This is a genomic window from Bradyrhizobium sp. STM 3566 (assembly GCF_045571445.1).
Taxonomy (GTDB): domain Bacteria; phylum Pseudomonadota; class Alphaproteobacteria; order Rhizobiales; family Xanthobacteraceae; genus Bradyrhizobium; species Bradyrhizobium vignae.
In genome coordinates, this window is sequence record NZ_CP120692.1 from 6,574,172 (window position 1) to 6,631,717 (window position 57,546).

Here is a 57,546-nt window from a genome sequence, read left to right on the forward strand (position 1 = left end):
CCGCCGTGAGGTCATGGCAGTTGCCAGGCGTGATCACGAAGGCGATCGGACGTCCATAATCCTCGGTCAGCGCGTGGATTTTGATGGTGCGTCCGCCTCGCGAGCGGCCGACCGCCTGCTGGAAGTCCCCCCTTTTGCGCCCGCCGCCGAGCGGTGGGCTTTGATGTGGGTCGCGTCGATGGACATTGTCCCGACCCGGCCGGTTGAGCCAGTCAAGGCGTAGAAAATATTGCCCCACACGCCTTGGCGGCTCCAGCGATTGAAGCGGTTATAGATGGTCGTGTAGGGGCCGTAATCTGCCGGGCAGTCTCGCCAGCATGCGCCCGATCGCAGCATGTGGAGGATCCCGCTGATCACGCGTCGGTCACCACGCGATGGGCGCCGCGCCGCCCACGTGGCAACAGCGGTTCAATCCGTTTCCACTCCGCCTCACTCAGCCAATATAGCTTTTGCCCCATTAAGCCCCCCTTCGACTCGGAGGTATTGAATCACAACTCCGCCTCAGCGGGAATCCCTATTGAGTACAGACCCTAAAGCAATGTCTGCCTTCTCTATAGCGACCGGCCTCGGGCGGCGGCGCAAGATGTCGCGAAGGGCCAGTAGCGGCCTTTGCGATTGCAACGAGCAAATCCTTCCGACGATTCGTTTCCGACGTTGAAAGTCTAAGTGAGATCAGTACGTGATCGGCACGCCTCCTGCATCTCTTCAATCGTCATTCGGCTTCGCCCGTTTCGCACGTTCTCCGTATCGATGTGCTCGGCAAGGAAATGCGGCGGCGGCAGGTGATGCATGTTCACCTCGCTGGGCTTGCTAACTAAACAGGCCTCGACGATACGTTCTAGACTTCGCGCACCATGGCGAAGCGGGATCGCAAGCAGAAAGAGACACAAATCACGGTGAACACTCGTAAGAAAGTCCGTCTTGCCGGCCTTGGAGTTCTTGCGGAAAAATTCCCGTAACAGAACCGCCCTTGCAAGCTTGGCGTAGCTGTTGCCCCATTCTGTGCTAAAGATCTGACACCGCTTGCCAGGCTCGTCATTCGGGCAATTGTCCTCCTCAACGATACGGGGCATGTCGAGAGTCGTGTAGAGGCGGCTATGGAAATCGCGTGCCTTGAGTTGCACCGATTCGGATGGTGTCTCGTCTTGCGTTTTTGTCTGACAGGCCCAATCTCGAAATTCCTGTGCTGTAGGAAAAGTGCCCCCGATGAAGACAAAAACGGCCGTACCGATCGGTCGCCTTTCACGACCGTCGAAGAAGTGCGCATCCTGCATGGGCATAAGGAAGCGCGCCAGCCATCCGCCTCTTTTTCCGTCAATTGCGGTGTCAAATTCATCCCACAGGACGAGAGGCACTTTGCCTCCCACGCTCTGCGATGCAATCACTTCGAATGCGTCTTTAAGCTGGTCCAGATCTGTGAACTGCGAGAGGTTATAGTCGGCTTGACTGAACATCAGGCCATTCGGATCAATCGAACGGGCAATCTCACGCGCTAAGAACGACTTACCGGATCCGGGGCTGCCAAACAGCGCGAAGTTGAAAACCCGGGCATCCTTCGGCGAGTTGTAGCGATGGATGAGGACATGCTGCCTGATCCGCTGTGCGAGGTCGAGAATCGGGGCGGCTTCGGCCGGGTCGGCCATCGCGAAATTGCCAAACTGCATTGAGATCCGTTGCCGCAGCGTGAACGACTCGATCTCCTCCCTTGCGAACGAGTCCAGCGGGCAGTTTTTGCCTTCGATCTTTTCCCAATCCTTTTTTTCAAGTCGGGAATCTCTTTGAAATCTTGTACAACGAAGATGCAATTCTTCGGTGAAGCGACGAATTCGCCGTCTATCTCCTTCTCCATCGTCGTGAAAATGCGCAGACCCTTTGATTCACGAAGTGAGAACTTGCATTGCACCTCGTAGGGTCCTGCGAATTGCTTGGTGCACGGGGTCTGATCGGTACACGGGGTTTTATAACGGAGCAGAAGATCAGTGGCCTCTCGGCATTCTTTCTTCCAGACCTCCCTGGGAAAACCTATGTTGTAGTCGGAATGTCCTTTGACCTTAATTAGCTCTTTCGGGTCACAATAACCGCGACTGCGGAGCCGGGTGGCCCGCATGAGGCCTTGCCTAATCGAGAAAGCAAAGTTCGCGTCCTTCGGTTCGGCCGCTAACTGCTCAACTAACTGCTCAACGATGGCATGGACTAGAAGCGTGTGCACTCCGATCGTACGACTGTGCTCTTCGAATTCTGAAAGGCCCGGCTGTGCTCCAGGCACTGCAAACAGCCTTCCAAGTGGCAGCTTGTCGTCACGCAAAGCCTCTTCGTTTTGATCTTCTCTCTTTATCGGCCAACAGTCTGGCCCGATCCAGATGACGCCATCCTCATACACTGGAATCAGGACGTGGAACCGCCAATCCTTCAGAGCTGAGTCAAACAGGTAGCTGTGCTTTCGGTTCAGATAGTCGTATACTAGAGCCCAAACATCGCTCCAGGTCCCCGATCCTCTCAGGTTGCCGTCATCGAGCTGCGTCAGCGCGCATACCAGCACGACAGTTCGCCTATCCTTCAGTCTGGCGAGCTCAAGCAGGAATGCTTCGAAGCGGCTTGGGTCGGATGTACGTATGACAATCGGCGGCTTACTGCTCAGGCCCATGTACCAGCCGAAAAGCTCGCTCTGCTGTTTCTCCCAGTCTCCTTTTTTGTTTTCTTCCTTGACATGGAAACAACCACGACCGACGTCCCAAAGGCATACGGTCCGAACCGCGTTTGGTTGTATCGCATTGCTGAAGTTGCAAGGCTCGACATATGCCTTTTCGCGATCACTCAAAAGGCTGACTGTTACCCGCCAAGTCTCTTCGCGATCGTCTGCATGTTTGTTCGACGTGCCAAAGGCCTGCCAGCTCTGGCCCGTGGGCAACATCTTCAGGTACGCACGCGTCCTTTCCTCCTTATTCTTGCCCGCGTTAGCCCGCTTTTTAAGGACAAAAATCGAGCCTGTGTCGGGTTTTCTAAGATCTGCCTTAAAGGCATTGCCATTGACAGGGATATTGTTCTCGCACAGCATGGCATGGATTGCGGCTGCCCCTGCCACACATTGGTGCATCTCAAAGCCCGCCGAATAGTGCCAGTCGTCCCGCGATAGCGGCGAGGTCCAGGCGAGCGCTTTCTCGGCGTCTTCGGACCGCTTGTCATAGATAAGCCAGTCGATAATGCTGTCTCCGAAGACCAGCACTTTCGGCTCGGCGGCGTCAAGCGGCTCGCCCGTGCTCATCGGCAACTCCCTGGCCACCCACACGCTAATACCCTGAATGTCAACTAGCAAGCATCGGCGATCAAGCGCGACTTCCGGAATAGGCCAAAATGCGAAAAACTCAACGTGAGCAAATCCGGTTTGCTGTACCCCACTAACCAGACCGTAGAGGGTCAATCGCGTCGGTCTGATCCGCTCCTCGCGAGATCCGGTCTACCGGGCCACAACAAGAAATGAAGAGAGGTCGCCAATTTTGATAACCTCGGACTCATGTCGCTACTTGAAGAACGTATTTGCCACGCCGATAAAAAAACCTCCAAACACCTTCAACGCATCAACTGCATATCCAACCGCTGGCTTGTTTGTCGAAAACAAAACTATGCAAAAACAGCCAGCCGTCATCGAGATTATTACAACCAATATAGTCCAAGCACCGACCGCTTTTTGGGTATCGCTGGCGCCACTAGCTAGAGCAACTCCAATTATTCCCATTCCCGCATCCGCCAAATTTAGATTCGAGAGAGAGTCTCGCACGGTGATTAGCTTGCTCGAAATCTCTCCCATTTTTGAGACTAGTTGATCAACATCGGCGCAGTTGCTGGCTTGGTCTAGTGCCCTCTCGCAGCTCGCCCTGAGGCGCCCAACGATTTCGTTGGCTTCAACCAAAGGACCTGCTTTTACGGCGATGAGCGTACTAAGGGTTATTTGAACGTCCGCTAGTTCGCGGGCTTGCCTAGCCTTAGTGCTTTCATATTGGGCCACCGAGAAAGCGGCAAACGCACCGCAGATGGCGACGACAACAATCCAAGGTGCAAGCTTCCGTATGCGACTCGTGAAGTTTAGTTCTGCGATGGAGTTCGCTTCACTTGCCATTGCGGACCTCCTAAACTTTAGAGCAGGCTCATCCTGCCGAAGAACTTTGAGTTGCGCCAGTATAAATGTCGGAGTTGGGTCATTTTCGACGCATTTGGCAGAGAGAGATTGAGGACTGGTTGATGTCCGCTCCTGTCCGTAAGCGCCGTAGCAAGAGCGGGCAAGGAGCGTTGCGTTTGGCCGGACTGCCGTGATTCAAACTCCCTAACTGGGGGCACTGGCCGGCTATTGAGTGGACTGCCATAAGACCGAGCTGCCGAACAAGCCGCGTGGCGTTCCTCGGGTGAACGAACGAGGCGTCCTCAATGGCATCTTCTGGGTCCTCCGATCAGGAGCACCCTGGCGTGATCTGCCGGCGGCGTTTGGCCCATACACCCTGCTACAACCGCTTCGTTAGGTGGCAGCGGGCCGGTGTTTGGGGCCGCATCATAGAAGCGCTTGCCACTGCCCATGATGCCGCTGTCCAGATGATCGACACCTCCATTGTCCGCGTGCATCAGCATGGAGCCTGCATCACAAGGAACTAGCGCCAATCGACGGCAAGGTCCCGCGGCGGCTTGACGAGCAAAATCCATGTAGTGGTTGATGGCAATGGTCTGCCGGTACGGCTGGCGCTGAGCCTGGGTGAGGCCCATGTCGTTCGACTTGCCGGAAACCTGCTGTCTCGACTGAAATCCGGGTCAATACTGCTTGCCGACCGTGATTATGATGCGGACTGGGTCAGGGGAGCTTGCCACGAAGGGCGCGTGGGCCAACATCCCGCCGAAAAGTAATCGCAGCGATCCGATCTGCTCAGCCCCTATTTCTATGTGCTCGCAACCAGGTCGAGAGGTTCTTCAACAGGATCAAACAATGTCGTGCGGTGGCGACGCGCTACGATAGGCTCGCCGCCAACTACCTCGTATTCGTTCAACTCGCGTCAATGAGGCTATGGCTGCGCCTTAATGAGTCCGCGTCCTAGCACTACTTTGGCAGATTGTGTTTTCGCCGCTGTTTTTCACGGATTTGCCTTCGGCAATATGGGCAATGCTGAGACGGCGGCCGAAGGATGAGATCGACGATGGCGTGACGTACGGCTGGCATGGTTGGCTGAGGCGGAGGCCCGTAGATTCTTTTTCCGCCCCGCGTGTGCGAGGCGACGATGTTGCAGGAAGGCGTAGGCAATCATTGTCATCAGGGCGTGGCGATGAAGACCTTGCCATGATCGCCCTTCGAAGTGATCAAGTCCAAGTTCCTCCTTCAACTGCTGATGCGCCTGCTCACAAATCCACCGTGCCTTGATGGTGGCGGCCAGCGTGCGCAGATCCGTCGCCGCCGGAAGATTGGCCAGATAGTATTTCTTCTCCCCGGACGCACGTTGCTCGCCAATGAGCCAGGCTTCGTCGCCTGGGAGATGCTGCTGACCTTTATCCCATATCCGCTGCGGAGGGCCGTCGGCGGTCCGGACACGGACCGCAGCAAATTGGGCTTTAAGCCGACCTTTCGTCCCGCTACGCCAACTCACGGTTTTCCATTTGGCGCCGGCCAGCATTTGCTCGGCCGCAATTGATAAGATATCGGGCACGTGGTGCTTTCGTGGTTTCCCGCGGGCTTTGGTAATCGGCCAAATGAGCTTCACATCGACCGGATACACTTTCAGGTGCCGCGGGATTCCGACAGCCCAGACCAGCCCGCGCTCTGTTAGCCCTTGTCGAAACGGTGCGCTGAGGCCGTATCCTGCATCCGCCAGCACATATCCAAAGCGCACGTTGGCTGCTATCGCGCGGTCAATCTCGGCCAAAGCAATCTCCGGCTTGGACCGTGGCGTTCGATGTTCGACTGGCACGCGAGCGCGCTTCAAACGAGATTCGTCGCTTGTCCAACTGTCAGGCAGAAAGAGACGTAACGCGACCATCACGGGTACTTCGCCGCGCGCAAGCGTCAAAGACACCAGTGTTTGGCAATTTGCCGTTTTACCGAGAGCCGAGGCGTATTGAGCCGCAACACCGACCGAGCGCTCACCCTTCTTGGGAAGTGAGGTGTCATCAATAACCAGCACCGCATCCCTGCCGCCGACAAGTCGGTCCGCCTGGTTGAGCAACTCTGTCTCCAGCGGCGTCGCGTCCCAGACACCGTCCGCAATGAAATGGTGCAACTGGTCGTAGGTGCTGGTGGCAAGGCGTTCCGCCATCGGCTGAACGCTCTTACGATCGCCGGGACCGATCAATCCCGCAACATACAGAGGACACATCCGCTGCCGGGTCTTATGACCCAGTCGGTCCAAGAACGGCATCAGCCAGCGTTCGAGTTCGTCTTCCCATCCCAGCATGGTCAGCCCTCCAAGAGCCGACCACCCATGAATCATTGAAAAATTGATTCGGGAATCCTATAAAACGCGCCAAAATCAACAATCTGCCAAAGTAGTGCTAGCTAGCTAGCTAGCTAGCCTAGACTAGACGTGATTGCGACCTTAATGGGCTTCGGAAGACTTGAGACGTTTGGCGCTAGGCTGAGATTTTTAGTCCGCCCGCCAACGCACAACCTGGCGGTAGGTTTGGTGCCGTATTGCCAGCGCTCGCATGAAAGGTGACCGATGTCGCGACGCCTAAATGCCGCAGCGGGATCTCTCCTAGGCGATCGTGACCGCGGCAAGGGCCAACATCACGTCGGGGTCGATGCCGAAATGGAGGCGATAGAGCCACCAGATTGCGCAGCACCGGTCGAAATCGGAGAGTGCCCGAGCGCGCTTTAATGTTGCGACCCGCGCTATTGGCTTCATGACACGTCTCATCTGGGAACCTGAACGTCTCGGGACCAGTGCTCTAAATTTGGTGAGTTTTTGGTCGGTGACGGCCCGCTGTTGCGCGCATGCGCCTGCAAAGGATTGGGAGCTGAGATTCATGTTTGCCATGGCATGCGCCTCTCGAAGCTTTATGGGAACACCCATATGTGCATTCGACCTGTCCGTAACCTTACGATGCAAGTACTGCTTCCACCAACACCCAGATCTGGTAGTGACAATTGACAGCACTATGCTATGGCGCGCGTTAGTTCGCAGCCCCGACGCTGGCGCATCGAACCGATAGCGTTGGCTGCACCTCGGGAAACGGCGGAGGATCTGGCGGTGCGAGCCCGGAGCCATGTGATATCGGCTCTACTCATCGATGGCCCGTTGACGATCCTGAGCTTTATTCGCGCCTGATGAACCCGCCCCTATCTACGTAGCCGCTATTTGGAGGCGGTGATCCACTGCGACTTCCTGCTGCTGTGGGGATGCGGTCAACGAATGTGTATTCGTCATTGGCCGGCCGACCACCCAACCGATTGGACACGCGATATAGCCAGGTTATACGGCAAAGCTGCCCCGCCCATAACGCTGGTCCGGTTACAGCCGACACCACGATGCGCAGCCTGATGCGGCCTTCACGAATATCGAGGCCAACCGAATACGAATTTGGCGCGCACCACCCACGCCCTGAGGACGATCCTTCAGCTGAACAGACTACGAAGGCGTTATCATGTGCGCACACGCATGCTCTAGGACCAATTTTCTGGTCACGATGACGGTGTCCGTTGATGTCTGCACTTGCCCGGCCCATACCGCAGAGAAAATTCCAGCCTTGGGCGCGTTCGGTTTTCATTTTTGGCTGCGCCCGCTGATGGGGCGGTCAGCGGCCGTCAGTGAGCATAGCCCGCAATGGGCCACGACAGCTGCGGTTCGCTTGTGAATTGCCGCACGGCTTTCGTCAGCTTTTGGAAAGCTAGCGTGGGTACAGAGCCGCTAGGGTTAGCGAAGCGTGGTAGAGACAGCGCCTTACCAGAATGGGACGGCGCCGAGTCACGTTCCTGCTAACCTCAATCTGCAGCGCAGGCGTGGCAGGGATATCACCGATCCAACCGATCGGCGCCGAGTCGCGCCCGCGCTGCTTCAGGCCGCTGAGACACGACCACTGCTGGCAGGAGTGTCATGCGTTTTCCCGGTGATAGAACCCGGTCAGTTTGTGCCGATGGAGGCTGACCGTGTTGAAGTTAGCGGATACTCTTTCGAGTGATCGCTTGCATCTCCTCCCCTCTTATCCCGCCAACATTCTTAACGCTCTCATGAGCGGCAGCCTGCCAGCCCTTTTTTCACGCAACTTTTGCATGCCGGGCATCTCCAATTTCTTCAGAACGCAGCGGACCAGCTTAGAACTACCAGACGATCTGACCAATTCAGGTAGGTGATTGGCAGTCGTACTAAGCCTACAACTTGGCAGCACCCTGAAGGGAGCAACGTGTCAGGCTTGATACCGAATCGGGCAAGGCTGGCACAGTTAGCGGCGCGTGGCAGGGACAGCGCTTTGCAGGGATTGAGCGCCGAGTCACGTCGCCGTTAACCTTTGACGTCGCTGGCACGGTAGGGACAGCGTCGTCTTTGAAGACTTGCCCACCAGGTAGGTGCCCTGCGGTACCTCTCACAATACCACTTGGTAACACCGCGAGCGGCTTGACCCTCACGGGAGCAAAGGTGGCCAGCTTTGGCTGACTACAGAGGCTTGGGGCATCTGCCAGGAAGAGCGCCCTTCAGGGGTTAACTACCCGATCCGCCGAGCCACCCGCTAGTTTCGCGAGCATAGCGGCTAGCAGGAGCAGCATCGGATTCTTTCACATGGCGCCAGTCGCGTCAGCACTGCTCTCCGTGTTCTGCAACAACTCTTTCCTGACGCCCTCGCCGGTCTTGGCACCGGTGCACAACATCGAAGTCTCTCAGCTGAGTGACCTTAGGATATGCCGGCCTGCGGCGTTCGAATGGTCCGGACAACGCCCAAGCCGAAATCGCTCAGCTGGTTTCGCGCTGAATCGCAATTCGTTCGGGCTCATACATCATGGGTAACGATACGCGTGGCATCTGTTCGACTTCATTGGCGGATCCAATTCGCGACGTCTCGCCGCTTGCCCTCGCGCTATCGCCTGCGCGTTCCAAGTTGACACTACGAGACTTTGCTCTCTGGACGCCACACTTGTGCAGTCGGTGGCTGCTGCCAAAATAGATTAGGACTTGCCGTACCGCGTTTGATTTGAACCGGTCGTTATACTGGATAACCCGACCGGCGCGCGTTCCTTGAGCTTCAGCTAAGAGAGTTCGCCGTCGTGCCTCTTGAGCGGACGGGAGAGCCTAAAATTCCGCATCATGGCTGATGGCGGCGTGCGGAACGTCCACAAAGATGTTGTACCGGTAGACGAACTTCTCTGAGGCCAGAGAATGAACGAGATTGGGGTCCCTGAAACGCGCTGTCTGCCCCAATCCAGGGATACAGACCACTACAACCTTGGTTGAACGGCTGTCGCTGCGATCGCGATCATCTGCGCCAGCTCATTTCATCGGAGCTGCAACTCCATTTCGATGAATGGAGGAGCATCGCCTCGCTCAGTCAGCATCTTTGCTTGTCTCGAGGCGTTCGTGCAAGTTGGGCAGCGGAATCGAACCGCTGCCGAGGCAGCAGTTCGGGTGAGCTTCGGCCTGCGCCAGGAAAACCTGCGCCGCCGCGAATTGAACACGGTCGACATACCGGCGCATGTGCGGTCCGTCCGAGTAGCCTCCGGGAAAAGGCGGTACGGTGGCTTGCATACCTTCCAATCCGGTGATGTTTTTATGTCGGTTATAGCCTGTGGTTTGATGACCGTCGAAATGGCTGCTTTCGCGCATGAGAGCTCGTGCGCTTGTGGCTTACAATGTGCGCCGGATCCGCGTCCAGCGCGGTATTCCGCAGGAGCAATTGGCTTACGATGCGGGAGTTGATCGCTCCTACATGAGCGGACTTGAGCGCCAACAAGCGAACCCGACAGTCGATCTTCTTGATCGCCTTGCCGAGACGCTCGGCGTAGCTGTTTCCGAACTGTTTGTTCGGCCATCCAAGGGCGCCCCGCCACCCGCGACCTTACCTAAAGGCCGCAAGCCGAAGCCGGCACGCGGCAAAAGGACTTAAGCCTGGCAAACACCAGCTGAGACACTGATGTCCTGCGCTCTCGGCGTAGGCATCGCGCCCGCACGAGGATTTTATGCGTGGCTGACGCGGATACGCAGCGATCCGGCCATGGACATCGAATATTGTGATGGACTTTGATTCTGGCGCCGGAGCAGACAATGGCGGCTCGAGACGATGAAGTTCCTCTAAATGCCATCCGCGCGTTTGTGACCGTTGCCCGCGAAGGCAGCGTCACGCGCGCGGCCACCACTTTGGGGACAACGCAAAGTTCGGTCAGCCGTTATTTGGCTGTACTGCGGGATTATCTGGGGGCTGACCTCATCGAGCGGCGTGGACGATTGACCGAGTTCGGAAGGCTCTTTGCAAACGCAGTGTCTGAACCGCTCGAAACCGTCAGTTTCACGGCGAAGAGAATGCGACGCCGTGCAGGCGCAGGAACGAATCGGATCGTGGTCCGCACGTCACTATCGACCTTTGCTTTCTCTCTCCTTATTCCAAATCTGCAGGCTTTCTCTTCTGAAGCGGGTGGCGTTATCGTGGACATCATCAGCTCGCTGGCGCACCCTACATCTTCGGATGATTTCGATATTTTGATTACACGGGATCTTTCCGTCATCGAACCCGCCGACAGTTGGGAGATTTACAAAGAGGAACTGGTGTGCGTCGGCCCGCCAAGTCTGGTCGGAGGCCGAGAGCTCTCGATCGTTCGCTCAACGCCTATACTGAACGTCACATCCCGCCCCGACATCCTGCCGACATGGCTGAGAGCCATGAATCTGTCTTCGAGCGACATACGAGTGGGCGCCCGGTATGATCACAACTATCTTGCCTTGCCGGCAGTAATGACGGGAAAATGCCTTCTTGTCGCGCCAGAAATCATCGTCGGAGATCTAGTCAGAGGGGGCGCTTTGCAAATCATCCCTGGCACCCGCACTCCAAGTGGCATGCAGTATCGCGCTTATGCCGTAGATCGTAGCGCGCACCCCGAGATCGCACGTTCATTTTGCCGATGGCTGGCTCGTCTTTGCAAGAAGGTCGTACTTGCGCAGGCTGCCTGAGGTCTAGCGTCCCTCAATCCGGTGCAGGGAGAGATCAATGTTCAGGTCGAGCGCGCTAAAATTGAGAAATCTATTCAAGCATAATCCGCAAAGCCTACGGAGATAGCGCCCCTCTGTTGCAGCAATCAAGACGGCAACAATGAAATATCGGAGCGCAAAGACTTTTTCCTATCCACCAGGCAGCGGAAGAATTGGCTGGCAGCACGGAAGGTAGGCCCTTTATCGCGCCGCAACTCACTACTTGTCCCCCCTGCCCCTGCGTTTGTCGAGCAATGCTCGCCAGCGTAGGCGCATGAGGCGCTGCCCCAGTTTAACGAGTCGAATAGTTCGGCTGCGCAAATCGTCTGTTTTCCAGGCGCGCTCGGCAATACGATGACTTCCAAACAAGCCTTGCGCGATTTGGCGATAGCTATTTCCTTCCTGCCATCCATCCACTGCGCGCAACGCCAGGATCAGCCGGCGCCGCTTCAAAGCAGGCAAAGCAAGTGGCGAATTTCCGAACGCCCGACGCTCAAGGGCAAGCCAAAATCGACGTGCGGCCTCCAGGCGAAGCTCGAAATCGGCATCGAGCGGCAGATCAATGACGACAGCAGATCCGCTCGCCGGAAGCTCTCTTAGCCAAAGGCGATGCTTCGTGCCCCCGAGCGGCACGATCGCATGCCATCCATCCGGCGCACGGCGAAGCTCGCTGCCCGGCAGATTGTCGAAATCGAGCTGATAGTTTTTGGGCGCAATGCGGCCAGCCGCCCGCAAAGCCAGTACGGTCGGCAGCACCTCAGGTGCCCAGAAGACTGCTTGCTTGTCGAAAGTCTTTTGCGGATCAGCAGGAAAACGAGAGCCCCCACTTGCGTCGGAACTCGCCCGCCGCGGCGCTTGAACGTTGGCGGCGAGATAACCGCTTATAATCCTCTTGGTAGTCGCGATCCCGGCGCAGCCACTCCCAGGCCAGTTCGGCAGCATCTGCCGTCTTCAGGCCGCTATATGCTTCCTCAGATCTCCAGTCAGTATCCGCCATCGCACCTTTCCCGCACAATCTTCAGACGCGGCGAAATGCAGCCGATGATTGTGGCGCTTTCCGGCTGCTTGCTCACCGTGTGCGCGTCTTCCACGCAACTAATCAATGGAACAATCAACTTTTGCGATTGCGACGATTTCGATGACCTCGACATCCGCGCTGATCAGTGTTTTGGCCAGTCGCTACGTAACAGATCACGATAGCCCTTGCCCGCTAGCCACTTGGCTCGAGTCAGATGACTTTCGAACGTGCGTCGCGCTCGATCCGGTTCAACGGTCGGGTCAAGCCCAAGCACGATGCGCGCGATTTCACGCCAATCTGCCTTGTCAGCGTCGGCATCAAGAAGTCGCATGTAGGCAACAGCGTGCTCCTTGTCATAGGACGTGAGCTCGTCGACGCTGGGCGCCAATTCTGCGATCTTCGGCTCTGCTGGCACTGATTGAAACTCCTACCCAGCTGAAAAATCTACCGAAATCAGAGCAACGATAACTAATTTTACGTTGCTTCGGTACCTACCCAATGGTCGCACGCCGACCTCCTTTTCGCGCCAAGACGGCAAGCGCAGATCGGCTCGCATGGGCGTGTTGGCTCCATGCTGCGCTTTCTCTTTTCATCGCCGTCCATACTGAAAGGTATTGCACATGCGCCCCGCAACTAGGTTGTTTTTGCTGCTCCTGGCGGAAAGGCATGGTGGTCCGTGGTGACCGTCCCGATCGCACGCGAGAGGGCAGTAGCCAGAACCTGCCAGCTGGAGAATATTCGTTTCCGTTTCGACCCACAGTTGAACATTCGTCCTATATCGTCGCGGTCTCGGGAAAACGCCGCAGGTACCTCTGAGCGCTATTTCTTCTCTGCCGCTAATGGCACGCTATAGCCCCACGAGAACGGTTGCGATGGTCGAGAAGACGGGCATTAGCTGCGCCCGAATCTCACCGTTGCCTGATTCCTCGAAGCAATTGGGGAAGACTGCCAAAGCTGGTTCGAGCTTATCGTAATACTCTGGCTATAACCAGTGGTTTCATAATCGTCGGAATGGCTGCCTCTGCGCATGAACGCTCGTGCGCTTGTGGCCTGGAATGTGCGCCGGATCCGCGTTGAGCGCGGCATTCCGCAAGACCAATTGGCCTATGATGCAGGGATCGACCGCTCATACATGGGGCGCATTGAGCAGAAGAAGGAAAACCCGACTATTGATCTCCTGGAACGCATCGCCAAGACTTTGGGTGTTCACTTGTTCGAATTATTCACACCGCCCGCTAAAGGTGCAATGCCCCCCAAGCCGATGTCCAGAGGGCGGAAGCCGGCACGGCTTGGCCGAAACAAGACGTAATGATTGAGCGATCCATGTTTCGGCTAGGGCTTGGGCGGAATCGAGCCGGAGCGGCCTACGTGCTTCATCGATCTACAGCCGACGATCCCGCTCACCCGCTCCAGCCGATGTCGTCCCAGCCGGGTTCCGCCTCGCGAACGGCGGCCTGGCGCAAGGCCGAGCATCCTCAAAATGAGCTCGTGCGCCGCTCGCCGTAACCCTACCGACGGTCGGCCGAGGTTTGCGAAGAGTCTGCTTGGAGCTGAGGTCGGTTTGTCGGGTGATGTTCGGGTGATCGCAACGCCTCACCTACGAGACTTCCGCAAGGGCATGGAGTGACTTGCTACCCTGGTGCGTAAGAGCATGGGAGTAGATCCGTCGCAGAGCGGTCGGTCGATGATCAAGCTGTCGCGCGGCTTGAGGATGGGACCTTTCCGCTGGACGAAGATCGGGAAAGTGTGCTGGCCATGCAGGGGCGCAATTTAGGCGCTCCTGGAAAGGCTCGACGGAAGGTTGTTTATGGGACACGTAAGACGCAGGCACGATCGCTAGCGGGATAATTTCCGCCGAGCCGGGCGCTGGGAATCAACGCCATCCGACAGCTCGCGAGATGGTGGCGAATTTGCTCTGAATTAGGTGTGAGCTACGCCGGGACTCACTATACCGATACGAAGAAGGGGATGCTGCTCGCCGAGCGAGAGGCAACGGATGGATCAGATCATCAAAAATGCAGCGTCATCGGTTTGACCTGCGAGGAGAGACGAAGCCTGGATTAATACTGTTGGGCCTGGAAGAAGCCTAGCAGGTGGCAGCTGCGCCCGTTAGCCGGTCCTCACGCATAAGACCGGCCGCACCGCTCGACATTGCAGGGCCGCAATTTAGTCTTGGGTCTCCGCGCGTTGACCTAATCCGGAAGGTGCCGACAAGTCAGGCAGCCTTTGCCGCCCTTGATTTTGGCCTTTTCTCGTGCGGTACGCGGGCGCCAATCGCAAGCTGGTCCGTCATCCAGTGAGGGCTGCTGGATTTGCTGACGGGGTACGGCTCAGTCGCGCGATTGTCCCAGATTACGACGTCGCCTGATTTCAAGTTCCAGCACAGAGTGTTCCGGGGCGCGATGAGATAGGATTGCAGCCGTTCAAACAGTCTTTGGCTGGGAAAGCGCTGCAGTCCGACAAAGTTGTTCACGGTACTACCGAGCGATAGCATGCGTTCGCCGGTCTCGGGATGAACACGAACAATCGGATGTGTCGTTTCGTAGATCGTCCCAGTGGATACGCCCCACCAAGGCCGCTTGTTAGCATCGGTGCCCCTCTCTGTCGCGGTGAGATCAGATGCAACGAAGCTCACGGCCCATAGGTTATCTGCGAGCATCCGCAGGGGATCGGGAAGATCAAGATAAGCGCCCGCCCTGCTCGACCAAGTAATGTCGCCGCCAAAAGGCGGGGCCGCTGCGAGTCGCAGCACCGAAATGGCTGTGCGGACCCGCCCCTCGTTCATCTGGTTGAGATGACTGTAGGCGGGATCAGACAGCTCCTGCCGGATCGTTAAACCGCCCATTGTGTCCGCCATTGTGGGATTCGGTATCAGCGAGCCAAGCCGGAGCACAAAACGTTGCTGCTGTGCATCGTCGAGATGTCCCTGGTCACGGAAGAAGATGACCTTGTGCTCTAGCAGAAGCCGCTTGAACGCTACGATGACATCGTCGGGCAAATCGTCCGACAACGCAATGTTCTTGATTTCGGCACCAAGCCGCTCCGCACGCTTCACGATGTCTGCTCGCGGAATGACATCTTCAACAACCATTGTCCCACTCATCACGCGCCTCTTTCTGTGGATGTCTAAAACAGACTCGGTGGTGGTCGCGTCTGGCGACAAACCCGGTAAAACCATCTTGATCCTACACACTCGAATTGTCTGAGCGTGGCTCAACGCGCCACTCAACTAGGCGACTGAATTCTGATACGCACCACCAGCACCCTAGGATCCGACTCCCTCTGCGTGTCGACGGCTAGTGGCGTTCTCATTGAAGGACACTCGCATATGAGGCCGCTAGATCGATTGTGGCCTGATCAACAGTGCAGATCATAGACGCAATCCATGTCCAGTCCATGAAACGAAACCAGCTTTCTTTTAGAGCTCGCGTAACGTTCTCCTCGTCTCAGAACTCAGGCTTGGAAAATCCTCGAACAACGACTGCGTCGTACCTCATTCATCCCGCACGGCGTCATGCGCACGATGAAGATTGGAATTAGTTCGCGATATGCACTCGCGAAGCGGATAGAACCTGCTGCTCGAAGCAAATCTACCTTAAGACGTACATCATATTAGTGGCTACTTCAACGTGCTGCAATCATATTTTTGCGACTTGCAGTTGTTTCAATGGGCGCTTGTTTCATCAGCAGTCAGATCACTTGCTGTCAGTCTTTGACTAGCGGTTGAAGCGCAAAATAGGAACGCTGCAACTTCCGATGCAGCTTAACAACGGACTTAATCCCTCGATTTTCGAAATCTGCACATGGCACGAATGCAGGTGCCCCCGGGGTAACCTGCCCCTGCACGGAGAGCTAGACTTTCCTTACGAAGTGCATGCCATTTCGCTTTGTGGCAATTGAGTACACATATGATACAGCGTGCCGACCGCTCAGACTATGACGTTCCACCCCGCCGCGCGGAAGACCCTCTCGAGCTCCTGCACGATCTTGCCGTTCCCGCGCACGTGGCCATCGAGCCGCTGGAGATTGCAGTTGATGACGTAGATCAAATTGTCGAGCTTCTCGCGGCCGGCGAGCGAGATCGCGCCGAGCGATTCCGGCTCGTCGGTTTCGCCGTCATCCATGAAGGCCCAGGCTTTGCGGTTTCCCGTTTCGGCCAGGTTGCGGTTCTGGAGATATTTCAGGAAGCGAGCCTGATAAATCGCCGCCAGCGGGGCGAGGTCCATCGACACGTTGGAAATTGCCAAAAATCCGGCATCAGCCAGGGATGCGGATAGCTCGACAGGCCTTTGCCGCCGGTCTCCTGGCGGAAGCTGAGAAGCTGCTCCTCGCTGAGCCGGCGTTCGGGAAACGCACGCGCATAGATACCGGGCGAACTGTGGCCCTGGACCGGGATCAGGTCGCGGCCATGGTTCTCCGTCGGTGCATGCCAGAAATGGCCGAAACTAATATCGTAGAGCGTTGCGGCCGACTGGAAGCTTGCAATGTGACCGCCGAGCCCCGAGCTCTCCTTTGGCGCGCAGCACGATCGCGAGCGCGTTCCAGCGGATGATCGAACGAAGCTTGTGCTCGATGGCGCGATCGCCCGGCAAGGGCGGCTATTGGCTCAGCGGAATCGATTGCAATAGGGCGTCGTCAGCATCTGTTCAATCGCCACCCCGCCTTCGCGGGCGGCATCGACTATCGTGTTGACGACGAACTCGGCCCGCTCATTGCCGCGATGCCTTGGTGGCTGACAGAGCATCCAGCCACTCCTGGGTTTCCTGCGGATCCAGGTCGTGCGCGCCTGCAACTGTCATCACCCTCTCCCTTTGCCTGCGAAGCCGATTCGGGCGTCAGTGCTCATTGCGCTCCGCAACGGCAGAGAGGCGCAGTGCCGTCCAGGCGACATGGCCTGTGCTGTTACGAAGGATCGAATGCTGGCTGGTATCAGAGCGTCCCCTCGCATTGCTTGTTCTGGAGCCGATGCTCCTTTTTTCGATGCTTAAAGCAGCATCCGTGCCAGGCCACGGAGGAGGGCGGGAATCGTGTATCTCCTTCGTTTTGCCGGGAAATGCTCTCAGGGCACGGTAGCTCCGGGACCTCTGGAGCCACGATACGTCCCAAGCGCCGGAAGGCCGGCCGGCGGAGCGATCCGGAATATCGGACGGTCGCGGCCATGCATCGCCGCCGGCAAGGCGGATCAGGCGGCCGGGGATGAAATGGAGTTGATGATGCTGCTCTGACCGGTCGAATGTCTGCGTGCAACATCCCGCTTCTGTCACGAGGCGACGGCGATTCTCAGCTAGGGCGCTGCTTTCAGCTGCACCCGTGGCCCGGAGCACATGGCGTTTCCCGCATGCATGCCGCCGAATGCTTCGCTCGGCAGCTATGAACCCTCGCGTCGCTCTTTCCTCCAATCGGCGCGGTGATAAACGCCAAGTCCGACGGAGAGCATAAGAGCCAGAGAAGGGCCGTCATCACCGGCTCAGTTGATTTCGTTGTCGGTGCGCGGATTGCGCCTCTACTCCCTTCTCACTTCATGAAAGATTGTCTTGTATCCTGCCCCGCGAACCCGGAACGACAACGAGCCAACAACTTTGCTCGTGACAAACTCGCATTCAGGCCGAGTTCTCGTCAGGTGACAAGCGCTTTATCGCGGGCCTGCTGTGAAGCTCCGACTCGCCTGCTGGAGATAATCATGGACAACGCGTCCGAGGCCAAGTGTAAGGTCGGCGCGGATGTGGATAGAGGCTACGATCTCGAGAACAGGTAATTCAGCTACCGGAGCCAATGCGTGAGGCGTCAAGGACAAGGCCGCCGGCCCGGTCCAGGCTCCCTTTAGAGCTATTTCCTCATGCCTGTATTCTACCAGTTCGCATATGCGCGGACTGCCATCGACATGTGGGATGATTTTGAGTAGAAAATTCGGCTCCTCGAGGGCGGCTTTAACTTGCGCCAAGTCGGCCTCACGGTGTTTGTAGCCCATCGTACCTGTTGCAACTCGCAGCGGCCCGTAGTCCAGCATACCGATAATCGTCTCAACTTCAGTTCGCAACGTGGGTTGGGCCAGCTTTTTGGGAAAGCCCCACAGTTCTCGTCCACCTGCAATGGCCGCCTCGCCGTTAAGAAACATGTAGTGCGTGTAGCTACCGCTACGTCCACGAAAGGATACAGGGATCACCTGGCTGCTTTCTGCGTAATCGCCAAAGCTGTTTGAATCCGGCATGCGAATGAATTCATATTTCACAAGCGCTTGCCGCTCATCGAACTCCAGCGGCTCAGGTAACACTGCTCGCAGCTTTGCTGGGTCGGTGCGGTATGTAATTATAAGGTATTCGCGATCGACAAACCGATACGGCCCTCGTGAATACGCTGGATTGGTTAGAGGCATCGCGAACGCCCGTTCGAGCACTTCGTTCTCGCGCATTCAGTTCTCCTGACGTTGAGAATTACCAGCTTGCTTTACTCGCGGCGATCCTGGTCAAGATGGAACGTAAAGACGCCGTCAGGACTTGTAGGGCGACCGAACACCTCGGGATGGCGCAGCACGCGTAGCGCATCCTTATAACCTGCGCGCCAACGCTCTTGCATCGAAACGCGGGAGAACTCGTAGTCTTTTGAGCTTCCCTCGTTGTTCCGCGCCCGGTAAGTCAACTGGACGATGTTATAGACGTTATGACAGTTAGAAGAAGTTCTCAGAAGCTTCACATCCTCATCTTCGCTGAGATCTTCGGGGATCCGATCCAACAGGGCAGCGAGTGCACGCCGTAGCTGCTGCACCCGCCTAAGCTGGCGGAGACTTGGTCGCGTGCGGCTCGAATATTGAATCTCCTTTTGGCGCGTTGCGACTTCCGCCATGTTGCGCGGTATCGGTCCCCGAGGACTCCACACGTCGACCTGGAACGCGAGCATGTCCTGGGGAGCGTCAGACTGAAGCAGCCATTCCAATGGTGTATTGGACACGAGGCCACCGTCCCAGTAGTGCTCACCGTCTATCTCTATCGCCGGAAAACCTGGCGGCAGCGCTCCGCTCGCCATGATGTGCTCCGGCATGATGGTGTGAGTGCTGTTGTCGAAGTAGACGACATTGCCTGTTCGTACGTTGACCGCACCTGCACTGAATCGGATCTTTCCAGCGTTCAGACGATCAAAATCGACGAGGCGCTCCAGCGTCATCTTTAAGCTGCTAGTATCATAAAAGCTGGTGGCCTCGCTCGTCCCGTCGCGTTGCGACCAGGGCGGCATGGTCCGGGTGGAGAAAAATCCCGTTGCACCGCATACCAGCGCAAAGCTTGCGCTCACCTGGTCGAAGAAATTGCGCGCACCGGCGCTGCGGGCTAAGTCGATAAAGGGATTGCTGGTGCACCAAGGTCCGGCAGACGTCACTTGCGTCCAAAATTCACGTACACGATCAAGACGCGCGTCGGGCGGGTTGCCCGCGATGATGGCAGCGTTGATCGCTCCGATGGAGATACCGGCGACCCAATCAGGATGGATGTTGGCCTCGACCAAGGCCTCGTAGACGCCTCCCTGGTATGCTCCCAGAGCACCACCGCCCTGCAAGACTAGGGCAATGCAGTGAAATGGCAGCCGCCGATCAACCCCTTGGACGTGATGGTGGCCAGGCGGGAAATTCATAGTCTGCGTATGTTCAGTTGGAAATTCGCCAAACTCGATCCTCCTTGAAACGCAAATCGCACTTGAACATACTCAGAAGCAGCTGGAATTGGACGACATTGTCGTTTCTCTAGAGGGGGCGGACCGCTGCCTGACGTCACGCGAAGCGTTCGGTAGATCATCGCTTACCTCGAATTGCTTCAGCCAAGGGGCTACGCAAACTCCATGCCAGCACGGAATGAGTTGAGACATTCGGCGCCGGCAACGCATGCGCGCCGTGGACAATCTCGCGACGAGCCCGTTCTGTGCCGCCTGCCGCCCGTGGCCTTGATATCGTTGCGCACGACATAGCACCCTCAGTTATAGACGTGATTGGCCACTGCTTGGGTGCGGACTCATTTGTGTGAAATGCGCCGGTACTCTATGCGACACACGTCGATCTCCCGACACATCGTTGAACGATTGCGGCGATTTGCCAGTCCGTCCTTGCGATATTGGAATGAGCCTGAACCGCACACGGGCACACATGGCTCCAAAAAGCGCTCGATCATCGCTCGCCAATTTCTCCGCAACTGCGGCGCGCCACTCTCAATGAAAAAAGAAGATTTGTTCGCGGCTGTGACGCTGCAGCCTGCCGCCCGGCTTGGACGCGTTCTGCGATGGTCTGCAATTTTATCCTGTGACCTTTGCAACGGACATCCCTTCGTTGTTGAAGCGCTCGGCGCGATCCGTAGCATGGACCGTTGTTGCGCGGATTGCGGTACAAGCGGCGTATTTCGCGCGCCTAGGTTGCCTTGGAATGCATCGCGTTTGCTCGTGAAGACTACGTCGCCAGGATGCCCGATGCTGCAATAGAATGATAATAACTTAAGTCGTCGCGAAGGTCTTATCCTCGGCAAAGAACTTTGCCGCCAGCATCAGCGCCCCCGCAGCACCAACGCTCTTCGTGAACTCGTTCTCAATGCGCAGCGATCTCCAGGTTTTGAGAATCGTTGGAACGAGGTGGCGGAGGCCTATCGAACGGCGAACGATCTTTTCGGCGACATCATCAAGGTCACTCCATCCTCGAAGGTCGTGGGCGACATGGCCTGGATTCTCGGAAAGAAAACCGTAGCCGGGATGTATGGCGTCGACTTTGGCGTCCTTGGGACGCGCAGTACCTCCTCGATCGAAAGATGAGCCTCTAGCGGTCCCTTTCCCTTCTCTACCTGGTAGGCCTCATCCGCTTTGCACCCCACTAGCTCAATCTGCGAAGCGACACCGATCGGCTCTAAGAATGAGGCGGGTCAGGTGCACATGACATCTACCCGAAAAGACACGCGTCATATTTGTCTCGAGTCTGCTGACAGCGCTGTGGTTTCGGGAGGTGGGCGCAATCCGGGGCAGATCCTGGCCGCCGCGGATCACCCCTATTCCGGACAATTCTCTTCAACTGCTATGTCCCCGCAAATTCAATTACAAAATTTGCTTTGAAGCAGACCCCCCTACTGTGTCATCGCGCTTCGCTCAAAGGGCTTGTTCTCGGCGATAAATCTTGCGGCCAGCACCAGGGCCCCCATCGAAAAGTCCTTCCCATGGGCGGCTATCATCCGTTCGGAGAGTTCGGCCAACTCTCTAAAGAATAGATCCTTACTTTCGGCTTCGCTTAGAGCGCGATTAGTCGTCATAATTAGTTCTCCTCACGATTTCGTTGGCGCGCCCGCACTTTTGCTGGAGCGCAAGCTATTTGAAGACATGCGGCGGAAACGTCACGATCGCCGCCTCGCCCTCACTTGTTCCTACGGCAAGATGCTGGCCGTCGCTGGACCACTGAAGGGCGTGAATGGCGCCTCCGCCTGGCGGCCTGACGACCATTTCGTCGGAGTGTCCGATCTTCGCAATCGCGACCACTCCGTCGGCGTAGCCCGCCGCAACCAATTGGCGCTCCGGATGGATATCCACCGTGTCAGCGAGGACGAACCGGGCGCGCCCGGTAGCGAGACTCGTCGGCTTCTGGCTGTCGTCAATAAGGCTGGAAACGTCCCAGGCGATTATCCGATAGGCTCCGCTCGTAACCAGGGCTCGGGAGTCTGCGCTCCATGAAAGAGAGGCGACGTTGGCGGGGTAGGTGGGAATTCGGACGATCCATGCATCGGCAAGACGGACCAAAACAACGCCCGCATTCTCGACCGATGCAGCTAACCAGCTTCCATCGGGGCTCCACGACAACGTCGAGACCAAGCCGACATCAAATGAAGCAGCGGGCTCCGGTCTGGCTCCAAAGGATCGTATAAGCAGACAACCGTCCGCTCCTATTGCGAAACTCCGGCCATCAGGAGATACGGCCATCGCGGATGAATTTCCTCCCCCGCGTTCCTGGACCCATCCGATCTCACCATTGGGCTGGTAGTGTATGAGTGATCCGCCAGAAGAAACGAGTACACCGCCCGCACATACCGGGACAACCAGATCAATCGCGGCCCGCAGTCTCGAAATTTGCCGGGTGACACCGGCGGTCGAAACGTGCAGCAACTCGCCGCCGTCACTGGCGATGAACCCCGAAGGCTTGACCGAAGCAAGATGAAGCCGACCATCGCTGATGACGACTCTCGTCAGCGGAGGCACCGGATTTCGTCGCGGTGAGATCGTGGCCCGTCCCTCGTCCAAGGCGATACGACAGCGATCTATCGGCGGTTCACTGTCCACCAAGGGCGCAATGGCCAGAGAGCCGTCGGCGAGTGCGAACGCGACTGCCTTTCCAGCAGCGTCGAACGCCACGTTCGTGACCGGGGCGCCTACTTTCCAGTGCCGCCCCAACAAATCATAAAGTGTTGCGCTCCCTGCTTCTGCTTCCATCGTGTCCATCGGTTGTCTCACTTATCCGCCGCAATCCGCCGATCAACGTCTTCAAGACCAGCCTCGAGCGCAACGCACTGAGCCTCGCACGTGGCTACGGCAGCGTTTGCTTTCTCGAAGCGCTCACGCGCCTCATCGAATGCCTTGCTAAGCGTCAGCGAGCCGCCCATCGCTGCAATCTCGCTTTCGATTCTCTGCATTTCGAATTCCGCTCCACCACTTAGCTGACGGTTCAGAAGGCTGCGCGATTGAGCGGCCGACATCTGCTGAACGATGCGCAACCGCTCATTCAGCATGTCGCGAAGCAGCGGCCTATCGCCGGTCATGCGCTTGTCTCAATTGCAGTCAGGATCCGCTGCAAGCCTCCTGTTCCGGCAACGAAGTGTTCCTGCGCATCATTGATATGGGATTGCAGCGAATCCCAGAGATCTACCCTCAGCAACCGCGCCGGATCGCCGGCCATCCTCTCCAAGGCCTGCAGACCGAACTGATGCCGCAATCCGATGCCCTGCAAAACGAAATCCGTCAGTTCGCGTGCATGTGTCTCGATGAAGGGACGCAAGAGCGGGTGCGCGCCATAACTGGTGCCGCGCTCTGCGAGTTCGCACTCGATGAACGCAACGAAATGACGAACGAGCAGATCTTGGCTTTCGCCAACTAGATGCACCATGAAGGTTACGTCGCGGTCGGCGCGTGCGAGAATCTGTGAGGCGAGCGTGGTCGCGACGACCGGCTCTCCTTCGCGCTTCTTTCCATTCCAGACCGTCGCCATATCCAATCCTTATCCCGAGGTTTGCGAACGGTATTGGTGCAACTTCCGATATAGCGTGGCGCGCGAAAGCCCCAACTTTTCGGCGGCGGCCGCGATATTGCCGCCGGCGTTTGCGACGGCCCTTTCGATGGCACGACGTTCCATCTCGTCGAAGCGCGCGATCTCCTCGCGTTCCGGGGTTTGACCACGATCACCCGATAATGTCGGCGTAGTCGGCTGAGATGCCGCTTCCAGGAAATCCTCGGGCAAGTCCCTGGGCGTGACCACGCCGGTAAGCGTCATCAGCACGAGGTTTTCGATCAGATTGCGCAGTTCGCGGACGTTCCCCGGCCAGCTGTAGCGCCGCAGTAACTCCATGGTGGCCGCCTCGAAACGCAGCGGTTGGGTATTATAAGTGGCTGCGAATTGCCTGTTAAAATGATCGATCAGGATTTCGACATCGCCCAGGCGCTCGCGCAAAGGCGGGATGGTGAATTTGACAACACCGATCCGGAAATACAGGTCTCTTCTGAAACGCCCCTCCGCCACTTCCTGCTTCAAATTCCGATTGGTCGATGCAACAAGTCGCACATCGACCGGACGCGGCTTACTGTCACCGAGCCGATAGACCGCCCGCTCCTCGAGCACGCGCAGCAGATAGGGCTGGAGGTCAAGCGGCATTTCGCCAATTTCATCGAGACTGAGCACCCCGCCATTAGCGAACTCAAAGCGTCCGGCCTTTCCCTCGCGGGTCGCCCCGGTAAAGGCGCCCGGAGCATGGCCGAACAACTCGCCGCCAAGAAGCTCTTTGGAGACCGCACCGCAATTGAAGGCGACAAAGGGCTCCTTGCCTGTCTTCTGACTAGCGGCGTGAATCAGACGGGCAAAGAGTTCCTTGCCAACACCGGTCTCGCCTTCAAGCAGGATTGCCGTGCGGCCGAGTGCCGCCCGCTCAACCTTTTCGACCACATCCAGCAGTGCTTCGCTACATCCGATGATGGCCTCTTTTGCCGAGATAAGAGCGCTTTGCGCGCTCGGCGACATCTGAGCCGCCCCCGCGTTCATCCGCGGTTTTGACGCAAGCACGAGCATTGCACCCTTGACGACGCCGTCCACAACCAAGGGTTCGATCTGCTGCTCGCGCAGCTCCTCGGGCAATCCACTCGTTAGGTCCTTGCCCAATAGCCCTTCGCTGCTGGGGAGAATCTGAGTTCCGATGCTTAGGTCGGGAGTATGCGCGATCCGCCGCCAGCGCCCAGGCGCCATGTCGTTGTGATGGACGACCCGGCCGAACCGATCGAGAATGACGACGCCGTCGGACCTGTTCATTCCCGGCATCCGCGAAATGCTCGCCTCAAGCAGCCGCATTCTCTCGATGCGAATTTTCTCTGAAAGTGCAAGTTCGATGTGATTGGCCGCCACGACCGCGAGGGCCACGTTGTGCCGATGAAAGATCGCCTGCGGCCCGGAAAAATCGACGATGCCGATGATGCTGCCGTCGATCGGACTCCGAATCGGGCTGCCGACGCAAGTCCATGCCTTGATGCCTTCAGAGAAATGCTCGGCCGCATGGACATGAACCGGCTTCCCCGTGACGAGCGCGGTCCCGATGCCGTTGGTACCGGTCACCGTCTCGCCCCAAGCGGCGCCGACTTCAAGACGAATGTCATGTCCCGCATCGATTGTCCGCTGGTCGCCCGCCACATCCAGCACGACACCATTCCTGTCGGTGATCAGCAGCATTGTGGCGGCGTCGCCAAGCACCTCCGCGACGCGGCGAAACGTCTGGGCGCTTGCAGCCATCAAGTCTTCATTCTTCAGACGCAGCTCATAGAGGTCGTCCGGCGAGGCGACGAGACTGCTGCCTTTCCCGTGGGCATCGACGCCCGATTTGAGACTGCGCTGCCATGAGCTCTCGATGACACCTCGAACCGGCGCGTTCTCTCGCCTAAGGTCACCGAAAGTCAGAAAGTTTTCCCAGGCCCTATTGGTCTCTCGTTCATCATAGGGCCGCCCTTGCTCTGCGTCCGTGGCGCCCGGATCATTGTAGCCTTCCAGGAAAAATGGCGGCTTAGCCATGAGCGTTTCCGTCAGCATTGGAGCACCATACTTTCGTTGGCAGGCAGCAACCCGATCAACAGAAACGATCGAACCAGGCTTGACCGAGATGTGTCATCCCCGCAGGGCCGGCTCACTGATCATTCGGCGGCCTTGCCGTTCGCGTCCAACCCGAGGCGCGCCGCGATAATCCCTTCCAAGCGCTCTTCAGACGGCTGGTCGGGGACGAGCATCCCCTCAAGATCGGCGAGGACCTTATAGATGCCCTCATCCAGCGGGTCGAACAGCCCATTCTCGCGTGTCGCCAGCGCCAGGTGTCGAGATTGGCCTCGACCTCGCAGCTCGCCAACAAAATGAAGCTGTCGGCCTGATGCGAGATCGGCAACCACAACACGGCCGTTGAGACTGATCCGTATATAGGGCTCTGTCTCCGGCAGGCGCCCCTTCGGGGTGTACCATAGCTTACCCGATGGCTGGGGCTCCGGAGGAGGTGTGCGGTTGCGCAGCTCCTGCCAGCGCCCAGCCGTCAGATGATTGGCAAGCGCATCGATCTTGGTCCGGTTCTTATCAATGAAGTCCTTCGCCGCCACGTCCTCACGGCGCGGACCATCCCGCTTGGAGATGATGTAGACCATGTGCCTTCCTCCTCCGGTTCGGCCCAATGGTCGTGGAAGCTTATAGCGCCTCCTTCGGCCCCGGCCGGAGCTTTCAAGATTGTAGCTTGTTCTGGCTCGTTGTCACCGGCCGATCATCGAGTTGCAAAGCTCAAGCGGTCGCCGCCATCGGGCGCGTCACTCCGGCCTTAAAGAGGTAACCGGACAGTGCGGCACCAAGGCACGGCGCCACAAAGTAGAGCCACACCTGCGACAGCGCATCTGGTCCTGCAAACAACGCGGGGCCCAGCGAGCGGGCTGGATTCACCGATGACCCCGACACGGCGATGCCGGCGAGATGGATCGCCACCAGGGTGAGGCCGATCACCAGGCCGGCGTAAGCAGAGGTCGCTCCGTTTTGCGTTGCACCAAGAATGACAGTCAGGAACAGAAAAGTTGCCGCCGCCTCGAACACGAATGCGGAAAGCACGCCATATTGACCCCAGCCATTCTGGGCAAAGCCATTTGCCGCGACGTCGTACCCCCCTACTTTGCCTTCGGCGATCAGATACAGCACCGCTGCAGCCGCAATTGCCCCAATGAACTGCGCAATGATATAGCCGGCGAAATCTCGCGGCGACATCCGACCAGCGACGAGCATGCCGAGACTGACGGCCGGGTTGAGGTGAGCCCCAGAAATATGACCAATCGAATAGGCCATCGCGACGACCGACAGACCGAATGCGAACGCCACGCCCAACAGGCCGACCTCGGCCCGCATGAAGATCACAGTCGCGCAGCCAAAAAATACCAATGCGAACGTGCCGATGGATTCCGCAACATACTTATGCATGACTTCCCCTCCCTTGTGATGATTTCGAGTCTGAAGCGACCGATCCGCCAGTCGCGACGCGTCGGCGATAGAGCCGAGTACCTGGCCACGATACCTTCGACGTCGGAGACGTCGCGGAGGAACGCGGACCGCGTACACATGTCTCATGCGCGGCCAAGCTTCTCTGCTCCGCCGCCGAGTGCCGGTCCCTGCGTTGGATCGACGTACTCCGGCACGTCGGCAACCAGCGTGTTGGTCGTCAGCACCAGCGTGGCGACGGACGCCGCGTTGCGAAGCGCGGTATAGGTCACGCGGACGGGGTCGACGATGCCGGCTGAAACCATATCGATGAACTTGCCTTCAGCCGCATCAAATCCAATCCCCGCCGGGGCGCTCTGTAGCTCGGCTATGACCTTCTTTGCATCATGGCCTGCATTCCTGGCAATGAAGGCGGCAGGTCGGGATAGTGTCTCGCGAACCAGCTTGATGCCCTCGCCCAGGTCGCCGTTGATGTTCCCTAGCTCGCGCGCCACCACAGGTGCGCACTGGGCTAATGCGGTGCCGCCGCCGGGCACGATGCCCTCCTCGGCCGCGGCGCGCGCTGCACTGAGTGCATCGTCGATCAGCTGGATGGTACGCTTCTGCTCCACGGGCGTGACACCACCCGCAAAGATCACGGCGGTGCCGCCTGAGAGCTTGGCTAGCCGCTCCTTGAGCTTGTCCTGTTCGATGTTCGGTGGTGCCAAGTCGTGCTGCTTGGATACCTGCTGGCGCCGCGCGGCGATCGCCGCATTATCGCCACCGCCGCGAATGATCACCGTTTCACGCGCACTGGCTCGAACCTGCCGCGCGGTGCCGAGGTCAGCAAGGCTGGTCTCTTCCAACTTGCCGCCAAGCTCGCGCGCGATCACCCGTCCTCCGGTTATGATGGCGAGATCGTCCATCATCGCCTTGCGCCAGTGGCCATAGTCCGGTGGATTGACGACCAGGACCTTGCCGCGATTGCTATCACCAAGCAGCGTCGGGACGACTTCCGGCGCAATTTCTTCAGCAACGATGACAAGCGGTCGCCCGGTGGAGGCTACCGCCGCGCGCACTGCGGACAGCTCGCCCGGCGTCTTGATCTTCAAATCCGTCAGAAGAATGTAGGGTTGATCCAATACCACCTCCATCTTCTCGACATCCGTTACCATGTGATGGGATATGTAGCCCCGGTCGAACGACATTCCCTCCACGACCTCAAGTGTCGTGTTCGTCGTCAGCCCGTAATCCGAACTTATGATGCCGTCCTTGCCGACCCGCTCCACCGCCTCGGCGATCAGACCGCCCAGATGGGGATCGGTCGACGCAATCGTCGCCACGGCTTGCAACGTCTTGCGGTCCGATATGGCCATTGCCGAGTTCTTCAGAGTTTCGACAACGACATCGACGGCCCTTTCAATACCCTTGCAGAGATCCACTGCTTTGGCTCCGCGCTCCAGGGCCGCAACGCCGCCCTGAATGAGTCCATTTGCGAGCACCATCGCCGTGGTCGTACCGTCGCCGGCGACTTCGTTGGTCTGCATTGAGACCTCGCGCACCACTTGCGCGCCCATGTTCTCGAAGCGATCCGGCAATTCGATTTCGGAAGCTATCGTGACACCATCGCGTGACACGATCGGCGTACCGATCGGCCTATCGACCATCGCATTCATACCCTTGGGCCCAAGGGTCGATTCGACGGCGGCGGCAAGCTTTTGGACTCCGCGTGCAAGCGCGCGACGGGCCTCTACGTCATGAAGCAGAACTTTCGGCATTGCGTTTCACTCCCCACGTGGTGGTCACTTGTGTCTAGTCGGGCGGCTTCCTGACCGCTCTGTTATTGGCGCTCGCACATGTTGCGATACGAGCGCCTCATGCTCGAGCCACGGACGGTTTCTCCGTCCTCACACTTAGCCCGTTGGATCTCTCGGCGCAGCTACTGCCGCAGCCTCCGCACGGTGCAGACTCTCGTTCGGCGTGCCCGCCTTCCAGTTCGCGATTGCGGGCGGCAAGAAGGCCTCGGCACAATGAGCTATTGAACTCCATATTGATGCGCACTCCTCGCAACCGCTGTAGATAGGAAGCCAATTCGTGGCGCTTGAGAGAGCGTCCCTCGTAGGTGACAAACGCGCGATCGTCGGGCAGCCGGGCGAGGCCGCGCTCGACGAGAAGCTCACGATAACGCGCCTTCTGCCGCGTAACTTCCTCCGAGCCGAAGTTGACCTCGTTAAAGGTGCCAAGATTCATCCGACAGATCTCTGGATCCTCATAGCCCACGCCGCGCAAGGCGAGTATTATGACCTCTTGGCGCCGCTCGAACGCCTTGCGGCGGAACTTCGCCCGCAAGTCGTCAAGTGACCCTCCAGGTGCAAACTCTTTGAGTGCCTCGGCGAATGATTTGCCTTCCCTAACGCCTCGGTTTATCTCCTCGGCGACCATATGATCGCGAAGTTGCGGCCGCGCCTCGCGAACCCACGGCAGCGTGGAGACCGCCCGACGCATGTCATCGGCCATGAGGAATGCGAAGTTTGCCGAGCACCAGTAGGTCGGCAAACGAAAGACGATATCGACACCGCCATCATTATCGATGGTAACCCGCTCGACGAACCCGAGCTCGGTCACAGACTCATCGAGCTCGGGATCGGTGACCAGCGAAAGGCGATCCCACACTTCGCTGGTCTTGCCGTCACGATGTGGAAGGACTTCGTCCATCCGCCTCACTCCGCTGCGGTCGCAAGGGCGCTTTTTGCAAGCTTCGCCTTCTGCGCCTCGATGTCGACGCCATAGAGGCGCGCGGCATTGAGGCCCAGAATCTTCCTCTTCGCCTGGGGCGTGAGGTCGATGCCGTGCTCCTGCTTCAAATCTTCCGGGAGCTCGAAATTCCAGAACTTCTCGACCAACCAGCGCGGCGTCCAGATCGCGTAGTCGCTGCCGAAGAGAAGCTTGTCTTCACCGACCCAGAACAGCAGCTCGCTGATCACTTCAGCGAAATAGCGCGGGCGTCCGTGAATGAACGGTAGCGCTACCGCGAGGCCGCCATAGACATTCGTCTCCTGCACAGCGATCCAGCAAAAATCGTCGAGCCGCGGCAGACCACAGTGCTCAATGATGAAGTTGAGACCTTGGAAATCGGTCGCCGCATGATCGACGTCGTGAACATCGAACGCGTCCTTGTCCAACGGAATAATCGTCGGGCCCTTGTGGACGTGGATGTTGGTGATACCGAGCTTCTGGCACAGCTCGAAGCAGCGATAGGCGTTGGGATCCGTAAGCTTCCACCCGCGCGAGTCGCCCTTCCACTCGGCCGTATACAGCTTGACGCCCTTGATGCCGAACGTCTCTTTCATGTAGTGAATATATTCAAGTGCCTTCTCGCCATCCCGCGGATCGAAAGCACCGTTGATGATGAAGCGGTCCTTGTACTTCTTTGCCATCTCGGCGTTGCGATCGATGGTGTTGAACCCGTTCTTGTAGAACTCCGTCAGATAGGTCGACTGAACGACAGCCATGTCGTCCGGGCCGTCGACGAACAGATCGCGGTACATCTGGTCGGCGCTGTACTTCTCGAATTGCTCCTTCGGCCAGAGCTTATCTTTGGGGCTCAGCGATGTGTGATAAGCGTAGAAGCAGTCGATGAACTGCTTGCCGTGGATGTTGAGCTGGTTCGCCGGGCTGCCGTCCCAGAAATGGGTGTGACCGTCGATGACGAAAACTTCCTCGCCGGTGGGAGTGATGAACATGATGGTCTCCAGGAATTCTTGGTTAAGCCTATTTCGTTCGATCCACGCCATGGTCACGCGAGGACACTTCGAGAAGCGGCGGGGCCACAGCCGCTAGGGGATGCGGCCCCGCCCAGTCAGGGAGAAACAACGGAGCTCACTCGATGTATTCGAAGACCTCGTCCATGTTGCCGAACAGCGTCACTGTGTTGTCGTCGATGCGCACCATCCGCCCGTAGTGGGTCGAGGTGTTCACTTCGAAGATCTCGGCTGTCATCTCCTTGCCGAGAATGTCACTGATTTCGTCCATCTTGAAGATCAGCTTGCCCTCACCATCGATGCGAATCAGGGCTGGCTGATAGGTCACGGTCACGTTCGGCTTTTTGCTCATGAACTCGGCGATGGCACGCGCCTCGACGCTGTCATTCATGGTGACGCCGCACTGGTGGGAAATGGTTTGCTCGAAGCGAAGGTCCCCCATCTTCTGAAAGATATTTTGGTTAGTCGCAGATCTGGAAACGACAGACATCGCAAGTTACTCCTTGGGAAAAGTGAGGCCTAGCTCACCGAGAATCTTCTTGATGCGTTCGACCGACTGCGCGCGCGCGTCGGCGTACTGCACCGGCTTCGAATGCGGTTGCGACCAGATCGGCTGCAGGCCGGCAGCCGCCTTGTTGGCGAGCGCGACATGCTTGTGCACCCAGCCCTGGAACAGCTGCTTGTTGTGAGCGCCATGGTGATTGTCGGTCACCAGAAGGTGCATCAGATCGATCGTATTGGCGAGATTGCGTTCGTAGTCAGCTTCCGCGGACGAAATCACCGGTGGCGTGATGAAGTCGCCATTCGACGAAGCCACTTGCATGAGGAAGCCGCTGCGGAACAATTCGCCGACCAATGGCTCAAACACGATGTTCGTGGCGAAGTACTGCTCGAGATAGTCGGCCGAGCCCATGATCGACTCGATCGCTTCCCGCGTTCCTTGCCAGCCCTTGTCTTCCAGCCAGGCGCGCTTGCCGGCCGTGTCGTCGAAGCCCGGAATGTCCATCCCGATCTCGGCGAGATAGAGCGTGATATCTTGGGAAAGGCGAAGCTTGTACGACGAGTTCGTCAGCGTCGCATTGTTGATCATCTGGGTGTAGCCGTAGCGCTGAGCCTGCATCAGCGACGTGCCGAGACCGAACTCAGCGTGCTTCCACGCACCGAGATGGTTCTGCAGGATCTTGATCCAGGCCTTGTCGAAGCTCTTCGGCGCCCCCGACTTGCGCCCGTTGGCAATCACGGCTTGGACCATCGCTTCGATCTTGGACTGGCGCTGGTAGTGAGTGCGCTCCCACTCCTGGTCGGGGGCGCGGAACGCATGCCAATTCGAGCTGAGAGCCGCCGTGTTGTCCTTGGTGTATGCACCCTTGCCGTTGGGGAAGGAGATGATCCAGTCCTGTAACAGGTAACGTTCCGGATCCGGTTGCACGTCGACCGTCACATCTTCGTAGTGCGTGGCGCGCTTACTACGTGGCTCAAAATAGCGGTATCGGCGACTATCCGAATCCGGAAACACCGCAGAGCCTGCGGCACCGGACTTGGCTGATGCGGTTTGAACGGCAGTCATGGTCGTCTTCCTCCTCCTGTTGTTGGCTCTAGAATTGCTCGTTGGGCGGCCAAGGCGTCTAGTTGTTGGCCGGCGTGAACTTGTCGAAGAAGATGCGGTCCGACTCGACATCGTTCATTTGCAACACTGGCGTCAGCGCCTCGATCATTGGCGATGGTCCGCAGGCATAGACGTCGACGTCTTCACCGTAGTCCGCTCTGCGAAGGTGCTCTCCGACCGCCTCGTGCACGAAGCCCTTTGCTCCGCTCCAGGCCGTGTCGTCGGCCGCATGGGAGAGAACCGGCACGAAGGTGAATTGCGGATGCTTGGCGGCAAGCTCCGCGAAGTGATCCAGGTAGAAAAGATCGTTCTGCGTCCTGGCCCCGTAGAAGAAGTACACCGGACGTACTTCCCCGGAGCTGATGTGATCATGCAGGATCGACCACAGCGGCGACATTCCGGATCCGCCGCCGACCAGGATCATGGCCCCCGTCTTGTTTTCTCGTCGGAAGCAGGTCCCGTAGGGTCCTTTGACTCCGACCTCGGTTCCGACTGCGAGATCTCCGTCGAGCCGTGAGGAGAAGCGTCCGTTGGGGTACTTCTTGATGATGAACGCGAGTTTTTGGCCTTCGCTCGGCGAATTTGCCATGGAAAACGAGCGCGTAATCGTCTCTGGTCCCGTGAGCGTGATGTCGACATATTGACCCGCCCAGAACTTCAGAGGTTGCTCTAGTGCAATTTCGAGGCGGCGAATGTCATGGGTCAGCGCAGAGATGCTGGTCACCGTACCCTTGAACTCTTTGACGGGAATCGATTTCGATAGCACTTCCTCGTCGTAGTTGAGGAGTTCCACCTCGAGATCCGAGTAGGCCAAGGTGCGACAGAGCAAGATGTAGTCCTGACCTCGCTCCATCTCGTTGAGAGCGAACGTGGAATATTTCTTCAACTCGACATCGCCGCCGGTGAGGACGCATTTGCACGCCGAGCATTGGCCCTCCTTGCAACCATGAGGGAGTGCGATGCCTTGGCGGAACGCGGCGTCGAGGACGGTCTCGTTCTCTTCAACCTCGAACTCTATGCCTACCGGCTGCAGGCGAACGACATTAGTGGGCGCACCCATAAGGGGCCTCCTCAAACCAAGGCTGCAAATCTTCAGGGGATCGATGGGAAGGAGCCGGCCAAAACCGGCCCCTTCCGTTTCACTTAGTTGCAGGGATTGATGGTGAATCCCTTGCGATACTCGGCAAGATGCTTCTCGCGGTCGGCTGGGCTCATCTCCCGCAGCGTAAGCAGCGGGCTTTTGAGAATGTGGCCGCGGACATCGTCGAGCGTCCACATTTCCTTTTCTTCGAACCGCAGGTGCGGCTGGGCGACCAGCGTCTTGCCGTCCGTGCGCACGAAGCCCAGGTCCTTGATGGCGTCGGCGATATCCACATTATGGTAGACGCTTTCCCATTCGCGGCGACCGCTGAAGCGCCCCATCGCGGGGGTCGGACGTCCCTGGTATTCGCCGGCGAAGGCCTCGACAGCCGTCCAGCGATCGAGCTCATGGGCGAACGTGTAGAGCTTGCCGTCGATCTCGTCGGTGACCATGTCCTCGCGGATGAGGCATGGAACGAGGCACGACCAGCAACGATGCGGATAGACGTACCCAACATCACTATTGAACAGGATGTTGGTCTGACCGCGATGCGACAGTTTTTCGTACCACTTCCAGAACTCGCCGAACTGCGCATACCAGCCCGGATACTTGTGTTCGAACCACTCGAAATCCTTGTCGGTCTGCGCCTCGATGCGCCAGAAGTTGGCCGACCAGCCGACAGCGAAGAACTGCGCAACCTTATGCACGTAGTGCTTCTCGGTCAGGCGCTTCCAGGCCGTTTGCACATCGTCATGATGGATCTTGATGCCGTACTTTTCGAGCGGCAGCATATAGGTCCGGTAGTAGTCCTCGAAGATCCAGCGGTGCCACATCTCCGCGTAGGACTCCTTGGTCTTGTCGCGGTTCGTGGTGCCGTACTCGATGAACGTCCCGATCGCCGCGTCGACAATGGCGTGATTCTGCCAGAAGGCATACCGAAGGTCGCGCTCGAGCAGCAGGTGGTTCTCCGGCTCCTTCAGCATCGACATCAGCATGGAGTGGCCGTTGCCGATATGGCGGCTCTCGTCCGACTGGACCGATAGGAAGACGGTTGGCAGCGCATAGTCGCCGTTGCGGGCGGCTTCCGACGGCATGGCGACGAACAGCGTGTTCGTGAACGCGGTTTCGGCGACCACGGTCAGGTAGACGTTCGCGGACGTGATGGCGTCACCAGTGATGAAGCCTTCGCCGAACTGGCGACCGATGGTGGTGGCGTAGCACTTGCCGAACGCTTCCTCGGTAATGTCGAACCCAGCCGGGTCGATGTAGTTCTCCATGTACCATTTCTTCAGATTCATCTGGATGGTCGAATGACGGAATTCGTCGACCATCTGCATGGTGAAACCGGTGCGGAGATCTTCGCCGGGCGCCAGGCGTCCGACCATCGCCATGGAACGCGCCGCAGAGATTTCCGGGAAGGGGATGATCGCCAGGAACAGCTTCATCCACTCGACCCATCGCGGCTCGACATTGCGGAACATGTCGCCGCGGAGCGCGGCGTCAAGCGCGCCGTAGACGCGATTGTCCTTTTCCTCCTGCATCGGGAAATATGAGCGGAGGACCTGCTTCATCGGATCCTTCGGCGCCTTCGTGATCTTGTAGTCCGTGGGAAAGGTCATCGCCTCCTGGACGTAGGAAGGATTCCATCCGAGGTCTGCGATCTTCTTTGCAGCCTCACCTACCGAAATGCCGCGCTGGGCTGTGATTTTGTTGAGTGTTAACGTTCCAGACATTTAGTCTTTCCTCCTGATCGGGTCAGAAACCACATCGATATTCCGCCTACCCAGAACCTTGATGGTCCAGGCAGTGCTTACCCGTGCGTTACGGGCCACCTCACGGCCGTTTGCGCGACCGGACGTTTGATATCGGCAAGGGTCTTGGGATGACTGTGGTGCACCGGAAGATGATTAGCAGCGATCTTCGGTCCAACAGACGTTCCGATCACAAGCATCATTCCGCACAAGATGCGCCCTCAGCCAGGCATCCCCTTCCCTCGTTCTTGTCGCGGCTCGCCCCAGACGGAGCAGTCAGCGTTGTTGTGCTCCGGAGCTTTGCAATGGGCGTGCCAATGAGTTCGGCATCTCGCCAAACTGGTTTCTGGCTGAACGGATGCGCGGATGACCGTGGACAGAGACATCACAGCTGCCAGCTTGCGCCGAACCGAGATGCAAATTGCGACAGAATTTCAGAATGAGATTCTCAGTTACGAGAGCGCGCCAGTTTGCACTGCAATGTTTGCGTCGCAATAGTTCGCTCGGATACTGAAATTGATTTTACTGCCCGTAGAACGCTGCACGCGTTCGGAAAGGTATCCCGAAGATCGGCTCTCAGCCGCCAGATAGCGGCAGAGAGGTGGACCAAAGCTCCCTTGTGGAACGCGCCTTGAGCGTGGATTACATTGATGGCGATCGATTCCCTGTGTCGGGACTGCCGTTCCGATGCGCTATGTTGAACCTGCAGGACATCCGCACGGCCCTTCGATCTTCACGAGGTGACAGGCCTGCCTGCAATCGGCAGCAGCGCGGCCGGCCTCGCGCGCATGGTCCAATTAGCGGTAATCCTCCATAACGGCCGAGCGCTCTCTTTGCTCGCACCTCGAGATCCAGCGGCCGGAATAAAGCGCGTAACAGCTGTGATCGCAGAAAGGCAGCCCGGTGCTGAATTCTCTCAGATAGCTCGCCTGAATTGGCTCACAGCAAAGCATGCAAAAGGTCTTCGGGCACGGCGTCCTGCCGTTCACCAGCATGAACCTCATGTGGCGTCTCCCAATGCGAAGCAGCACCATGCAACAGTTTGGTTGAAGAACGGTCTAAGCAGCTCGCAACCAGCGGAGCCACTTATGGTCAGCCTCCCGACGTACTCTGAACCGGTCGACGCACCTCTTAGAGCAGAGCGCCCTTCGCCAGCAGTAGTAACGAATGAGTCCAAACTTTCCGCCGCAGACGGCGCAGCAGCTCGCTGTTCCGTGAACGGGATTTCGGGAGCTATCTCGCATTCCGGCCTCCTGGAAGCATCACGTGGACAGTTCTCCTGAGCCTCCTCCGGCACCGCGCCCGCACCCGACGTAAGCTATGGTCGCGGCGCTCCATGTCTCGCAACGTCTACCGACGCCGGGAGAAGAGCTTAAGTCTCAAGAGTTTGATTTCTGATTTGCGCCTCAAAGCGAAGCGGCTCGCTTTTGGCCGTGTGCTTCGCCGAGGGATACCTGCATAGGGGATGTGCAACGGGCGTGCCAGATCGTTCGATGGCATCTCAGCGGGCGAATTCCGGACAACCCACTGATAGAGCCACGCCGGCCGGCGCAAATTGCGACAATGATGCAGAATGAGACTCTCTGCGAACAGGGAGGCTTTGTTCAGCGCGCAAAGATTGCACTGCAATATGAGCTCGCACGGAACAGATCTGATCGAACGCTTCGCGCCCGCCGCGCGAAAATTGTCGGACGGGCTTCTGGTGGCATCTTCGGCTACAGTGGCCGAGCAATCGCACGGGCATGCGAACGTCAGATCCATCGCAAGTGAATGCATGCTCGCGATGGATCACGTAGTTTTAGTATCAAGGAATCAGGACCGCGCGTCCATGGATCCTGCCGGCATTGAGATCGTGCAACGCCTTGTTTGCATCCGAGAGGCGATATTCGGCCGTGGCGAGTTCAACCAAGCCTCGATCCGCAAGCGCCATCAACTCGGTTAGCTCCGCCCATGTTCCGACCAGGTTTCCGATGATGTTTTTCTCGGTAATCACCATGTCGACGGTCGGAACACGGATGTCCTCGCCGTAACCAACGACGTAGTAACTCCCCATAGGACGGGTCATTGACAGCCCTTTGGAAGTTGTGCCTTTCTCTCCGACGAAATCAATCACCGCCTCCGCGCCGTTTCCGGCAGTCAGCGCCAAAACGGCCGCCACTTCGTTGCCGTCAGCCTTGACCAAGTGGTCAGCCCCTGACTTTTCGGCAAGTTTCAGCGATGCCTCGGACTTGTCGACGACGACAACATCGGCCGCGCACATTGCCTTGAGGCACTGGATTCCGATGTGGCCTAACCCACCCGCACCGATAACGACGCAGAATTCACCTGGCAAAAGGTGACGTGTGGCCTTCTTGACCGCGCGATAGGCCGTGAGGCCCGCATCCGCGTATGGCGCCACATCCTTTGGCGCGAGAGTCCGCGGTAGTGGGACGATATTGCGCTCGGAGGTGCAAAGGAATTCTGCATAGCCGCCGTTGCAATCAAGCCCCGGAAACGTACCAGGACCATGCATGTCGAAGCCTCGGCGACATGCGACACACGTGCCGCCGGTGATCTTCGGATGGACGATGACTGGATCGCCCTTCTTCAGTCCCTCGACCTCCTTACCAACCTCTTCGATCCAACCAGCATTTTCGTGTCCCATGATGATGGGTAGCAGTTTGTCGCCGCTCGGATCCATATGCGGCTTCCAGACGCCTTCGATAATATGAAGGTCGGTCCTGCATACGCCCGCACCACCGATGCGAACGATGACGTCCGTCGATTTCGTCAGCTTCGGATCAGGCACTATCTCTTCGCTGACCCACTGCTCGTTAGAAAGCTTCTCGTCATACGCTCTCAATACTTGGGCTCTCATCGTCTCCTCCGTCTCCCCGGCGAACTTCGGTTCGCCATCGGCGATCGAGCCTCAGCATTTTTCATGCCAGCACATTTTCTTCGAGGAGCCGACAGCCCTTCTTCGAAGCGAAGCAACAGCTACTGCAGTGCACTCCGAAGCACCTCAGATGAAACAACCCGTTACTACCAAACCTGACTCGGTGTCATCTAGAGTCCTCGATCGTGCGGGAGGATCGATGGCCAAGCAGGGCTTGATACAAGGAATTGCAGCCGGCCTTTGCAGCGCATTGCTTGCCGCGCACACGGCCAGCGCCCAGATGCCGTCGCCTGCCGCCAAGACTCCGGATGGCTCAACACTGTTCAAGCAGCAATGCGCCACCTGTCATACAACAAACCTGTCGGATCCAGTCCGACAGGGACCATCGCTTTACAAGATCGTCGGGCGGCCTGCTGGCAAAGTCGACGGGTTTCACTACTCGGACGGGTTCGCCAAAGCAGACTTCGTCTGGGATGACACCAGGCTCGATGCCTGGCTGAGCAATCCGCAGGCGGTGATTCCGGGTGCGCTGATGGCCTATCGACAGTCCAAACCGGAGATCCGCGCGGCGATCATCGCCTATGTCAAGGGGTTCAACTGAATGTCAAAACCGGTTCACTCGATGATCCGAGTGCTCGACGAAGCGAAATCGCTGGACTTCTACAAGCGGGCTTTCGGGCTGGAGATCGCCGATCACCTGAAGTTCTCCGACTTCGCCCTGATCTATCTGCGCCATCCGTCTTCGCCGTTCGAGATCGAGCTGACCGTCAATTTCGATCGCAAGGAGCCCTACGCGCTCGGCGACGGATACGGACACCTCGCCGTCGTGGTCGAGGATCTCGACGCCGAACATGCCCGGTTCGAGCGCGAGAAGCTCGCACCGGGGCCGCTGCGCGAATTCAAGCACGATGGCAGCACGCTGGCGCGCTTCTTCTTCGTCTCAGACCCCGACGGCTACAAGATTGAGGTGATCCAGCGGGGCGGGCGTTTCGCCTAACCAAAACAAGACAGACAGCATTGGAGGAGCTTATGAGGGAAGTTGATCGTCGCAGGAAATTCGACCGCCGAGTCTTTCTCAAGGGTGCGGCAAGCACGGTGCCGATTGTCGCGGCCGCGACCACCACAGGGCTCGGCATCCAGGATGCCTGGGCGGACGATGCAGTTGCGCTGACACCCGCTCAGCTGAAGACGTTGATGAAGGTCGCGCGTGACATCTTTCCGCACGACATGCTTAACGACAGTTACTACGTCACGGCGATCAAGCCGTGGGACGTAAAGGCGGCGAAGGATCCGGCGATCAATTTGCTGATTGCGGACGGCATCGCCAGGTTGGATCAGGATGCCCGCGAGCGCCACCAGGTGCCGTATGCCGAGGTGCAATGGAAGACTGACCGCGTGGCGCTGCTCCGCGGCGTTGAGCAAAGCGACGTCTTCAAGACGGTGCGCGGCGACCTAGTCGTCTCGCTGTATAACCAGAAGGAGCTGTGGCCGAAATTCGGCTATGAGGGCTCCTCCGCCGAACACGGCGGCTACATCAAACGCGGCTTCTCCGACATCGACTGGCTGCCGAAGGCTTAAACCCGGTCAACATCCCATCAGGAGGAGCGCACCATGGCAAAATTCGATTTGAACGACCCGGGGGTAGTTGTGATTGTGGGATCTGGCGCCGGCGGCGGTACGCTGGGCAACGAGCTCGCGCAGAAGGGCATCAAGGTCGTCATTCTCGAAGCAGATCCGCGCATCGAGAACCAGGACTTCATCAATGACGAATGGGAGAGCTTTTCCCAGCTCGCTCGGTCCGATGCGCGCACCACGTCAGGCAGCTGGCAGGTGGCCAAGGATTTTCCCAGCCTGCCAGCCTGGATCGTGAAGGCGGTTGGCGGCTCAACCACCCGTTGGGCCGGCGCGTCGCTGCGTTTTGACGAGCACGAGTTCGAGACGAAGAGCGCCTATGGCGGCATTCCTGGCGCCAATCTGTTGGACTGGCCGATTACGCTCGCCGAAATGGAGCCGTGGTACGCCAAGGCCGAAAACAAGATGGGCGTCACCCGCACTAATGGCATTCCCGGGCTGCCCGGCAACAACAATTTCCGGGTGCTGGAGGCCGGCGCGAAGAAGCTCGGCTACAAGGAAGTGCACACCGGCAGAATGGCCATCAACAGCGAGCCGCGCGACGGTCGCGGCTCCTCCCTGCAGATCGGCTTCTGCTTCCAGGGCTGCAAGTCCGGCGCTAAATGGTCGACGCTCTATACCGAAATCCCCAAGGGCGAAGCCACCGGCAATCTCGAGGTGCGCTCGAACAGCATGGTGCTCAAGATCGAGCATGATGCGAGCGGCAAGGTCTCCGGCGTGGTCTATGCCGATGAGAGCGGTGTGATGCAGCGGCAGAAGGCACGCGTGGTCGCGGTTACCGGCAATTCGATCGAGAGCCCGCGCCTGCTCCTCAACAGCGCGTCCAGCATGTTCCCCGATGGCCTTGCCAATTCATCCGGTCAGGTCGGCCGCAACTACATGCGGCACATGACCGGCAGCGTCTATGCCGTGTTCGAGAAATCGGTCCATATGTATCGCGGCACCACCATGGCCGGCATCGTCCGCGACGAGGCGATCAACAATCCGGGCCGCGGCTTCGTCGGCGGCTACGAGATGGAAACGCTGTCGCTGGGCGTGCCCTTCATGGCGGCATTCCTCAAGCGGGGGGCCTGGGGACGCGAGTTCACCAGCGCTCGGTCGCGAGCGTGCATTTCGACGATCATCCCAATGACATCGCGATGCGGGCTCACGCTTACAAGCAGGGCGCCGCGGTCTATGAGGCGGTCGGCGCGACCGTCACCTCCCCGACCCCGCCCTATCCGAGCACCCATAATCTCGGCACCAACCGGATGAGCGAGAACCCCAGGGATGGCGTGGTGAACAAGTTCGGCCAGACCCACGACATCAGGAATTTGTTTGTCTCTGACGTCAGTCAGTTCACCTCTGGCGCGGCCTGCAATCCGACGCTGACGATCGTGTCGCTGGCGATCCGGCAGGCGGACTACATGGCTACTGCGATGCAAAAGAAAGAGATCTAAACGCGCCTGAAGGCGGGCAGCCCTGTCATTTCGGGAGTGACAGAGCTGCGTCGGTTTGCTGCCCGCGCTCCAACGCGGATAGTCGCGGCTCCGGTAGGCTGCTCCGCAAGCCTGACACAGGAGCAACGAAATCGGTTTGTGCGCTGTCACCGCCGGAACGATAGATGAGACAGCAACATCGCAAGAGCGAGGTGAAATTTTTCACCTCGCCATGATGTTCGAGGACCTCGTTGTGGAGACTCGTAAGGAATTTCGCGACGCTCATCCTCTCCCTTGCCGCAATCTCCTCAAGTGTGTCCCAAAATGCGAGTTCGAGACGGATTGATGTGCAATGACCTCCGATCCGCAACGAACGCGTCTGGGGTTCGTAATTACGCTGAGGCTGTCGCGCAAATAAATTGCACACGGCGGTTCCCTCGGAATGCTTGATTCCGGTCATGATGACATAATCCGCTGCGTCGCGCAGCCATTTCGCGGTGAAATTCGCCGGAACTGGAACCGAAATGCCATACGATCGAATCGACGCCCGCATCCTTGAGATCGTCCAAAAGAATAACCGCCTGACTTCCGAGGTGATCGGCGAACTTGCCGGGCTTTCTGCCAGCGCCTGTCAACGGCGCCTGAAGAGGCTTCGTTCGGAAGGTACCATCGAAGGCGATGTCTCGATCGTTTCGCCGCAGGCTGTTGGACGGCCGATTCAAATGCTTGTGCTAGTGACTATGGAGCGGGAGCGTTCAGATATCATCGATAGATTCAAGAAGGCCATCAAATTGTCAGCTGAGGTTGTCAACGGATTCTACGTGACGGGGAACGCGGACTTCGTCCTATACATTACCGCTACCAGCATGGAAGAATACGAGGAGTTCACTCGGCGATTCTTCCATGTGAACCCGGATATCAAGGGGTTCAAGACGATGGTCGTATTGGATCGCGTGAAAGCCGGCTTCGCTATTCCTGTTGAGAGTCCATGCCAGGATTGACTGATCGCTGATACGGTGTCTCCTGCGCCGGTCGACGCGTTCGCGCCTTTTTCCGTCGCTCAACCGTTATAAAACGAAAAACACGTCCCTTCGAGGCTCTAGTCTCAGGTTAACCTCCCCAGCTGGTCTTGACCCCTCCGGAATTGGGATTGGCATGCACCTCAAGATTCGCTTGCTCATGCGCAAGATCCGCCTTTCGCTCACAGACCGGCCTCGGGCAGCCTCACAAATTCTGCTGGTTCGCTGTCGTTGTCGAACGCCGGCGTCATTCGCTACCTGTACGCACTCAAACATTGCCCGTCATGTTGCGATGCGGTGTCTTGTAATCGAGCACGACCGCAGGCTTACCGCACATGAGTCGGAATACTTGTCCAGGAAAGCGCGGCGGGCCTTTGACCAGGCGTTGTCATAGCCGCGATCGGTAGCGTTCGGCCGGCGCCGATCATTCTCAGCCCTGCGCTTGATCCGACAGGCGCATAGGGTGCCGGACCAAACGAGGTTGCAGCAACCACAGACGCGACGGGGCTTGAACGGCATCACATTGACCCCAACGATTGGACATTGAGGTCGCCGGTGGCGTTGAGCTTGTCGCGAACCCTCTCAAGGTTGCTCGGAGTTGCTTCGTCAGCGCTTGCCGCCGAACAATGCCCGGAGCATTTCGACGTGACCTTCGCGCGCCGCGAGGATTTCGGCGGGCGTGGCGTTCCAAGTCACTTCCGGGGACCAGTCCAGCCAGCCGGTACCAAGCTGAATAGGCGAGTGAAGTATTCATCAAATGGTATCGGCTTGCCGGTCTGTGGGTGGTCATCGGATGCATCGGCGCCGACAGGACGAACTCGAGCAACCGCTCGCGTCCGTCCAAGATGCTGCGGATTGTGCGATCGGAACATCAGCGCTGGTCGCGGTGATCAGATCCGTTATGGCCGTGAAGCTGCCTTCAGCGATGGCCTGATGGAGTTCCTGAAAGCCATAGCGTTGATGGAGGTGAAATGGGGCCCGTAGCGTGTGACGCGAGGTGTAGACCTTGGTCCCAAGCTGGAGGACGAAATCCACTGCGAGCCGCATGTTGGCGTCCCTTAGCTCGCCGAGACTTTGAGCTTCACGAAACAACTAGTGCCAGTGCCGGAGCTATAATGACGCGCGGAATTTTGGGCCACTTGGCGGAAGCCTCGCGCATCGCCGCCGGAGTTGCTAATTCGTTGAAGCGCTGGAAATCGTCAAGGTCGCTCACGCGCAGTCGCCCGAACCAGTCGAAGCGCCCAGAACGTGATTTACGGCGTCGACTTCCGGCGGGGCGCTGATCGTGGCTGATTGGTTGGAAGCCGCTTTCGGGTTCGGTGAGGAAGCCGAACCCGTCGCGCCGCCGTGATGCGCCGTGCGTCGTGGCGCAGCCAAGCGGCGCGCCGAGTGATCTCGGCGAGACGGTCGTTTGCCACTACATCATCACTGACGGCGTCTTGCGGCTGTGCGATGAGCACGGCAAGGCAGATGGAAAGCGGTTCCTCTTCGCGGCAGGCGAAGACCCACGGCGGGTTGCTGGTCGAATGACGCGGGAGGCCTGGCAACGTGGCCGTTCGGAATTCAACCGCCCACTTTACCAAGACGCCGCGCCCTATGGAGGGTACTAGGGGCGTCAGGCATTTGGCCGCTACCTACGATGGTCCTTAACTGCGATCGCACTCGCAGTTTGACATCTTGGCACTCTTCGGTATCAGTCGGTTCCCAAATGGGGGAATTCGCGTGGTTTTTAAAGAGCGCCTGCCGGTCAACTGCCCGCCGAGTGGCAGCCACCAGAATGGGCATCAAGGCGTTTATCGTCTTTGTTCGACCAACCCGCCCACGGCAACTGACTTCCTGTCGGCCGCCGCCAAGAATGAGCCAGCGCCACCAGTTGTCGACCTCTGTCGCTGGTCATCCTGTTCACTCTTCACCGATCTGGCGACGGTGAAGAAAAAGAGAAGTACATTCAAGAAGTTACAGAAGTATGGCTTTGCGGCAGTCATGACCATTCCGCCGAAAAGTGGTCATTCGGAACAAGCCAACGCCCATATTGATTTCTGGATGTTCGACACGTTCGATCCTGTCAACGCCGTCACGAAGGTAGAAACCCTTTGACTACGCGCAAACAGCCCGACAAATTGGCCAAGTTCGTGCAGGTGCTTGAGTACGTTGACGGTCCTCAAGCGGTTCTGCTTGAACGTTCGGCTGATTCGAAGATCGTCGGCGTCGCGATTGACCGGGAAGGATTCCAGTCCCCGTTTTTCGGGGCCGAAATCTCTCGCGACCAATGGGAGCGCTATCGGCGGGGATTCGTTGACTTCCGGTTCCTGTTCACCCATCCGCGATGGAAGAATTGGTTTTATTTCGATCTCGCTGACGCAGACAAAGACGGTTCAATTACGCTGCTCCACGCTGTCAAAGATGAACTCGTGGAGAAACACTATCTGCCAGAGGCAGGCTTCTTCGCGCGGGATCATTCAGAACCTATCCAAGCCAATGACGCCGCTCATCTAGAAACTCATAGCTATCGGATAGACGGGTCTTGGGACCTGGGCGACTTCTCGCAATTCTACGGGAAGATTACGGACATTTATTCGTTCTTCCTGGCGCTAAAAAAATATGACGCACCTGATACATCGCCCGATCTAAAGAAGCGGGTCCGCCAAGCGTTTGCCGGTCATCCGCTTCGCGGTGGATCGAGCTACGTCAACCTGTATGAAGACCTTTGGTCCGTGCAGGGGATTATGGACCGAATATCTGTAAGGCGCATCCAGTACGCCTCACCCGGCAATGTCGATGTCAACGGACGCGCAGACATCTTCGACGAGATGCACATCTCGCTCGCCGAATTTGCTAAGAACTTTGAGAACCTGAAAATGGGATACGGTAACCTCTACAGGTTTTTGGCCGCGAACCAGCTACTCAAGGCTGATGCAGAGCGTTTCGATAAATCAGGCCCCCTGGCTGACCGCATCAATTCGTTGGCGGGAGCTTTGGCTGCGGCGCTCAAGCTGCCAGATATCGAAACGATTTACCGTCTGACAGATCGAAATGCATTGTCGTTCGCAAAGATTGTGCTCTCCTATTTCCGTCGCCTTGAGCGCTACTATCTCTTTTTTGCTGAGGGGCGCGTGCAGGAAGGCTAGCGCCGCCTGTCGGAGTTCCGCCGATCTCGAGCGCGCAAGCAGCGCAACACAAGGAAAAGGCCGCCTCGTAGGACGGCCTTCGGAAGCTTCGCCATTGACGTGACGACCGGGGCGGTCGATGACACAGCCGCCCCACTCCGGAAAGGTGGCTCGACGGGCCGGAAAGTCAACGCGCCGGATAATTCTCAAGGTCATATGCCTTCGCCAGGACGTCACGATGGCGTGCACGATCTTGTGCTCGCCGTTGGCTCGCGCCGTGAGCAGTCGTAGTAGATGGTCATAATCTCCTTAAGATCGTCACCGAAGCTCTAAGCTTTCTGCGGACGAAGACGCGGTAATCCCACTGTGCCCTTCGGCCTGTGCGCTTGCAAAACAGTGGCAACGGACCTCAATAGGTCTCCACAGCCTTCAAGAGCTTTTGTATCGGTGTGCCATGCCGTCTTGTAAGTAACGTCCAGCGCCTTTTCGACCTCTCTTCACTGCTGGCAACGCGTTGAGCTTGTGAGCGGCCTGAATCCATGAAGCCAAGCGGAGCTTAGACCCCTCTAGTGTCCTGAGTCACAAGTTCGCAATCGTAGATTCGCAGTAGATTCGCATCGCTGTGCCAGAGATGGCGGCTGTAACAGCGACGGAGGATCTGATGTCGGCCCAGCGACTTGCGCCCCTGATATTGAGCGATGATGAGCTCGCCGAACTTCAGGCGCTGACGATGCGGCGGAAAACGGCGCAGGCGCTGGCTCTGAGAGCCCGGATCGTGCTGACCTGCGCGGAAGGCGGTCAGAACAAGGAGGTGGCGGCCAAGCTAGGCCTGGAGCGGGGAACGGTAGGCAAGTGGCGGCAGCGTTTTGTAGAGCAGCGCGTGGCCGGGCTGCACGACGAGCCGCGTTCCGGGGCGCCGCGCACCATTGACGATGCCCGCATCGAAGCCGTGATCGTGCGGACGCTGGAAAGCTGCCCCGAGAACGCCACTCATTGGAGTTCTCGGGGCATGGCGAAGGCCAGCGGCCTGTCGGTGTCAACGGTGCAACGCATCTGGCGGGCCTTCGGGCTCCAGCCGCACCGGCTGGAGACATTCAAGCTCTCCACCGATCCGAACTTCGTCGCCAAGGTGCGCGACGTCGTCGGCCTTTACGTCTCGCCGCCGGCACACGCCATCGTTCTGTGTGTAGACGAAAAGTCCCAAATCCAGGCACTGGACCGCAGTCAGCCGATGCTGCCGATGCGTCCCGGTCAGCCGGCTCGAAGGAGCCATGACTACAAAAGGCACGGCACCACATCGCTGTTCGCCGCTCTCGACATTGCGACCGGACGGGTCATCGGCAAATGCTACGGACGCCACCGAGCCGCCGAGTTCCGCAAGTTCCTCGACGAGATCGAGGCCGCCGTACCGGGCGAACCCGACGTCCATCTCGTCATGGATAACTATGCAACGCACAAGACGCCGCTGATCCGGAAATGGCTAGCCAAAAGGACGCGTTGGCATGTGCACCTGACCCCGACCAGTTCGTCATGGCTCGATCAGGTCGAGCGCTTCTTCGCGCTCCTTACCGATAAGAAGATCAGGCGCGGCGTCTATCGCAGTGTCGCTGCCCTCAGGGCGGACATCACCTCGTTCATCGAACGACACAATGCCGATCCGAAACCATTCCGATGGACCAAGTCCGCTGACGACATCCTTGCTTCCATCGAGCGCTTCTGCCGATACAATGCCCCGGCACAAAACGGACCAATGTTGCGAACTTCTGGTTCAGGACACTAGCGGAGTACCCACAGTCACCGTGAACTGTTGCCGGCATTCAGAGCAGAGGTAGATAGAGGCCGGGACGGTGCGACGCACCACCAACCACGCTAACGGCGGGGCTTTCGGCGGGGACGTGTGTGCCTTTACCGAGGTCGAGCCGAAGGCAAGTTCGGATGGGCAACCCGAACACACCCCTATTCGCCGTCAGGCCCGTGCTTGCCGAACAGTTTGTTGAGTTCCTTCACCAACTCTACAGATTCCTTCGGGTGAACAATGAAGGCCGCAATCGCTGACGGGATCACGCCCGCCCAAACACAAAGACCAATCGCCGCGACAAACATGCCCCTATCGAAGGTGCGATTGAGAATAGAAACGTGGTCGCGGGTATACCAATTTGCCACGCCACGCTTGAAGGTAATCGCCTTTTCGCCGATCACGTCTGCCGGAGATTCGGTCTGTAAGAGCGACCGGTGCAACTCCTGAGCAGCCAACAAAATCGCTTCCAGCTCGGGCACGCTTGTGGAATTGGTCCGCTCCACTTTGGCGCGCTCAATAGCGCTCGTCAGAAGCAATTGAATGGATGTTGACTGAAGCAGAATGACTTCGCGATTTGCACTCGCCGCCTTCCCCACCGCCCGTATGACGGTTGCGTCGGTGTGATCGCGTGCGACTGTTGCCTCGACCTGCATGCCTAGGGTCGGTTGCAACCCGATTGTGGGCGAATAGAAAGTGTCCGGCGAAGACGCCTCACTCACCGGTCCTGTAGTGCCGTTAGGGCCCAAAGGCGCGGAGCCGGGCCTGTCCGATCCAGTCGGCCCACGAACCACGCGAAACATTGCGACATCACCAGCGTTTCCCTGTGCTCCAACGCCAATGGTTGCCGCGCCCTGGTCTTTTTGTTGGTCCGCCATAATGCCCCCTCGGTACGACAACTATGCGTCCCGAGGAAGTTGGTGATTTGGAGTGAGACTCTCAATCCCGGGTCTATACGGGCCTATTGAATTCTGGTCCTTCGATTGCGGGGCGGGCAGACTAAGGAAGTCAAATCGTAAACGGCTCACGCGACCACGTCTGCCGCGAGGTGCACCACCACACGGCATAACTCACCCCCATCACGCGATCGTCGAATTCGCCGACGTCAGCGGACCACGTCTGCGCGCCGCTGGCTTTGACTGGCGCCGGAATGCCTCCAGTTCCTTTCGAAAGGCATCCGCTTCCGGGAGCGCGTCAGGAACGCGCAACTCCCAGCGTGAAGCACGGCTTCCATTTTGCTGACAAGCAATTGCTTTGCGACACGGTAATTATCGCGTCAACTTGCGTCTGTTCGGTACCGGCCGTGATCTGCACGCCCGTAAATCGGAGCCCTTGCGAGCGCATCAGATCGGCGACGCCCATGCCGCCACCCGAAATATCCACCACGAGCCGCGCTCTTGCGCTCGCTAGCGGCTCCTTCGACATCAATTCGCGCAGGAGCAGCGCTTGCGAGACGTAGTCCAATTTGAGCGGGATCGATGGTTGCCGACACGCCTTGGCGCGATCGTCGATAATCCATTCTTCGACAGGCGCGCACGTATCGTGAAGCACCGCGAACACGAAGCGGTCATGTTGACGGTCCAGGTCGAGACCGCAAACGTATTCGTTCACGGCGCGCGCCGGAACGTGCCTGTAATGGTGCGGATGCACGTGGTGTTCTAAAGCCATAATGGTCTCACGTCCTTGTGCCCGAAAGCACGGTCGATGACTTCGGTGGGGAACGCGCTTTCAAGTGGCTCTAACCACTCAAGCATGTACTCGGTCCCGAAACGGGTCTCACCGAGCGCTTTTCGCTCCTCCGCCAACACCTCAGGCGTCAGACGGGGACAAGCTGTCGCGGGTATCTCGATTTTCTCGAAGCCGGATTCGGGATCCGTCCAAACGGCCGCGAATTCCGATGCCTTGCTCGTTCGCCTTGAGAAACGAGATTCCGGCGTCAACGAAGGCGCGCTGTATTTTTTCGATCGCTTCGTCTCGCGCCGCCGATCGCCATTGCAGGGACGACTCAACCCGCGGTTCGCCGTCTATTTTTTCGATCTCCTGAACGGTCGAAATCCCGATGCCGGCTTTCTTAGCCAGCTCGGCAGCCGTCCATTTAAGAAAGGATCGCGCCGCTCTGATTTGAGCCCCGGTGATCATTCGTCGTTTCCAATGTTGACAATCAACATAACAGTCCGTCTGCTCATAGTCAACGTTTTTCGTTGACTATGGTGGACGGCTTGCTTTAGTCTGTTCGTCATCGCAAACCGTTGGAGCCCGCCGTCATGATCAACCTTGCCCGCAGTAGCTTTGACCACCGAAACCTACCCAGTGCGTATTTTCCAACCCGGGCGCCTTCATAGAATTCGCCATCGAGCGCCGTCAATACGAAACGGCCGTGCAGACCTATGCCCGGGAAGCCAGCCCGACAGCGATCAGGAAGGCCATCGCGGTGGCGCGGCGGCGCGGCTTCAAGGACCGCGCGCTAGCGTTGAGCCGTTTCCGATAGTCTAGGTCGCACGGATCAACCGCTTTATCCAGCTTAGGCTGTTGTCGATGACCCATTCTGTTTGGTGTCTCGAAAGAGTTGGCATCTCTGCTGAACCCGGCCCGTGACTCAGTGGGTTTCGAACGGTAGTAAAGATGTGCTTGAGCGCGTTCGCTTCCCAACTCGAAACGAATCCGTTGCTAGACAGATTGTCGATATAGTTGTGCGCGCCCTTTTCTTTGCCGTGTGTCCAGCCCCTGTCACCGGAGATAATTTTAATGGCGCTTTCGAGCGCGCGGGCTGCGTAAAAGGCGGGGTCGCGATCGTCGTTGTCCCGGCGGTCAAACGCCTCTTTCATATCGGTGTCTACGTTCTTCCACTTCGGCGCTGAGACTAACTGCCAAAATGGCGTCTCAATTTCGCTTTCGAGCCGGTCGTCGCCTGCAATCTGAATGAAGCCATTGTGGTAATTCAGATTGCACTGCGCTTGACGGAATCGAGCGTTCAATTCCTCGACCGCATTGTAAAAGTTGCGGTTGATGGCTTCATTGTCTGCCTTTACCCTTTCACTCGGCTTTTGAAGCACGATGCCGCGGATATTTTTCCTTACTACGGTTTGGTCGGCTGCTTTCATGGCCGCTGGTAAGTTCGAATTGATTATCGAAATACGCTCTTCGACGAGCCGAAATGCAACTTCGATGAAACTAACCCGCTGTTTTAAGAAAACATCGGCGGAGATCGCGCCATCAAATTCCTCTAGAAACCAAGTTTTACAGACCTGCCCGATTGTCCATTTGCCGTAGTAGTGATGGGGCTGACCATTCCACTGACCCATATAATTATAGGTCAGCGGTGACAGCGATTCTCTTCCCAGCTCCATCGAGATGCGGCTTTGTAGATCGGCCCAGAGCCTCTTGTTCTGGTCCGTGTGTTCGTCAAATGGGCACACTTGTTCAGCAAAAATCCGATACATTTGCACCAAGAGGGTCTGCTCCACCGTCGTGAACGTGCGCCACAGCGGCGTATTCTTATAGCGATTAGAAAATATGTCGGTTAGCATGGTGATGAGGCTTCAACAGGGGCTATCTGAAACGTGTTTCCTGCATACCGCAAATGCAGTCCTAGAACGGTATGTCGTCATCGAAATTCGGTTCCGGCTGCTGCGGTCTCGGACCCGTAATCGCGAGCGGTGGGGCGGCGGACGGTAGACGGCGAATTGCGTCGTCATGGGCTTCGCTTCGCCCACGGTGCGCAAAATGTTGGTTACGAGCTTGCCCGCGATGTCTGCTGATGACCCGAGCGCGCCCGGTGCACCCAACATTGTGATTGCGAGCGCAGTGACCGCGAGCAAATTGAGCCGCTTCTCTTCCAGCGCTGCTTCAAAATCCGTCAGACGTTTAAGTAACTCATGACGCTTCGCCTCGTCGACGTTTTCATTCTTTTCGATCAGCTCTCGTAGATTGAATACGTAGGTCCGGATGGTAGTTTTGAAATTTGGGGTGAGCAGCACGGAATCGCGTTTCGCTCGCGCACTGTTGCTCAACAAAATCTGAGTGAGATAGTGATCCAGATCCGACCGAAACTCGCGATACACATCAGAACTAAACTTTGTCGCCCGTGGCACTGTCAAACTTGCTAGCGGTTGAACATCGAAGCGCTTGGCTGCCGCCACAACGACGTTCATGAAGCCGTGTTGTGCTTCATTTCGCTGGTGCCAGTCGGATTCTTCCTCTCCTAGCAGGCTGTTGAAGAACTCAGCCGCGTTCGCAAACGAAGGCTGAATCGTCGCCATTGTGGATGTAGAAGTGGCCGACGAGCCTGCCCGCAGTGCCGATCATAGCCCATCCGCGACCGCAGGACGGATCATTCTCGTCGTGCCCTTCCCATGAGAACTCGGCGCAGGCCGATCCGTCGCGGGCGCCGTAGCGCACGTCCAGGAAGCCCTTGAGAGCCCCAAAGGCGATTTCGCCATCGGACTTGCCCTGGAAGGTGAGATGCGCCTCTTCGGCAAGATCGAGGAACTCGCTGTCCCAGACGTCCATCTCGACGATGCGCCAGCGGCCGACAAAGGCCTTGGCGAAGCCGGGCACCTTGGCCATCAGCCAGTCTCCGCAATCAGCTTCGGCAGCCGCACCAGATTGTAGGCGGCGGCAGCGAAGGTAAAGGCCCATGCGACGCGATCACGGCCACGGAAGCTGGTCTTCTCTTGCCCGGCAACCGTCTTGATCCAGCCGAATGCCTCCTCGATGCGCTTGCGGATGCGCTGACTGATGGCATAGCCGCCGTGCCGGGTCGTTCGTCCGTCAATCGCAGAACTACGGCCGCTGGTGTTCTGTGCAACATGCGGCGTCACGTTCATCGAGCGCAGTTCGTTGACGAAGTCTTCTGCATCGTAGGCTTTGTCGGCGCCAAGCGTGATCGCTGTCGGTCGGTCGGCACGAGGCTCGATCATGTGCAGCGCGGCCACCCGTTCGGCATGCCCGCCGGCCTGCGTCAGGCAGGCGTCGACCAGCAGGCCGTGGCGGTTCTCCATCAGCCCGTGCCCGATGAAGCACAGCTTCGTCTCCTTGCCTTTGCCCTTGCGGTAGAGCCTGGCGTCCGGATCGGTGGTCGAAGCATGGGTGTCATTCGAGCGTTTCTGGCCATGAAAGTCCGCTTCGGCATTGCGCCCGCCGCCTGGCGCTGGCGGCTCGCCGGAGCCGTCCTTCGGCTTGACGCTCTTCATCGAGGCCCAGGCCTCGATCAGCGTACCGTCGACCGAGAAGTGATCGCTCGACAGAAGCCTCTTCACCTTGGGCTGCGCCAGCACCGCCGCCAGGAACTTGGCCGCGATGTCGCCTTCCAGCAGCCGGTCGCGGTTCTTCGAGAACACCGAATGGTCCCAGGCTGCGTCGTCAACGCCGATTCCGACGAACCAGCGGAACAGCAGGTCGTATTCCAGTCGCTCCATCAGAAGCCGCTCCGAGCGGATCGAATAAAACGCCTGCAACAGCATCGCCCGCAGCAGCTTCTCCGGCGGGATCGACGGCCGCCCAATTGGCGAATAGAGCGCGGCAAACTCTCGCTCCAGCGCCGACAGCCCTTCGTTCACAATCGTCCGGATCGCTCGCAGCGGATGATTACGCCGCACCCGCGCCTCCAGGTCGACGTAGCTGAACAGTTCGCCCGTTCGATTGTCGCCGCCGCGCACGCACCATCTCCGAATCTCATCGGAGCCAATGAATCACGGTCGCCGGTCGGCGGCGAGCGCCTTTTTCAACAGCCTGCTAGCGCTGCTGTATAGTCAGCCAATCTGCGTCGCGCGATTTCAAGAAACCGAGTGAACGCTCCTTGCGGATCATCATCCGGAAGATCGTCCATTTCGTCTTGGGTAATGAAGTCGAAGATCATCACGACGTGCAACTCCACGGTTTAGCGACTGCCGCGCGCGATGCGACCGCGCGAATCAGCGGCGAATGGTGGCACGACGGCGACAGCGGGTGAGAGTCAGTCTCGGAAGATATGCACCTGCAATTTGGCCTGGAGGACGTCGCGCCCTGTGTCGCGCCGAGCCGCCTTGATTGAACTTGATTGCTTGAATTGTCACATGATTTTGACGCGACAGGCGCAACACAAAAGCCGTGCAAATGAAGCGACCAGCGCGTCAATTATCCGAGCACTTTCAATCATTTACGCGTTGGCTGGGGAACCTAGATTCGAACCAAGACAAACAGTGTCAGAGACCGAGTGTCACGAGAGCAAGGCCGACATCTTCGCCTCCCAAGCTCTATGATTTGGTATTGGAAGGCATCGCCTTAAACACAATAGACAGGAGCGCGAACACTATAGCTCCGACAATAGATATGCAGATTGTTGCGAATTTTAACGACGTAAGAGCTGTCGCTCTCTTGGCATCGTCATCGCGGACAGCGCGTCCGGGCTGGAGAAGCATACGAAGGATAATATCCTCACCCAGGTCGGACAGGCCGTAAATGGCACCCCCCGTTCCGCAGAACATCGCGAGGGACGACACGAACGACGAGCCAGCTTGCTGCGCAGCAACGACCCAAGACAGCAGGCTGAAAAAGCCCAAAGCAACGGCGAAACCCATGTCAATTAGCAACACGCGGTCGCGGTAAAGATCGAGCGCAGATTTCCCGAACGCCGTCGGCTGTTTGAGCGCGGCTATCCTGAACTCGTTGAGATCCTGGGCGCTATATCCGCGCCATCGCCGCTCAGGAACCTTTATCGGGGCGACTGCCCGGTCGACCGCCGCCCCGAACTTATGGTTTGCACCGAAGAATCCGAGCGTCGCTACGCCAGTCACAACCAAGCCAACGATACAGACCCCGCTGAAATCCATCAGACCCCCAGCATAAGCTTGCTAGCCCCCGATATGATTAGCCTGCAACGGCGCAGAACTTCAGCGATTCTCCCCCGTGTCGCGCAGTATTTCAACGAACGAAGCCGCCGACATCAGCGTTGCCCATACGGGAGCATCCACCGCACGTTGACTTGGCCGGATTCTCGCAGCAGGTTAACACCGTCTGCGGGATCTGCGGTTGAGGGGCTCAAGCCCTCGCGTCCCAGAAGAGCGTGTTACGCGGCCGATGAATTTGACGCCGGGTCGGCTCGGCCTACGTCTGGACGACAGTGCCGCTAGTGAGCTTCAACGCCGACCTCGGCCCCACCTTCACGAGATCCTAACATCTCCCCGCATTTAAAATCGCTGGAGGTAGTCAGCCCGGCGAGAACCAGAGGTACCCGTCGCAATCGGTACCGCGCGCGGTAGCACCATTCGCACTTACGATTTGAGAATTTCACTGCCCTGTTGCGCGAATACGACATACAAGACAACCAGATCGTGCCTACAATCAGAGGATTAGACGTTGGCAGGGGACATCCGATGTTTATTCGAATATTTGCCGCGAGCGCGGCCGCATTTCTGTTGGTGAGTTGCTCCATCCATCCGCTTCCAGAAGACGTCACAGGTGTAAATACGTATCATATTGCTCGGCAAATCCGCTGTGAAACGCGGGAAGCCGCGCTGCAGTTTCTGATCCGACAACTTACACGGCTTGCCACCGACCATGATGATCAACTTGGCGATCCGATCGCTCGACAAGTATTAGCGGATTATGAAGCGGACCCCGACTCGATTAGCAACTTCAACCCCGATCGATTTCCGGGTCCGAAATATGAACAGGTGCGAAATTTTTATCGCGTAATCTACTCGACGGCGATCGCCTACAATTTTGATCTCACCATGAGTGAACAAAATGATCTTGGCACCACCGTGAATCTATTGGGTCCTTGGGCACGAAAATTGACGCTTGCCGTGTCAGGCGATTTCAACAGGAACCGAACTAACGAGCGTTCCTTCACGGTGACCGACACCTTCAGCGAACTCTTGGTAAGATTAAATGTGCTTGTTCGAGGTCATCGATACTGCGACGGGCAAATCAAGCAGGCCAACTACGTCTATCCTATCGCCGGTCATATCGGTGTCGACGAACTTGTGAAGACCTTCTTCGAATTGGTTTATCTCGGGCAGCTGTCTGAAAAGGACGCCGCAGCAGGCGCGATCGGCGCTCCAACCATTGCAGACAAACTTACCTTCACGACGACAATTGACGGGTCATCAACGCCCAAAGTCATCTTTACTCCCGTCGGCTCTGGCTTCCAACTCGCCGATGCTTCGCTCACTGGCTCGCTAAACCGGACGGACACTCATAAAGTCACTGTGGGCCTTGCTGTAGATAAGGACGTCCTAGCTTATCTTACTGCGCTGCGTAGCTACCTCTTCTCCCGAGAACGAAGCGGCGATGCCTCCCTCGTCTCCCCTTCCGTGCGCAAGGTGCCGCCCCGCGGCCCTGTGCGCACGCCACGCCTACCGGCGGATGACATATATGTAGGAACCACTCTTACTGCCCAGGCTCGTAATTGGGCCGAAGAACTTGCGGCCAGGGCGGTCGACCAACTGAAAAGTCGCGAGCTCCAGCTCATTCGTGCTCCATAAGGGATCACCTCCAAAATGGCAAAATCAGTCTCGAAACCCCAGAAACGCGCGCCACCTCGCCCCTCCAGGCGCACAAAGAAGGCAAAAACACGGGTCATCAAGCCAAAACCGAAGACCCGAACGCCTAGGGCGGTGGACCCGATTCCGCGTGACAAAAACGAAGATCCATTTGGTGACTTGTGATTTCCCCGCGCATGCAGACCTAAGCCTTTTTAACCGCTACTCGAAGGAGCTTCGCGATGATTAGAGCAGCCGCATTCAATCAAGGGAAATTTCCGACCATAAGTTTTGTGAATCTGGCGAAGGCGCCCCTTGAGGTCGACCTCAAGAAACTGGTGGCAGCATTAGAAAAGCAATTGGAGCGAGATTTCGTACCCATATGGGGTTATCCTGCCAAGCTTCAGGTTGCCGACAAACCGAAGCCCGATGAATGGCAAATTGTCTTTCTGGATGATTCTGATGCGGCCGACGCTCTCGGTTATCATGATCTTACCAAGGACGGGCAACCTGTGTCGAAGGTCTTCGTCAAGAGTACCGTCGCGGCCGGAGAGAAGGTGAGCGTCACCACGTCCCATGAGTTGCTCGAAATGTTGATTGATCCCGGCGCGCAAATGTGGGCTCAAGCAAGCAACAGCCTGTTTTACGCTTACGAAATGTGTGATGCGGTGGAGGACGGGGAGTATGAAATCGATCGCATCGCTGTAAGCAACTTCGTCTACCCTTCTTTCTTCGAATCTTGGCATAAGCCGCGGTCGGTCCGATTTGATCATCTAAACAAGGTCAGCAAACCGTTCCAGACTTTGAAAAACGGGTATCAAATCGTCAGCAACGGTTCAGCAGCGCGAGAAATCTTCGGCTCGCGCCGCAAGGAGCGCCATTTCCATGAGGTCGAAGATCGCACTATGCATCGCAGCGAATATCGCAAACGAATAACGAATGTACGCGCTGCGAGAACCAATATGCCGGCAGCACTTGTTACCGAAACCGGGTTAGTAGCCGACACGAGAACGCCTCGCGCGGCTGTACTGCATCACGCCGGTCGACTCTTAACCGAGTTGGCCGCCATGGTCGACCCGCTTCCAGGTGGCGACCCGTTCGAATTGTGACGCGGAGCTACCGATGGCACCGACCTTTCCTGTAAGTACACGAAAATCGTCTGCCCACGACGCCAAAGCCGATCAGTATCTTGCAACCGCTTGATAGAAGCGTTCTGCCCGCCGGAGGCGATTGTGCTAGACCCATTCTGCGGGTCTGGTTAAGACGCTGGTGGCTGCGCCGACCTGCTGGCCGATCAGTGTCGGCATGGACTCGAAGCATAGACATGAAGCCGCCTCCGTACGCCTCAACCCATCGGACTTGTCACTTACCGGAAAGTCATTCTGGAGCGGTCCTATTGCGTCTGCGCCGAGGCGCGTCGGAGCAAGGCATCCAACCGTATCCCTGAAGGGAGCCCTCGGTCTCTTGCGCTGAGCGGTTAACTACTGGAAGCGAATGTCGGACAGCAGGTACGCATACGACGAAGGCCGCCTGATTGACGCATGCGCGCGAGCACGGCGAGTTCTACGATGGCGTTGCGTGAAGGGTCAGGCGGCTTGCTGATTGGCGGACTTGCCGGCTTGGTGCAGGAGCTTCCATTCCCAGGGCAGCAGTTCGCGCAGACGCGAGGTGGGAAGATCAGCGATCCGGGCGAGGACGTCGGCGAGCCAAGCCTTGGGATCGACGTCGTTGAGGCGACAGGTCGTGATCATCGTCAGCATGATAGCTGCACGATCGGCGCCACGCTGGCTGCCAGCGAAGGTCCAGTTGCGCCTTCCCAAGGCAATGCCTCTCAATGCACGCTCAGCGCAATTGTTGGTCAAGCAGATCCTGCCATCGTCGAGGAAGCGGACGAAGTCGTCCCAGCGCTTAAGCATGTAGTTCATGGGCTTCAGGACCTCGGCGGAGCGCGAGAGGCTTTCTCGCTCGCGGAGCAGCCAGTCGTGCATGTCGTCGAGCAGCGGCTTGCTCCGCTCCTGGCGCACGGCACGCCGCTCGTCGGCACTACGGCCGTTGATGGCGCGCTCGATCTCGAACAACGCATCCAGACGCCTGACCGCCTCCAGCGCGATCGGAGAGACCGGTTTGCCCTTGCCTTCCCGGGCGGCTTTCTCGATGTCAGCCAGCTCGAAGAATCCCCGCCGCGCATGGGCCAGGCAAA

50 protein-coding genes and 6 pseudogenes (2 of these 56 only partly in view) are annotated in these 57,546 nt (G+C 57.9%); 16 read left to right on the top strand and 40 right to left on the bottom strand.

From position 1 onward, the window contains the following. From P6U27_RS31315 to P6U27_RS31330, 4 genes and pseudogenes are all read right to left on the bottom strand, one after another. Positions 1-458: pseudogene (locus P6U27_RS31315) on the bottom strand (IS5 family transposase); it reaches 302 nt to the left of the window's first position. Between the two features lie 204 nt (positions 459-662). Then, positions 663-1,595: an AAA family ATPase gene (locus P6U27_RS31320; protein WP_407194513.1), complete on the bottom strand. Its 933-nt coding sequence runs from the start codon at positions 1,593-1,595 to the stop codon at positions 663-665. Beyond that, on the bottom strand, positions 1,493-3,262 hold the full coding sequence (locus P6U27_RS31325) for a hypothetical protein (RefSeq protein WP_407193192.1): 1,770 nt from the start codon (positions 3,260-3,262) through the stop codon (positions 1,493-1,495). The genes P6U27_RS31320 and P6U27_RS31325 overlap by 103 nt, the downstream gene beginning before the upstream one ends. 255 nt (positions 3,263-3,517) lie before the next feature. After that, on the bottom strand, positions 3,518-4,114 hold the full coding sequence (locus P6U27_RS31330) for a hypothetical protein (RefSeq protein WP_407193193.1): 597 nt from the start codon (positions 4,112-4,114) through the stop codon (positions 3,518-3,520). A 227-nt stretch (positions 4,115-4,341) separates the two neighbouring features. Between P6U27_RS31330 and P6U27_RS31335 the strand changes: the two are divergent. Then, a pseudogene (locus P6U27_RS31335) lies at positions 4,342-5,075 on the top strand (IS5 family transposase). A gap of 36 nt (positions 5,076-5,111) precedes the next feature. Here the strand turns inward: P6U27_RS31335 and P6U27_RS31340 are convergent. Further along, complete coding sequence (locus P6U27_RS31340) at positions 5,112-6,458, bottom strand: IS701 family transposase (RefSeq protein ID WP_407122783.1); 1,347 nt, start codon at positions 6,456-6,458, stop codon at positions 5,112-5,114. Positions 6,459-9,500: 3,042 nt separating this feature from the next. After that, positions 9,501-9,779 carry a hypothetical protein gene (locus P6U27_RS31345; RefSeq protein ID WP_407193194.1) on the bottom strand — a complete coding sequence of 93 codons (279 nt, stop codon included), beginning with the start codon at positions 9,777-9,779 and terminating at the stop codon, positions 9,501-9,503. Between P6U27_RS31345 and P6U27_RS31350 the strand changes: the two genes are divergently transcribed. Further along, positions 9,778-10,059 (top strand): helix-turn-helix domain-containing protein, encoded by a 282-nt coding sequence (locus P6U27_RS31350; protein WP_036012081.1) that lies wholly within the window; start codon positions 9,778-9,780, stop codon positions 10,057-10,059. The genes P6U27_RS31345 and P6U27_RS31350 overlap by 2 nt on opposite strands. A gap of 158 nt (positions 10,060-10,217) precedes the next feature. Further along, positions 10,218-11,117 (top strand): LysR family transcriptional regulator, encoded by a 900-nt coding sequence (locus tag P6U27_RS31355; protein WP_407193195.1) that lies wholly within the window; start codon positions 10,218-10,220, stop codon positions 11,115-11,117. 237 nt (positions 11,118-11,354) lie between these two features. Here P6U27_RS31355 and P6U27_RS31360 read toward each other — a convergent pair whose 3' ends face one another. The 3 genes from P6U27_RS31360 to P6U27_RS31370 all read right to left on the bottom strand — a co-directional run bounded on the left by P6U27_RS31360 (position 11,355) and on the right by P6U27_RS31370 (position 12,568). Next, the gene (locus tag P6U27_RS31360; protein WP_407193196.1) at positions 11,355-11,891 is read right to left on the bottom strand and encodes a DUF2285 domain-containing protein; all 537 of its coding nucleotides are present in this window, start codon (positions 11,889-11,891) and stop codon (positions 11,355-11,357) included. A gap of 46 nt (positions 11,892-11,937) precedes the next feature. After that, on the bottom strand, positions 11,938-12,132 hold the full coding sequence (locus P6U27_RS31365) for a transcriptional regulator domain-containing protein (protein WP_407193197.1): 195 nt from the start codon (positions 12,130-12,132) through the stop codon (positions 11,938-11,940). A gap of 163 nt (positions 12,133-12,295) precedes the next feature. Next, entirely contained in the window at positions 12,296-12,568 is a 273-nt protein-coding gene (locus tag P6U27_RS31370; RefSeq protein WP_407193198.1) for a DNA -binding domain-containing protein, read from the bottom strand. Positions 12,569-13,180: 612 nt separating this feature from the next. On the opposite strand from P6U27_RS31370, the gene P6U27_RS31375 reads away from it, so the two are divergent. After that, positions 13,181-13,462, top strand: a complete 282-nt coding sequence (locus tag P6U27_RS31375; RefSeq protein ID WP_407193199.1) for a helix-turn-helix transcriptional regulator — start codon at positions 13,181-13,183, stop codon at positions 13,460-13,462. A gap of 906 nt (positions 13,463-14,368) precedes the next feature. On the opposite strand, the gene P6U27_RS31380 is transcribed toward P6U27_RS31375, so the two are convergent. The 4 genes and pseudogenes from P6U27_RS31380 to P6U27_RS31395 all read right to left on the bottom strand — a co-directional run bounded on the left by P6U27_RS31380 (position 14,369) and on the right by P6U27_RS31395 (position 19,773). After that, a complete protein-coding gene (locus P6U27_RS31380; RefSeq protein ID WP_407193200.1) occupies positions 14,369-15,256 on the bottom strand; it encodes a TauD/TfdA dioxygenase family protein in 888 nt (295 codons plus the stop codon). Positions 15,257-16,088: 832 nt separating this feature from the next. Continuing rightward, positions 16,089-16,952, bottom strand: a pseudogene (gene aceE / locus P6U27_RS31385) (pyruvate dehydrogenase (acetyl-transferring), homodimeric type); the annotation flags it as partial. An 833-nt stretch (positions 16,953-17,785) separates the two neighbouring features. Beyond that, a complete protein-coding gene (locus P6U27_RS31390) occupies positions 17,786-18,562 on the bottom strand; it encodes an acetoacetate decarboxylase (RefSeq protein ID WP_407193201.1) in 777 nt (258 codons plus the stop codon). Positions 18,563-18,597: 35 nt separating this feature from the next. Further along, positions 18,598-19,773, bottom strand: a complete 1,176-nt coding sequence (locus P6U27_RS31395) for a patatin-like phospholipase family protein (RefSeq protein ID WP_407193202.1) — start codon at positions 19,771-19,773, stop codon at positions 18,598-18,600. A gap of 948 nt (positions 19,774-20,721) precedes the next feature. On the opposite strand from P6U27_RS31395, the pseudogene P6U27_RS31400 reads away from it, so the two are divergent. Further along, a pseudogene (locus P6U27_RS31400) lies at positions 20,722-20,850 on the top strand (hypothetical protein); the annotation flags it as partial. Here P6U27_RS31400 and P6U27_RS31405 read toward each other — a convergent pair. From P6U27_RS31405 to P6U27_RS31480, 16 genes and pseudogenes are all read right to left on the bottom strand, one after another. Continuing rightward, a pseudogene (locus P6U27_RS31405) lies at positions 20,842-20,981 on the bottom strand (biotin carboxylase N-terminal domain-containing protein); the annotation flags it as partial. The pseudogenes P6U27_RS31400 and P6U27_RS31405 sit on opposite strands and share 9 nt — an antisense overlap. Positions 20,982-21,236: 255 nt before the next feature. Beyond that, positions 21,237-21,419, bottom strand: a complete 183-nt coding sequence (locus P6U27_RS31410; protein ID WP_407193203.1) for a hypothetical protein — start codon at positions 21,417-21,419, stop codon at positions 21,237-21,239. A 55-nt stretch (positions 21,420-21,474) separates the two neighbouring features. Beyond that, positions 21,475-22,596, bottom strand: a complete 1,122-nt coding sequence (locus P6U27_RS31415) for a WD40 repeat domain-containing protein (protein WP_407193204.1) — start codon at positions 22,594-22,596, stop codon at positions 21,475-21,477. 8 nt (positions 22,597-22,604) lie between these two features. Beyond that, complete coding sequence (locus P6U27_RS31420; protein WP_407193205.1) at positions 22,605-22,913, bottom strand: hypothetical protein; 309 nt, start codon at positions 22,911-22,913, stop codon at positions 22,605-22,607. After that, positions 22,910-23,359 carry a hypothetical protein gene (locus tag P6U27_RS31425; protein ID WP_407193206.1) on the bottom strand — a complete coding sequence of 150 codons (450 nt, stop codon included), beginning with the start codon at positions 23,357-23,359 and terminating at the stop codon, positions 22,910-22,912. The genes P6U27_RS31420 and P6U27_RS31425 overlap by 4 nt, the downstream gene beginning before the upstream one ends. Positions 23,360-23,368: 9 nt before the next feature. Next, positions 23,369-25,417, bottom strand: coding sequence for a sigma-54-dependent Fis family transcriptional regulator (locus P6U27_RS31430; protein WP_407193207.1), 2,049 nt, complete (start codon positions 25,415-25,417; stop codon positions 23,369-23,371). 119 nt (positions 25,418-25,536) lie between these two features. Continuing rightward, a complete protein-coding gene (locus tag P6U27_RS31435; RefSeq protein WP_407193208.1) occupies positions 25,537-26,031 on the bottom strand; it encodes a hypothetical protein in 495 nt (164 codons plus the stop codon). Between the two features lie 130 nt (positions 26,032-26,161). Then, entirely contained in the window at positions 26,162-26,842 is a 681-nt protein-coding gene (locus tag P6U27_RS31440; RefSeq protein ID WP_407193209.1) for an MIP family channel protein, read from the bottom strand. A 143-nt stretch (positions 26,843-26,985) separates the two neighbouring features. Further along, the gene (locus tag P6U27_RS31445; protein WP_407193210.1) at positions 26,986-28,617 is read right to left on the bottom strand and encodes a molecular chaperone GroEL; all 1,632 of its coding nucleotides are present in this window, start codon (positions 28,615-28,617) and stop codon (positions 26,986-26,988) included. A 97-nt stretch (positions 28,618-28,714) separates the two neighbouring features. Further along, positions 28,715-29,554 (bottom strand): metal-sulfur cluster assembly factor, encoded by an 840-nt coding sequence (locus tag P6U27_RS31450; protein ID WP_407193211.1) that lies wholly within the window; start codon positions 29,552-29,554, stop codon positions 28,715-28,717. Positions 29,555-29,559: 5 nt separating this feature from the next. Continuing rightward, positions 29,560-30,582 carry an amidohydrolase family protein gene (locus P6U27_RS31455; protein WP_407193212.1) on the bottom strand — a complete coding sequence of 341 codons (1,023 nt, stop codon included), beginning with the start codon at positions 30,580-30,582 and terminating at the stop codon, positions 29,560-29,562. 136 nt (positions 30,583-30,718) lie between these two features. Continuing rightward, positions 30,719-31,090 carry an MmoB/DmpM family protein gene (locus P6U27_RS31460; RefSeq protein WP_407193213.1) on the bottom strand — a complete coding sequence of 124 codons (372 nt, stop codon included), beginning with the start codon at positions 31,088-31,090 and terminating at the stop codon, positions 30,719-30,721. 6 nt (positions 31,091-31,096) lie between these two features. Beyond that, on the bottom strand, positions 31,097-32,167 hold the full coding sequence (locus P6U27_RS31465; protein WP_407193214.1) for an aromatic/alkene monooxygenase hydroxylase subunit beta: 1,071 nt from the start codon (positions 32,165-32,167) through the stop codon (positions 31,097-31,099). A gap of 58 nt (positions 32,168-32,225) precedes the next feature. Further along, positions 32,226-33,266 carry a 2Fe-2S iron-sulfur cluster-binding protein gene (locus P6U27_RS31470; protein ID WP_407193215.1) on the bottom strand — a complete coding sequence of 347 codons (1,041 nt, stop codon included), beginning with the start codon at positions 33,264-33,266 and terminating at the stop codon, positions 32,226-32,228. An 83-nt stretch (positions 33,267-33,349) separates the two neighbouring features. Then, positions 33,350-35,020: an aromatic/alkene/methane monooxygenase hydroxylase/oxygenase subunit alpha gene (locus tag P6U27_RS31475; protein WP_407193216.1), complete on the bottom strand. Its 1,671-nt coding sequence runs from the start codon at positions 35,018-35,020 to the stop codon at positions 33,350-33,352. A gap of 1,822 nt (positions 35,021-36,842) precedes the next feature. Beyond that, entirely contained in the window at positions 36,843-37,895 is a 1,053-nt protein-coding gene (locus P6U27_RS31480; protein ID WP_407193217.1) for an NAD(P)-dependent alcohol dehydrogenase, read from the bottom strand. A 298-nt stretch (positions 37,896-38,193) separates the two neighbouring features. Between P6U27_RS31480 and P6U27_RS31485 the strand changes: the two genes are divergently transcribed. The 4 genes and pseudogenes from P6U27_RS31485 to P6U27_RS31500 all read left to right on the top strand — a co-directional run bounded on the left by P6U27_RS31485 (position 38,194) and on the right by P6U27_RS31500 (position 40,984). After that, entirely contained in the window at positions 38,194-38,514 is a 321-nt protein-coding gene (locus P6U27_RS31485; RefSeq protein WP_407194514.1) for a c-type cytochrome, read from the top strand. Further along, entirely contained in the window at positions 38,515-38,910 is a 396-nt protein-coding gene (locus P6U27_RS31490; RefSeq protein ID WP_407193218.1) for a VOC family protein, read from the top strand. 32 nt (positions 38,911-38,942) lie between these two features. After that, entirely contained in the window at positions 38,943-39,491 is a 549-nt protein-coding gene (locus P6U27_RS31495) for a gluconate 2-dehydrogenase subunit 3 family protein (protein ID WP_407193219.1), read from the top strand. Between the two features lie 33 nt (positions 39,492-39,524). Continuing rightward, positions 39,525-40,984: pseudogene (locus tag P6U27_RS31500) on the top strand (GMC family oxidoreductase). A gap of 25 nt (positions 40,985-41,009) precedes the next feature. Here P6U27_RS31500 and P6U27_RS31505 read toward each other — a convergent pair. Then, positions 41,010-41,390, bottom strand: coding sequence for a ribbon-helix-helix domain-containing protein (locus P6U27_RS31505; RefSeq protein WP_407194515.1), 381 nt, complete (start codon positions 41,388-41,390; stop codon positions 41,010-41,012). 97 nt (positions 41,391-41,487) lie between these two features. Between P6U27_RS31505 and P6U27_RS31510 the strand changes: the two genes are divergently transcribed. Then, the gene (locus P6U27_RS31510; RefSeq protein ID WP_407193220.1) at positions 41,488-41,964 is read left to right on the top strand and encodes an Lrp/AsnC family transcriptional regulator; all 477 of its coding nucleotides are present in this window, start codon (positions 41,488-41,490) and stop codon (positions 41,962-41,964) included. Positions 41,965-43,063: 1,099 nt separating this feature from the next. Here P6U27_RS31510 and P6U27_RS31515 read toward each other — a convergent pair. Beyond that, a complete protein-coding gene (locus tag P6U27_RS31515) occupies positions 43,064-43,195 on the bottom strand; it encodes a hypothetical protein (RefSeq protein ID WP_407193221.1) in 132 nt (43 codons plus the stop codon). Positions 43,196-43,704: 509 nt separating this feature from the next. On the opposite strand from P6U27_RS31515, the gene P6U27_RS31520 reads away from it, so the two are divergent. The 3 genes from P6U27_RS31520 (at position 43,705) to P6U27_RS31530 (ending at position 46,869) form a co-directional block, all read left to right on the top strand. Next, positions 43,705-44,079 (top strand): hypothetical protein, encoded by a 375-nt coding sequence (locus P6U27_RS31520; RefSeq protein ID WP_407193222.1) that lies wholly within the window; start codon positions 43,705-43,707, stop codon positions 44,077-44,079. A 23-nt stretch (positions 44,080-44,102) separates the two neighbouring features. Beyond that, positions 44,103-45,110: a hypothetical protein gene (locus tag P6U27_RS31525; protein ID WP_407193223.1), complete on the top strand. Its 1,008-nt coding sequence runs from the start codon at positions 44,103-44,105 to the stop codon at positions 45,108-45,110. A gap of 640 nt (positions 45,111-45,750) precedes the next feature. After that, complete coding sequence (locus P6U27_RS31530) at positions 45,751-46,869, top strand: IS630 family transposase (protein WP_407193224.1); 1,119 nt, start codon at positions 45,751-45,753, stop codon at positions 46,867-46,869. 176 nt (positions 46,870-47,045) lie between these two features. On the opposite strand, the gene P6U27_RS31535 is transcribed toward P6U27_RS31530, so the two are convergent. The 7 genes from P6U27_RS31535 to P6U27_RS31565 form a co-directional block, all read right to left on the bottom strand. After that, positions 47,046-47,540: a hypothetical protein gene (locus tag P6U27_RS31535; RefSeq protein ID WP_407193225.1), complete on the bottom strand. Its 495-nt coding sequence runs from the start codon at positions 47,538-47,540 to the stop codon at positions 47,046-47,048. Positions 47,541-48,078: 538 nt separating this feature from the next. Continuing rightward, positions 48,079-48,495, bottom strand: a complete 417-nt coding sequence (locus tag P6U27_RS31540) for a hypothetical protein (RefSeq protein ID WP_407193226.1) — start codon at positions 48,493-48,495, stop codon at positions 48,079-48,081. A gap of 198 nt (positions 48,496-48,693) precedes the next feature. Further along, positions 48,694-49,023 carry a helix-turn-helix domain-containing protein gene (locus P6U27_RS31545; protein ID WP_407193227.1) on the bottom strand — a complete coding sequence of 110 codons (330 nt, stop codon included), beginning with the start codon at positions 49,021-49,023 and terminating at the stop codon, positions 48,694-48,696. Between the two features lie 350 nt (positions 49,024-49,373). Beyond that, a complete protein-coding gene (locus P6U27_RS31550; RefSeq protein WP_407193228.1) occupies positions 49,374-50,411 on the bottom strand; it encodes an AbiJ-NTD4 domain-containing protein in 1,038 nt (345 codons plus the stop codon). Between the two features lie 12 nt (positions 50,412-50,423). Then, the gene (locus P6U27_RS31555; RefSeq protein WP_407193229.1) at positions 50,424-51,143 is read right to left on the bottom strand and encodes a hypothetical protein; all 720 of its coding nucleotides are present in this window, start codon (positions 51,141-51,143) and stop codon (positions 50,424-50,426) included. After that, entirely contained in the window at positions 51,106-51,450 is a 345-nt protein-coding gene (locus P6U27_RS31560; protein WP_122402509.1) for a hypothetical protein, read from the bottom strand. The genes P6U27_RS31555 and P6U27_RS31560 overlap by 38 nt, the downstream gene beginning before the upstream one ends. Beyond that, a complete protein-coding gene (locus tag P6U27_RS31565) occupies positions 51,450-52,541 on the bottom strand; it encodes an IS5 family transposase (RefSeq protein WP_122402508.1) in 1,092 nt (363 codons plus the stop codon). Before P6U27_RS31565 ends, P6U27_RS31560 begins: the two co-directional genes overlap by 1 nt. Before the next feature lie 140 nt (positions 52,542-52,681). Between P6U27_RS31565 and P6U27_RS31570 the strand changes: the two genes are divergently transcribed. Beyond that, positions 52,682-52,834 (top strand): hypothetical protein, encoded by a 153-nt coding sequence (locus P6U27_RS31570; RefSeq protein ID WP_407193230.1) that lies wholly within the window; start codon positions 52,682-52,684, stop codon positions 52,832-52,834. A 283-nt stretch (positions 52,835-53,117) separates the two neighbouring features. Here the strand turns inward: P6U27_RS31570 and P6U27_RS31575 are convergent, their stop codons facing one another. Next, positions 53,118-53,693, bottom strand: coding sequence for a hypothetical protein (locus P6U27_RS31575; protein ID WP_407193231.1), 576 nt, complete (start codon positions 53,691-53,693; stop codon positions 53,118-53,120). A 543-nt stretch (positions 53,694-54,236) separates the two neighbouring features. On the opposite strand from P6U27_RS31575, the gene P6U27_RS31580 reads away from it, so the two are divergent. After that, positions 54,237-55,349, top strand: a complete 1,113-nt coding sequence (locus P6U27_RS31580) for a hypothetical protein (protein WP_407193232.1) — start codon at positions 54,237-54,239, stop codon at positions 55,347-55,349. Positions 55,350-55,588: 239 nt separating this feature from the next. Then, positions 55,589-56,455 (top strand): hypothetical protein, encoded by an 867-nt coding sequence (locus P6U27_RS31585; protein ID WP_407193233.1) that lies wholly within the window; start codon positions 55,589-55,591, stop codon positions 56,453-56,455. A gap of 477 nt (positions 56,456-56,932) precedes the next feature. Here P6U27_RS31585 and tnpC read toward each other — a convergent pair whose 3' ends face one another. Beyond that, positions 56,933-57,546, bottom strand: partial view of an IS66 family transposase gene (gene tnpC, locus P6U27_RS31590; RefSeq protein WP_122401599.1) — the 3' portion only. Its footprint extends 1,048 nt past the window's final position; the window shows 614 of its 1,662 coding nt (coding positions 1,049-1,662); its start codon lies beyond the right edge, outside the window — the gene reads right to left on this strand; its stop codon occupies positions 56,933-56,935.

What these genes read in the sequence shown, in the direction of transcription:
- P6U27_RS31325 (WP_407193192.1), bottom strand. Translation starts at nt 3,262, where the DNA reads ATGAGCACGGGCGAGCCGCTTGACGCCGCCGAGCCGAAAGTGCTGGTC.
- P6U27_RS31330 (WP_407193193.1), bottom strand. Translation starts at nt 4,114, where the DNA reads ATGGCAAGTGAAGCGAACTCCATCGCAGAACTAAACTTCACGAGTCGC.
- P6U27_RS31340 (WP_407122783.1), bottom strand. Translation starts at nt 6,458, where the DNA reads ATGATTCATGGGTGGTCGGCTCTTGGAGGGCTGACCATGCTGGGATGG.
- P6U27_RS31350 (WP_036012081.1), top strand. Translation starts at nt 9,778, where the DNA reads ATGAGAGCTCGTGCGCTTGTGGCTTACAATGTGCGCCGGATCCGCGTC.
- P6U27_RS31345 (WP_407193194.1), bottom strand. Translation starts at nt 9,779, where the DNA reads ATGCGCGAAAGCAGCCATTTCGACGGTCATCAAACCACAGGCTATAAC.
- P6U27_RS31355 (WP_407193195.1), top strand. Translation starts at nt 10,218, where the DNA reads ATGGCGGCTCGAGACGATGAAGTTCCTCTAAATGCCATCCGCGCGTTT.
- P6U27_RS31365 (WP_407193197.1), bottom strand. Translation starts at nt 12,132, where the DNA reads ATGGCGGATACTGACTGGAGATCTGAGGAAGCATATAGCGGCCTGAAG.
- P6U27_RS31375 (WP_407193199.1), top strand. Translation starts at nt 13,181, where the DNA reads ATGAACGCTCGTGCGCTTGTGGCCTGGAATGTGCGCCGGATCCGCGTT.
- P6U27_RS31380 (WP_407193200.1), bottom strand. Translation starts at nt 15,256, where the DNA reads ATGAGTGGGACAATGGTTGTTGAAGATGTCATTCCGCGAGCAGACATC.
- P6U27_RS31390 (WP_407193201.1), bottom strand. Translation starts at nt 18,562, where the DNA reads ATGCGCGAGAACGAAGTGCTCGAACGGGCGTTCGCGATGCCTCTAACC.
- P6U27_RS31395 (WP_407193202.1), bottom strand. Translation starts at nt 19,773, where the DNA reads ATGAATTTCCCGCCTGGCCACCATCACGTCCAAGGGGTTGATCGGCGG.
- P6U27_RS31410 (WP_407193203.1), bottom strand. Translation starts at nt 21,419, where the DNA reads ATGACGACTAATCGCGCTCTAAGCGAAGCCGAAAGTAAGGATCTATTC.
- P6U27_RS31415 (WP_407193204.1), bottom strand. Translation starts at nt 22,596, where the DNA reads ATGGACACGATGGAAGCAGAAGCAGGGAGCGCAACACTTTATGATTTG.
- P6U27_RS31420 (WP_407193205.1), bottom strand. Translation starts at nt 22,913, where the DNA reads ATGACCGGCGATAGGCCGCTGCTTCGCGACATGCTGAATGAGCGGTTG.
- P6U27_RS31425 (WP_407193206.1), bottom strand. Translation starts at nt 23,359, where the DNA reads ATGGCGACGGTCTGGAATGGAAAGAAGCGCGAAGGAGAGCCGGTCGTC.
- P6U27_RS31430 (WP_407193207.1), bottom strand. Translation starts at nt 25,417, where the DNA reads ATGGCTAAGCCGCCATTTTTCCTGGAAGGCTACAATGATCCGGGCGCC.
- P6U27_RS31435 (WP_407193208.1), bottom strand. Translation starts at nt 26,031, where the DNA reads ATGGTCTACATCATCTCCAAGCGGGATGGTCCGCGCCGTGAGGACGTG.
- P6U27_RS31440 (WP_407193209.1), bottom strand. Translation starts at nt 26,842, where the DNA reads ATGCATAAGTATGTTGCGGAATCCATCGGCACGTTCGCATTGGTATTT.
- P6U27_RS31445 (WP_407193210.1), bottom strand. Translation starts at nt 28,617, where the DNA reads ATGCCGAAAGTTCTGCTTCATGACGTAGAGGCCCGTCGCGCGCTTGCA.
- P6U27_RS31450 (WP_407193211.1), bottom strand. Translation starts at nt 29,554, where the DNA reads ATGGACGAAGTCCTTCCACATCGTGACGGCAAGACCAGCGAAGTGTGG.
- P6U27_RS31455 (WP_407193212.1), bottom strand. Translation starts at nt 30,582, where the DNA reads ATGTTCATCACTCCCACCGGCGAGGAAGTTTTCGTCATCGACGGTCAC.
- P6U27_RS31460 (WP_407193213.1), bottom strand. Translation starts at nt 31,090, where the DNA reads ATGTCTGTCGTTTCCAGATCTGCGACTAACCAAAATATCTTTCAGAAG.
- P6U27_RS31465 (WP_407193214.1), bottom strand. Translation starts at nt 32,167, where the DNA reads ATGACTGCCGTTCAAACCGCATCAGCCAAGTCCGGTGCCGCAGGCTCT.
- P6U27_RS31470 (WP_407193215.1), bottom strand. Translation starts at nt 33,266, where the DNA reads ATGGGTGCGCCCACTAATGTCGTTCGCCTGCAGCCGGTAGGCATAGAG.
- P6U27_RS31475 (WP_407193216.1), bottom strand. Translation starts at nt 35,020, where the DNA reads ATGTCTGGAACGTTAACACTCAACAAAATCACAGCCCAGCGCGGCATT.
- P6U27_RS31480 (WP_407193217.1), bottom strand. Translation starts at nt 37,895, where the DNA reads ATGAGAGCCCAAGTATTGAGAGCGTATGACGAGAAGCTTTCTAACGAG.
- P6U27_RS31485 (WP_407194514.1), top strand. Translation starts at nt 38,194, where the DNA reads ATGCCGTCGCCTGCCGCCAAGACTCCGGATGGCTCAACACTGTTCAAG.
- P6U27_RS31490 (WP_407193218.1), top strand. Translation starts at nt 38,515, where the DNA reads ATGTCAAAACCGGTTCACTCGATGATCCGAGTGCTCGACGAAGCGAAA.
- P6U27_RS31495 (WP_407193219.1), top strand. Translation starts at nt 38,943, where the DNA reads ATGAGGGAAGTTGATCGTCGCAGGAAATTCGACCGCCGAGTCTTTCTC.
- P6U27_RS31510 (WP_407193220.1), top strand. Translation starts at nt 41,488, where the DNA reads ATGCCATACGATCGAATCGACGCCCGCATCCTTGAGATCGTCCAAAAG.
- P6U27_RS31530 (WP_407193224.1), top strand. Translation starts at nt 45,751, where the DNA reads ATGTCGGCCCAGCGACTTGCGCCCCTGATATTGAGCGATGATGAGCTC.
- P6U27_RS31535 (WP_407193225.1), bottom strand. Translation starts at nt 47,540, where the DNA reads ATGCAGGTCGAGGCAACAGTCGCACGCGATCACACCGACGCAACCGTC.
- P6U27_RS31545 (WP_407193227.1), bottom strand. Translation starts at nt 49,023, where the DNA reads ATGATCACCGGGGCTCAAATCAGAGCGGCGCGATCCTTTCTTAAATGG.
- P6U27_RS31550 (WP_407193228.1), bottom strand. Translation starts at nt 50,411, where the DNA reads ATGCTAACCGACATATTTTCTAATCGCTATAAGAATACGCCGCTGTGG.
- P6U27_RS31555 (WP_407193229.1), bottom strand. Translation starts at nt 51,143, where the DNA reads ATGGCGACGATTCAGCCTTCGTTTGCGAACGCGGCTGAGTTCTTCAAC.
- P6U27_RS31560 (WP_122402509.1), bottom strand. Translation starts at nt 51,450, where the DNA reads ATGGCCAAGGTGCCCGGCTTCGCCAAGGCCTTTGTCGGCCGCTGGCGC.
- P6U27_RS31575 (WP_407193231.1), bottom strand. Translation starts at nt 53,693, where the DNA reads ATGGATTTCAGCGGGGTCTGTATCGTTGGCTTGGTTGTGACTGGCGTA.
- P6U27_RS31580 (WP_407193232.1), top strand. Translation starts at nt 54,237, where the DNA reads ATGTTTATTCGAATATTTGCCGCGAGCGCGGCCGCATTTCTGTTGGTG.
- P6U27_RS31585 (WP_407193233.1), top strand. Translation starts at nt 55,589, where the DNA reads ATGATTAGAGCAGCCGCATTCAATCAAGGGAAATTTCCGACCATAAGT.